The organism is Mesorhizobium sp. M0011, from assembly GCF_040324155.1.
GTDB lineage: Bacteria > Pseudomonadota > Alphaproteobacteria > Rhizobiales > Rhizobiaceae > Mesorhizobium.
Map to the genome: position 1 here is coordinate 114,252 of NZ_JAMYVQ010000010.1, position 54,025 is coordinate 168,276.

General features: G+C 62.3%; 59 protein-coding genes and 1 pseudogene (1 of these 60 running past the window's edge). 29 read left to right on the forward strand and 31 right to left on the reverse strand.

Annotated elements, in window-relative coordinates; all coding sequences use genetic code 11:
* The 3 genes in view from NKK51_RS14090 to NKK51_RS14100 are tightly spaced (each overlapping or abutting the next) and all read right to left on the reverse strand, a layout consistent with a single transcriptional unit that may run on beyond the window.
* Positions 1 to 94: the 5' end (the start) of a DUF4159 domain-containing protein gene (locus NKK51_RS14090; protein ID WP_352553426.1), read on the reverse strand. Its footprint begins 2,729 nt before the window's first position; only the first 94 of its 2,823 coding nucleotides appear in the window; the start codon lies at positions 92 to 94; its stop codon lies off the left edge, out of view.
* Positions 91 to 1,056, reverse strand: coding sequence for a DUF58 domain-containing protein (locus NKK51_RS14095; RefSeq protein ID WP_023809854.1), 966 nt, complete (start codon positions 1,054 to 1,056; stop codon positions 91 to 93). The genes NKK51_RS14090 and NKK51_RS14095 overlap by 4 nt, the downstream gene beginning before the upstream one ends.
* Entirely contained in the window at positions 1,056 to 2,060 is a 1,005-nt protein-coding gene (locus tag NKK51_RS14100; protein WP_352553428.1) for an AAA family ATPase, read from the reverse strand. Before NKK51_RS14100 ends, NKK51_RS14095 begins: the two co-directional genes overlap by 1 nt.
* A 154-nt stretch (positions 2,061 to 2,214) precedes the next feature.
* Between NKK51_RS14100 and NKK51_RS14105 the strand changes: the two genes are divergently transcribed.
* The 3 genes from NKK51_RS14105 to NKK51_RS14115 are packed head-to-tail and all read left to right on the forward strand — an operon-like array spanning position 2,215 to position 4,738.
* Positions 2,215 to 2,844: a DUF1285 domain-containing protein gene (locus NKK51_RS14105; protein ID WP_352553430.1), complete on the forward strand. Its 630-nt coding sequence runs from the start codon at positions 2,215 to 2,217 to the stop codon at positions 2,842 to 2,844.
* The gene (locus NKK51_RS14110) at positions 2,844 to 3,476 is read left to right on the forward strand and encodes a CoA pyrophosphatase (RefSeq protein ID WP_023809851.1); all 633 of its coding nucleotides are present in this window, start codon (positions 2,844 to 2,846) and stop codon (positions 3,474 to 3,476) included. Before NKK51_RS14105 ends, NKK51_RS14110 begins: the two co-directional genes overlap by 1 nt.
* Positions 3,473 to 4,738 (forward strand): CCA tRNA nucleotidyltransferase, encoded by a 1,266-nt coding sequence (locus NKK51_RS14115; RefSeq protein WP_352553431.1) that lies wholly within the window; start codon positions 3,473 to 3,475, stop codon positions 4,736 to 4,738. The genes NKK51_RS14110 and NKK51_RS14115 overlap by 4 nt, the downstream gene beginning before the upstream one ends.
* 1 nt (position 4,739) lies before the next feature.
* Here the strand turns inward: NKK51_RS14115 and NKK51_RS14120 are convergent, their stop codons facing one another.
* The 3 genes from NKK51_RS14120 to hemF all read right to left on the reverse strand — a co-directional run bounded on the left by NKK51_RS14120 (position 4,740) and on the right by hemF (position 6,643).
* A complete protein-coding gene (locus NKK51_RS14120) occupies positions 4,740 to 4,925 on the reverse strand; it encodes a DUF1059 domain-containing protein (RefSeq protein ID WP_013529972.1) in 186 nt (61 codons plus the stop codon).
* A 231-nt stretch (positions 4,926 to 5,156) separates the two neighbouring features.
* Positions 5,157 to 5,417: a DUF1344 domain-containing protein gene (locus tag NKK51_RS14125; RefSeq protein WP_352553433.1), complete on the reverse strand. Its 261-nt coding sequence runs from the start codon at positions 5,415 to 5,417 to the stop codon at positions 5,157 to 5,159.
* 311 nt (positions 5,418 to 5,728) lie between these two features.
* The gene (gene hemF / locus NKK51_RS14130) at positions 5,729 to 6,643 is read right to left on the reverse strand and encodes an oxygen-dependent coproporphyrinogen oxidase (RefSeq protein WP_352553435.1); all 915 of its coding nucleotides are present in this window, start codon (positions 6,641 to 6,643) and stop codon (positions 5,729 to 5,731) included.
* A 114-nt stretch (positions 6,644 to 6,757) separates the two neighbouring features.
* Here hemF and NKK51_RS14135 point away from each other — a divergent pair, with 114 nt between their 5' ends.
* The gene (locus NKK51_RS14135) at positions 6,758 to 7,015 is read left to right on the forward strand and encodes a hypothetical protein (protein WP_027039410.1); all 258 of its coding nucleotides are present in this window, start codon (positions 6,758 to 6,760) and stop codon (positions 7,013 to 7,015) included.
* A 27-nt stretch (positions 7,016 to 7,042) separates the two neighbouring features.
* Here the strand turns inward: NKK51_RS14135 and soxR are convergent, their stop codons facing one another.
* Entirely contained in the window at positions 7,043 to 7,486 is a 444-nt protein-coding gene (gene soxR / locus NKK51_RS14140) for a redox-sensitive transcriptional activator SoxR (protein WP_352553437.1), read from the reverse strand.
* Positions 7,487 to 7,616: 130 nt separating this feature from the next.
* Positions 7,617 to 8,075 carry a tRNA (cytidine(34)-2'-O)-methyltransferase gene (locus tag NKK51_RS14145; protein WP_352553439.1) on the reverse strand — a complete coding sequence of 153 codons (459 nt, stop codon included), beginning with the start codon at positions 8,073 to 8,075 and terminating at the stop codon, positions 7,617 to 7,619.
* A 443-nt stretch (positions 8,076 to 8,518) separates the two neighbouring features.
* Between NKK51_RS14145 and NKK51_RS14150 the strand changes: the two genes are divergently transcribed.
* Genes NKK51_RS14150 through NKK51_RS14170 form a run of 5 tightly spaced genes read left to right on the forward strand, consistent with a single transcriptional unit; the run spans position 8,519 to position 13,532 of the window.
* Complete coding sequence (locus tag NKK51_RS14150; protein ID WP_352553441.1) at positions 8,519 to 8,914, forward strand: hypothetical protein; 396 nt, start codon at positions 8,519 to 8,521, stop codon at positions 8,912 to 8,914.
* A gap of 29 nt (positions 8,915 to 8,943) precedes the next feature.
* A complete protein-coding gene (locus NKK51_RS14155; RefSeq protein WP_352553443.1) occupies positions 8,944 to 10,830 on the forward strand; it encodes an ABC transporter ATP-binding protein in 1,887 nt (628 codons plus the stop codon).
* A 10-nt stretch (positions 10,831 to 10,840) separates the two neighbouring features.
* Positions 10,841 to 12,724 carry an ABC transporter ATP-binding protein gene (locus NKK51_RS14160; RefSeq protein ID WP_023809843.1) on the forward strand — a complete coding sequence of 628 codons (1,884 nt, stop codon included), beginning with the start codon at positions 10,841 to 10,843 and terminating at the stop codon, positions 12,722 to 12,724.
* Between the two features lie 3 nt (positions 12,725 to 12,727).
* On the forward strand, positions 12,728 to 13,219 hold the full coding sequence (locus NKK51_RS14165) for a GNAT family N-acetyltransferase (RefSeq protein WP_023809842.1): 492 nt from the start codon (positions 12,728 to 12,730) through the stop codon (positions 13,217 to 13,219).
* A 1-nt stretch (position 13,220) separates the two neighbouring features.
* Complete coding sequence (locus NKK51_RS14170) at positions 13,221 to 13,532, forward strand: DUF6665 family protein (RefSeq protein WP_023809841.1); 312 nt, start codon at positions 13,221 to 13,223, stop codon at positions 13,530 to 13,532.
* A 62-nt stretch (positions 13,533 to 13,594) separates the two neighbouring features.
* On the opposite strand, the pseudogene NKK51_RS14175 reads toward NKK51_RS14170, so the two are convergent.
* The 3 genes and pseudogenes from NKK51_RS14175 to NKK51_RS14185 all read right to left on the reverse strand — a co-directional run bounded on the left by NKK51_RS14175 (position 13,595) and on the right by NKK51_RS14185 (position 14,638).
* A pseudogene (locus NKK51_RS14175) lies at positions 13,595 to 13,940 on the reverse strand (cupin domain-containing protein).
* Positions 13,941 to 14,363 (reverse strand): type II toxin-antitoxin system VapC family toxin, encoded by a 423-nt coding sequence (locus tag NKK51_RS14180; RefSeq protein WP_023809840.1) that lies wholly within the window; start codon positions 14,361 to 14,363, stop codon positions 13,941 to 13,943.
* Positions 14,363 to 14,638: a type II toxin-antitoxin system Phd/YefM family antitoxin gene (locus NKK51_RS14185; protein ID WP_031212730.1), complete on the reverse strand. Its 276-nt coding sequence runs from the start codon at positions 14,636 to 14,638 to the stop codon at positions 14,363 to 14,365. The genes NKK51_RS14180 and NKK51_RS14185 overlap by 1 nt, the downstream gene beginning before the upstream one ends.
* A gap of 259 nt (positions 14,639 to 14,897) precedes the next feature.
* Between NKK51_RS14185 and petA the strand changes: the two genes are divergently transcribed.
* The 6 genes from petA (at position 14,898) to NKK51_RS14215 (ending at position 20,377) form a co-directional block, all read left to right on the forward strand.
* Complete coding sequence (gene petA, locus NKK51_RS14190) at positions 14,898 to 15,458, forward strand: ubiquinol-cytochrome c reductase iron-sulfur subunit (protein WP_023809838.1); 561 nt, start codon at positions 14,898 to 14,900, stop codon at positions 15,456 to 15,458.
* Between the two features lie 16 nt (positions 15,459 to 15,474).
* A complete protein-coding gene (locus NKK51_RS14195) occupies positions 15,475 to 16,776 on the forward strand; it encodes a cytochrome b (RefSeq protein WP_013529985.1) in 1,302 nt (433 codons plus the stop codon).
* Between the two features lie 28 nt (positions 16,777 to 16,804).
* Positions 16,805 to 17,677, forward strand: coding sequence for a cytochrome c1 (locus tag NKK51_RS14200; protein ID WP_352553445.1), 873 nt, complete (start codon positions 16,805 to 16,807; stop codon positions 17,675 to 17,677).
* Between the two features lie 127 nt (positions 17,678 to 17,804).
* Positions 17,805 to 18,500 (forward strand): acid phosphatase, encoded by a 696-nt coding sequence (locus tag NKK51_RS14205; protein WP_023809836.1) that lies wholly within the window; start codon positions 17,805 to 17,807, stop codon positions 18,498 to 18,500.
* A 176-nt stretch (positions 18,501 to 18,676) separates the two neighbouring features.
* Positions 18,677 to 19,822 (forward strand): alpha-hydroxy acid oxidase, encoded by a 1,146-nt coding sequence (locus NKK51_RS14210; protein WP_128303835.1) that lies wholly within the window; start codon positions 18,677 to 18,679, stop codon positions 19,820 to 19,822.
* Between the two features lie 9 nt (positions 19,823 to 19,831).
* The gene (locus NKK51_RS14215; protein ID WP_013529989.1) at positions 19,832 to 20,377 is read left to right on the forward strand and encodes an adenine phosphoribosyltransferase; all 546 of its coding nucleotides are present in this window, start codon (positions 19,832 to 19,834) and stop codon (positions 20,375 to 20,377) included.
* Positions 20,378 to 20,422: 45 nt separating this feature from the next.
* Here NKK51_RS14215 and NKK51_RS14220 read toward each other — a convergent pair whose 3' ends face one another.
* The 7 genes from NKK51_RS14220 to NKK51_RS14250 all read right to left on the reverse strand — a co-directional run bounded on the left by NKK51_RS14220 (position 20,423) and on the right by NKK51_RS14250 (position 26,562).
* Entirely contained in the window at positions 20,423 to 20,893 is a 471-nt protein-coding gene (locus NKK51_RS14220; RefSeq protein WP_023809834.1) for a MaoC family dehydratase, read from the reverse strand.
* A complete protein-coding gene (locus NKK51_RS14225) occupies positions 20,890 to 21,366 on the reverse strand; it encodes a MaoC family dehydratase (protein WP_352553447.1) in 477 nt (158 codons plus the stop codon). The genes NKK51_RS14220 and NKK51_RS14225 overlap by 4 nt, the downstream gene beginning before the upstream one ends.
* Before the next feature lie 123 nt (positions 21,367 to 21,489).
* A complete protein-coding gene (gene corA / locus NKK51_RS14230) occupies positions 21,490 to 22,464 on the reverse strand; it encodes a magnesium/cobalt transporter CorA (protein ID WP_352553448.1) in 975 nt (324 codons plus the stop codon).
* A gap of 230 nt (positions 22,465 to 22,694) precedes the next feature.
* Positions 22,695 to 23,798, reverse strand: a complete 1,104-nt coding sequence (ychF, locus tag NKK51_RS14235; RefSeq protein ID WP_023809829.1) for a redox-regulated ATPase YchF — start codon at positions 23,796 to 23,798, stop codon at positions 22,695 to 22,697.
* 91 nt (positions 23,799 to 23,889) lie between these two features.
* Entirely contained in the window at positions 23,890 to 24,615 is a 726-nt protein-coding gene (gene pth, locus NKK51_RS14240) for an aminoacyl-tRNA hydrolase (RefSeq protein ID WP_352553450.1), read from the reverse strand.
* A gap of 23 nt (positions 24,616 to 24,638) precedes the next feature.
* Positions 24,639 to 25,280 (reverse strand): 50S ribosomal protein L25/general stress protein Ctc, encoded by a 642-nt coding sequence (locus NKK51_RS14245; protein WP_127412967.1) that lies wholly within the window; start codon positions 25,278 to 25,280, stop codon positions 24,639 to 24,641.
* A 247-nt stretch (positions 25,281 to 25,527) separates the two neighbouring features.
* Positions 25,528 to 26,562, reverse strand: a complete 1,035-nt coding sequence (locus NKK51_RS14250) for a class I SAM-dependent methyltransferase (RefSeq protein ID WP_352553452.1) — start codon at positions 26,560 to 26,562, stop codon at positions 25,528 to 25,530.
* A gap of 293 nt (positions 26,563 to 26,855) precedes the next feature.
* Here NKK51_RS14250 and NKK51_RS14255 point away from each other — a divergent pair, with 293 nt between their 5' ends.
* The 8 genes from NKK51_RS14255 to NKK51_RS14290 all read left to right on the forward strand — a co-directional run bounded on the left by NKK51_RS14255 (position 26,856) and on the right by NKK51_RS14290 (position 37,211).
* Entirely contained in the window at positions 26,856 to 28,862 is a 2,007-nt protein-coding gene (locus tag NKK51_RS14255) for a putative bifunctional diguanylate cyclase/phosphodiesterase (RefSeq protein WP_352553495.1), read from the forward strand.
* A gap of 481 nt (positions 28,863 to 29,343) precedes the next feature.
* On the forward strand, positions 29,344 to 30,777 hold the full coding sequence (locus NKK51_RS14260) for an LLM class flavin-dependent oxidoreductase (RefSeq protein ID WP_352553454.1): 1,434 nt from the start codon (positions 29,344 to 29,346) through the stop codon (positions 30,775 to 30,777).
* A 91-nt stretch (positions 30,778 to 30,868) separates the two neighbouring features.
* Positions 30,869 to 31,663 (forward strand): ABC transporter ATP-binding protein, encoded by a 795-nt coding sequence (locus NKK51_RS14265; RefSeq protein ID WP_031212725.1) that lies wholly within the window; start codon positions 30,869 to 30,871, stop codon positions 31,661 to 31,663.
* Positions 31,660 to 32,541, forward strand: coding sequence for a branched-chain amino acid ABC transporter permease (locus NKK51_RS14270; RefSeq protein ID WP_023809823.1), 882 nt, complete (start codon positions 31,660 to 31,662; stop codon positions 32,539 to 32,541). Before NKK51_RS14265 ends, NKK51_RS14270 begins: the two co-directional genes overlap by 4 nt.
* Before the next feature lie 3 nt (positions 32,542 to 32,544).
* Entirely contained in the window at positions 32,545 to 33,615 is a 1,071-nt protein-coding gene (locus NKK51_RS14275) for a branched-chain amino acid ABC transporter permease (RefSeq protein WP_128303761.1), read from the forward strand.
* Complete coding sequence (locus NKK51_RS14280) at positions 33,612 to 34,943, forward strand: ABC transporter substrate-binding protein (RefSeq protein ID WP_502902465.1); 1,332 nt, start codon at positions 33,612 to 33,614, stop codon at positions 34,941 to 34,943. Before NKK51_RS14275 ends, NKK51_RS14280 begins: the two co-directional genes overlap by 4 nt.
* An 86-nt stretch (positions 34,944 to 35,029) precedes the next feature.
* Complete coding sequence (locus NKK51_RS14285; protein ID WP_352553499.1) at positions 35,030 to 36,379, forward strand: ABC transporter substrate-binding protein; 1,350 nt, start codon at positions 35,030 to 35,032, stop codon at positions 36,377 to 36,379.
* Positions 36,380 to 36,428: 49 nt separating this feature from the next.
* Positions 36,429 to 37,211, forward strand: a complete 783-nt coding sequence (locus tag NKK51_RS14290) for an ABC transporter ATP-binding protein (protein ID WP_128303763.1) — start codon at positions 36,429 to 36,431, stop codon at positions 37,209 to 37,211.
* A 96-nt stretch (positions 37,212 to 37,307) separates the two neighbouring features.
* Here NKK51_RS14290 and NKK51_RS14295 read toward each other — a convergent pair whose 3' ends face one another.
* Entirely contained in the window at positions 37,308 to 37,736 is a 429-nt protein-coding gene (locus NKK51_RS14295; RefSeq protein WP_352553456.1) for a MarR family winged helix-turn-helix transcriptional regulator, read from the reverse strand.
* Positions 37,737 to 37,886: 150 nt separating this feature from the next.
* Here NKK51_RS14295 and NKK51_RS14300 point away from each other — a divergent pair, with 150 nt between their 5' ends.
* Entirely contained in the window at positions 37,887 to 38,744 is an 858-nt protein-coding gene (locus tag NKK51_RS14300) for an alpha/beta fold hydrolase (protein WP_023809818.1), read from the forward strand.
* 76 nt (positions 38,745 to 38,820) lie between these two features.
* On the opposite strand, the gene NKK51_RS14305 is transcribed toward NKK51_RS14300, so the two are convergent.
* Positions 38,821 to 40,062, reverse strand: coding sequence for an MFS transporter (locus NKK51_RS14305; protein ID WP_023809817.1), 1,242 nt, complete (start codon positions 40,060 to 40,062; stop codon positions 38,821 to 38,823).
* 173 nt (positions 40,063 to 40,235) lie between these two features.
* On the opposite strand from NKK51_RS14305, the gene NKK51_RS14310 reads away from it, so the two are divergent.
* On the forward strand, positions 40,236 to 41,120 hold the full coding sequence (locus tag NKK51_RS14310; protein ID WP_023809816.1) for an AraC family transcriptional regulator: 885 nt from the start codon (positions 40,236 to 40,238) through the stop codon (positions 41,118 to 41,120).
* 117 nt (positions 41,121 to 41,237) lie between these two features.
* Here the strand turns inward: NKK51_RS14310 and NKK51_RS14315 are convergent, their stop codons facing one another.
* From NKK51_RS14315 to lgt, 7 genes are all read right to left on the reverse strand, one after another.
* Positions 41,238 to 42,173, reverse strand: a complete 936-nt coding sequence (locus NKK51_RS14315) for a ribose-phosphate pyrophosphokinase (protein WP_013530002.1) — start codon at positions 42,171 to 42,173, stop codon at positions 41,238 to 41,240.
* A gap of 63 nt (positions 42,174 to 42,236) precedes the next feature.
* Positions 42,237 to 42,368, reverse strand: a complete 132-nt coding sequence (locus NKK51_RS14320) for a hypothetical protein (protein WP_281040476.1) — start codon at positions 42,366 to 42,368, stop codon at positions 42,237 to 42,239.
* A 42-nt stretch (positions 42,369 to 42,410) separates the two neighbouring features.
* The gene (locus NKK51_RS14325) at positions 42,411 to 43,031 is read right to left on the reverse strand and encodes a hypothetical protein (RefSeq protein WP_352553459.1); all 621 of its coding nucleotides are present in this window, start codon (positions 43,029 to 43,031) and stop codon (positions 42,411 to 42,413) included.
* 43 nt (positions 43,032 to 43,074) lie between these two features.
* Positions 43,075 to 44,226 carry a M24 family metallopeptidase gene (locus tag NKK51_RS14330; RefSeq protein WP_127270541.1) on the reverse strand — a complete coding sequence of 384 codons (1,152 nt, stop codon included), beginning with the start codon at positions 44,224 to 44,226 and terminating at the stop codon, positions 43,075 to 43,077.
* Entirely contained in the window at positions 44,226 to 45,020 is a 795-nt protein-coding gene (pgeF, locus tag NKK51_RS14335; RefSeq protein ID WP_352553461.1) for a peptidoglycan editing factor PgeF, read from the reverse strand. Before pgeF ends, NKK51_RS14330 begins: the two co-directional genes overlap by 1 nt.
* Positions 45,021 to 45,127: 107 nt before the next feature.
* On the reverse strand, positions 45,128 to 46,216 hold the full coding sequence (locus tag NKK51_RS14340; protein WP_127297715.1) for a class I SAM-dependent methyltransferase: 1,089 nt from the start codon (positions 46,214 to 46,216) through the stop codon (positions 45,128 to 45,130).
* Complete coding sequence (gene lgt / locus NKK51_RS14345) at positions 46,213 to 47,067, reverse strand: prolipoprotein diacylglyceryl transferase (RefSeq protein WP_352553463.1); 855 nt, start codon at positions 47,065 to 47,067, stop codon at positions 46,213 to 46,215. Before lgt ends, NKK51_RS14340 begins: the two co-directional genes overlap by 4 nt.
* A 166-nt stretch (positions 47,068 to 47,233) precedes the next feature.
* Here lgt and NKK51_RS14350 point away from each other — a divergent pair, with 166 nt between their 5' ends.
* From NKK51_RS14350 to NKK51_RS14360, 3 genes are all read left to right on the forward strand, one after another.
* Positions 47,234 to 47,536: an accessory factor UbiK family protein gene (locus tag NKK51_RS14350; protein ID WP_023809810.1), complete on the forward strand. Its 303-nt coding sequence runs from the start codon at positions 47,234 to 47,236 to the stop codon at positions 47,534 to 47,536.
* 344 nt (positions 47,537 to 47,880) lie between these two features.
* Complete coding sequence (locus NKK51_RS14355) at positions 47,881 to 48,381, forward strand: type III secretion system chaperone family protein (protein ID WP_013893499.1); 501 nt, start codon at positions 47,881 to 47,883, stop codon at positions 48,379 to 48,381.
* Between the two features lie 27 nt (positions 48,382 to 48,408).
* Positions 48,409 to 48,768 carry a tRNA-binding protein gene (locus tag NKK51_RS14360; RefSeq protein WP_352553464.1) on the forward strand — a complete coding sequence of 120 codons (360 nt, stop codon included), beginning with the start codon at positions 48,409 to 48,411 and terminating at the stop codon, positions 48,766 to 48,768.
* Between the two features lie 80 nt (positions 48,769 to 48,848).
* On the opposite strand, the gene NKK51_RS14365 is transcribed toward NKK51_RS14360, so the two are convergent.
* From NKK51_RS14365 to NKK51_RS14380, 4 genes are all read right to left on the reverse strand, one after another.
* On the reverse strand, positions 48,849 to 49,871 hold the full coding sequence (locus NKK51_RS14365; protein ID WP_352553500.1) for a glycosyltransferase family 4 protein: 1,023 nt from the start codon (positions 49,869 to 49,871) through the stop codon (positions 48,849 to 48,851).
* Between the two features lie 221 nt (positions 49,872 to 50,092).
* The gene (locus NKK51_RS14370) at positions 50,093 to 51,508 is read right to left on the reverse strand and encodes an ATP-binding protein (RefSeq protein WP_023809807.1); all 1,416 of its coding nucleotides are present in this window, start codon (positions 51,506 to 51,508) and stop codon (positions 50,093 to 50,095) included.
* 49 nt (positions 51,509 to 51,557) lie between these two features.
* Positions 51,558 to 52,277 (reverse strand): response regulator, encoded by a 720-nt coding sequence (locus NKK51_RS14375; protein WP_013530014.1) that lies wholly within the window; start codon positions 52,275 to 52,277, stop codon positions 51,558 to 51,560.
* Complete coding sequence (locus tag NKK51_RS14380; protein WP_352553466.1) at positions 52,264 to 52,797, reverse strand: MarR family winged helix-turn-helix transcriptional regulator; 534 nt, start codon at positions 52,795 to 52,797, stop codon at positions 52,264 to 52,266. Before NKK51_RS14380 ends, NKK51_RS14375 begins: the two co-directional genes overlap by 14 nt.
* A gap of 246 nt (positions 52,798 to 53,043) precedes the next feature.
* On the opposite strand from NKK51_RS14380, the gene NKK51_RS14385 reads away from it, so the two are divergent.
* Positions 53,044 to 53,937 (forward strand): branched-chain amino acid aminotransferase, encoded by an 894-nt coding sequence (locus NKK51_RS14385; RefSeq protein WP_023809805.1) that lies wholly within the window; start codon positions 53,044 to 53,046, stop codon positions 53,935 to 53,937.
* Positions 53,938 to 54,025 lie beyond the last annotated feature (88 nt).

Consider the following 54,025-nt stretch of genomic DNA (forward strand, 5'->3'; position numbering starts at 1 on the left):
GCGGCGTCAGCCTGAGCAGCCACCAGATCACCGGCAGTGCCAGGAGGCCCCACAGCACCATGGGGGCGCCAAAGGAAAGCGGCAGCCAACTCATGCGACAGCCTTTCCTGGCCGATCGCCACCGGCGATCGTGCCGGCACGACCGTCAGCGGTCGGCCTGACCGAGGGGCCATCAGTGGTCATCGCCATGTGCAGCCGCACCAGCGCGTCGGAAGCCAGCCGATCGGTGTGGTTGACGGTAAAGCTCCAGCCAAGCCGTTTGCACCAGGCTGCCAGTTCGTGTCGTCGGGCGGCGTAGAGCAGGCGATACTCATCCCCCAGCATTTCGGCGCGGCCGGCGGTCAGCTTGTCGCCGGTCTCGGGATCGGTGAACTCGGTTCGGCCAGCATAGGGGAAGGTCTCCTCGGCCGGGTCGGCGACCTCGATCAGGTGGGCACGTACGCCGTGGCGGGCCAGCACGTCGAGCCAGGCCATCGTCTCTTCGACGGGATCGAGGAAATCGCTGACGATGACGATGTCGCAGAAGCGCCTGATATCGGACAAATCGGGTTTTGCCGGCAAATCGCCGGCATGCATCAACTGGGCGGCGATGCGTTCGGCGCCGTTGCGGGCGGTGAACGGATCGGTGAGGCCCGGCCAGGCGATGCGCTCGCCGCTGCGCGACAACAGCTCGGCCATGGCCAGCGCCAGCACCAGCGCGCGCGATTGCTTGGAAACGCTGGCGCCGGTCGATTTGTAGAGCATCGACGGCGAGGGGTCGGCCCACAGCCAAACGGTATGGGCGGCTTCCCATTCGCGGTCGCGCACATAGGTGTGGTCGTCGCGGGCCGAGCGGCGCCAGTCGATGCGCGAGGAATCGCCCTCGACATAGGGCCGGAACTGCCAGAAATTCTCACCGATGCCGCGTTTGCGGCGGCCATGCCAGCCGGCGATCACGGTGTTGACGATGCGCCGCGCCTCAACCAGCAGGTCTGGCACAAGCGAGGCCCGCAACCGGCCACGGGCGAGCGCGTCACGCGTCGCTGCCGGAGCCTGGACCTCGCCGATGCGCGGCATCAAATCCCTTTCACGAGTTTCGCCACCACGTCACGCACGCTGGTGCCTTCGGCGCGGGCGGCGAAGGTCAGCGCCATGCGATGCTGCAGCACCGGCTCGGCCAGCGCACGCACGTCGTCGACCGAGGGCGCCAGCCGTCCGTCGTAAAGCGCGCGCGCCCTTGTGCACAGCATCAGCGCCTGGCTGGCGCGAGGGCCGGGGCCCCACGCGACGTTCTTGTCGGTTTCGGCGTTGCCTTGGCCGGGACGCGCCGAGCGCACCAGCGTCAGGATCGCTTCGACGACGCTTTCCGGCACCGGCATGCGGCGGATCAGCGTCTGGATCTCCTTCAGCCGCACCGGCTGCAGCACGTTTTGCGCTTTCGCGTCCTCGATGCCGGTGGTTTCCAGAAGGATGCGGCGCTCTGCCTCGATTTCGGGATAGAGGATATCCACCTGCATCAGGAAGCGGTCAAGCTGGGCCTCGGGCAACGGATAGGTGCCTTCCTGCTCCAGCGGGTTCTGGGTTGCCAGCACATGGAAGGGGGCCGGCAGGTCATGGCGGGCGCCAGCAATGGTGACGTGGTATTCCTGCATGGCCTGCAGCAGCGCCGACTGGGTGCGCGGCGAGGCGCGGTTGATCTCGTCGGCCATCAGCAACTGGGCGAAGATCGGCCCGGGAATGAAGCGGAAGGAGCGTTTGCCGGTCTCGTCCTGCTCCATCACTTCGGAGCCGAGGATATCGGACGGCATCAGGTCCGGCGTGAACTGGATGCGACGCGAATCGAGGCCGAGCACGATGCCAAGTGTTTCGACCAGCTTGGTCTTGGCGAGGCCCGGCACGCCGACCAAAAGCGCATGTCCACCGGCCAGCAGCGCCACCAGCGTACGCTCGACGACGCTTTCCTGTCCGAAGACGACCCGGCCGACCCCGTCGCGGATCCGGGAGATGTCGGCAAGCGCCTTTTCGGCCTCGGCGATCATGTCCTTTTCGCTGATCGGGCTTTCCTTGACCATCACGCTCATGCCGCATCGATCCTTGTGGTTGGAATACCATGGCTGGAACAACGGCTGCACCATACCATAAGTTGCCGCGATTCGGCCTCGCGTGGCGCCTATGTCGAAACTTAAATCACAGACTTAGGCTGACAAGCGGAACAACAGTGACTATTTCGTGACCATGACGGGACCCTTGGGACATCGTGAAGAAAGCCTGACTGATGCCACCGAGGCGCGTGGTCTCGAGGCGCTGATCTCGCGCGCCGCCCGTGCCGGCAAGGGCGCGGCACCCGTCGAACGCTGGAATCCCGACTTCTGCGGCGATCTCGACTTGGAGATCAAGGCCGACGGCACTTGGTTCTATCTGGGCACGCCGATCGGGCGCATGCCGCTGGTGCAGCTGTTTTCCTCGGTGCTGCGCAAGGACGCCGATGGCAGGACCTATCTGGTGACACCCGTGGAAAAGGTCGGCATCCGCGTCGCCGATGCGCCGTTCATCGCCGTCGAGATGGACGTTGCGGGTAGCGGCGAAGCGCAGACTATCACCTTCCGCACCAATGTCGGCGATGTCGTCGAGGCCGGGCCGGAGCGCTCGCTGCGCTTTGTCGACGAGAACGAGACCGGCGGGCTGAAGCCCTATGTGCTGGTGCGCGGCCGGCTGGAGGCGCTGGTGGCGCGGCCGGTGATGTATGAACTGGTCGGGCATGGCGAGGAGATCGAGATCGGCGGCAAGACGATGTTCGCGGTGCGCTCCAAGGGCGCCGTGTTCCCGATCATGCCGGCGGACCAGTTGAAGCGGCTGAGTGTGTGATGGACCAGGTGACGCCGGCGCCGTTTTCATCCGCGGATTTTCGCGCGCGCTTTGCCGTGCAGCCCGATGCGCATGCAGGCGACGATTATGGCGATCATCGCTTCAACCCCGGCCATCCGCGCCTCAATCAGGGCATGGCGCTGCGCAATGCCGCGGTGCTGATCCCGGTGGTCGATCATGAGGGCGATGCGACGGTTCTCCTGACCAAACGGGCCGAAAAGCTGCGCAGCCATTCGGGGCAGGTGGCATTTCCGGGCGGCACAATCGATCCGACCGATCCGAGCCCTGAGGCTGCGGCGCTGCGCGAGACCTTCGAGGAGATCGGGCTTGGCCGAGACCGCATCGAGATCATCGGCCGCATGCCCGACTATGTGGCCGGCAGCGGCTACCGCATCGCGCCGGTGCTGGGCATCGTGCTGCCCGGTTTCCAACTGACGCTCAACGCCGACGAGGTCGACGCCGCTTTCGAAGTGCCCCTGCGCTTCTTGATGGACCCGGCCAACCACAAGCGCGACAGCCGTATGTGGAACGATCTCGAATGGTTCTTCTACGACATGCCTTACGGCGAACGGCGCATCTGGGGCGTCACCGCCGGCATCATCCGTACCCTCTATGAAAGGCTTTATGCGTGAGTGTCTCGATCGCGGAAAGGGCCGACTGGCTCGGCGACAAGCATCTGCAGCGCCTGCTGTTCGCACTGGCCGAAGGCGGTGAAGAGGCGCGAGTCGCAGGCGGCGCGGTGCGCAACACGCTGATGGGCCAGCCGGTCGCCGACATCGACATCGCCACCACCTGCCTGCCAGAGGAAACCCTCCGCCGCGCCGAAGCGGAAGGGTTCAAGGCGGTGCCAACCGGCATCGAGCATGGGACAATCACCGTGGTTGCCGGCGGAAAACCTTATGAAATCACGACCTTGCGCGCTGACATCGAGACCGACGGGCGGCGCGCGAAAGTGTCGTTCGGGCGCGACTGGAAGCTCGATGCCGAGCGGCGCGACTTCACCATCAACGCGCTCTATGCCGGGGCCGATGGCAAGGTGGTCGACCTGGTCGGCGGCATTGCCGACATCGAGGCACGCCGCCTGCGCTTCATCGGCGACCCGGAAGCGCGCATTCGCGAAGACTACCTGCGCATCCTGCGCTTCTTCCGCTTCTTCGCCTGGTACGGCGACGGGCGGCCGGACGCCGAAGGGCTGAAAGCCTGTGCCCGGCTTAAGGAAGGGCTGGCCCAGCTTTCGTCCGAGCGAATCTGGTCGGAACTGAAGAAACTTTTGTCGGCGCCCGATCCGTCACGGGCGCTGCTCTGGATGCGGCAGGCAGGTGTCTTGACCGCAGCGCTGCCGGAAAGCGAGAAATGGGGCATCGATGCCATCCATGGGTTGGCCAAGGCCGGGAAGGATCTGGGCTGGGCACCCGACCCGCTGCTCAGACTGGAAGCGATCGTGCCGCCCGATGCCGCGCGCATGAAGACGCTTGCCGAGCGGCTCAAATTTTCGACCGCTGAAGCGGATCGCCTGCGCCACTGGGCGCTTGCCACCGCCGTCGAGCCGAAGACGACCGAGGGCGAACTGGCGAAAAAGCTCTATCGCGGTGACCGGAACGGGTTTGTCGACAGTCTGCGGCTGTCGCTTGCGGCAGCCAGGGTGCGCGCCGTCGAGGACAATGAGGCGCTGCTCGAAGCCGGTGGCTTTTCGCGCCTGCTTGCCTTCGCCACCAAATGGGAAAAGCCGTTGTTTCCGATGAAAGGTGCCGATCTCACGGCGCTCGGCGCAACTCCAGGCCCGAAACTCGGCGAAATCCTCAGGAATCTCGAAGCGGAATGGGTCGAAGCCGGCTTTGCCCCTGATCGCGACGCGCTCCTCAAGCGCGCCGCCGAAGCCTTGAAGGCCGGGTAGATCAGGCCGCGTCGCGGGTCTTTTCGATGCGCGAGCGGATCGCCTCGATCATCGTCTCGCGGATGACCGTTTCGCCATGCGTCTCGCGCATGTGCTCGACGGCACGGCGCATGACCTCGGCCTCCTCGTCGGCACGCGTGTGCCAGTCACAGCCGGGCACGAGCGACCCGCAGTGAAATTCCTTCATGGGATTTTCTCCTTTTCCTCCGTGGAGCCTGGTCGAGGCTCCGGTACTTTTTTTGGCTCATGACCGGTCCCAGGGTGGAAACCGCGGACCGCGAGCGGGTGAGAAGCATAACACAGATGGGGTGGTATTGGTTGCCGTCAACGGCAAAAGGGCGGAGCGGCGTCGCTCCGCCCTTGCGCTACGCCGAAAAAGGAAAGGATATCGTCTCATCCTGCCCTGGCACGCAAGCCATCATTTTGCGGCCTTGACGGCCTCGGCGACCTTGTTCTTGCCCTTCATATCCCATGAGACGCGGACCTTTTCACCGACCGTCAGGCCAGGGTCCTTGAAGGTCTTGGGAAGCGTAAAAGACGATCCATCATCGAGGACCAGGCTCATGGCCGTCGTGTCCAAGGTCTTGATCGTCCCGGTGGTGTGCTTGACGGCGGCGAACGCCATCGAACCGGAAGCGAGAAGGGCAGCGGCGGCAGCCGAAACAATGATCTTGCGCATTGCGAAGTACTCCTGGAAAGGCGGGTATCTTTTTGACGAAGATGTCCCGCATCGTCTTGGGGCGTCCGGTCGCGTCGGGTCGCGGCTCGCTTTGTCTTGACGCAATTCCGGTCGGAAAGCCGTTTCGCACTTTCCTGGAATTGCGCGCAGGCGAACCGCCGGCGCTTCCCGACCCGGTGCCACAAATAGACCAGTCTTTTCAACAGCCTATTAGACGAAAAAGAAATTTTTCGCCGCACCGCGTGCCACATTCCATGCCCATTTCGAGCGAATGGGACATCAATGTGGCTCACGCCGGGCTCACCATTTTGTTACGGCCAGCGGACCTCGGGCGGCAGGCTGGAGAGAATGGACGCGACATTGCCGCCGGTCTTCAGTCCGAAGATGGTGCCGCGATCGTGAAGCAGATTGAATTCGACATAGCGGCCGCGGCGGATGAGCTGTTCGTCACGGTCGCCATCGGTCCAGTTCTCGTTGAAGTTGGCGCGCACGAGGTGACCGTAGACGACGAGAAAGGAGCGGCCGACATCCTGGACGAAGTTGAAATCGGCATTCCAGCCGCCTTTGTCCTCGCCCGAATGCAGCCAGTCGAAGAAGATGCCGCCGGTGCCGCGCGGCTCGTTGCGGTGCGATAGATAGAAGTACTCGTCGCACCAGGCCTTGAATTTCGGGTAATCGGCGACCGCGGCATTCTTCTCGCAAGCGAATTGCATGGCGCGGTGGAAGGCGACCGTGTCGGGGTCGTCCTGGGTGCGGCGGCGATCGAGCACCGGTGTCAGATCGGCGCCGCCGCCGAACCATTGGCGCGATGTTACCACCATTCGCGTGTTCATGTGCACGGCCGGAACGTTGGGATTCCACGGGTGCGCGATCAGCGAAATGCCGGATGCCCAGAAGCGCGGGTCTTCCTCGGCACCGGGCATCTGCTTCCTGAATTCGGGCGAGAACTCGCCATGGACGGTCGAAGTGTGAACGCCGATCTTTTCGAAGACGCGGCCGTGCATCATCGACATGGTGCCGCCGCCGCCGCGCCCCTCGTCACGTTCCCATGGCGTCTTCTCGAAGCGGCCGGGCGACCACGAGGCCAGCGGCCCGCCAAGGTCCTGCTCGATCTGCTCGAAGGTGGCGCAGATGCGTTCGCGCAGCGCCTCGAACCAGAGGCGCGCCTTCATCTTCTTTTGTTCGATGTCGGCGGGCAGCCCTGCCGGTATTTCAGGTCGTTCCAAGTGCCGTCTCCGGTTGCGGGGCGTGAGTCGACAAAAGACTCGTCTTTTCCGGGCGCGATCCCTAATCTCTTAGGGGACAGGGTCAAGTGTCATAACGGTGCAAGGAGTTGTTTCGTGCGCACCCCGGCAAGACCGCCGCTGGATGGCCTGAAGAAGAGGCTCGACCAAAGCCGGGCCGAACACGCGCGCATGCCGCGCGATGGTTTCCTGCGCGAGACCTTCGTGCTGCCGCGCTCGGATGCGCGGCTCAAGGCCAAGGAATGGTTCGAGCGCTTTCCCAAGCAGGCCTACTGGACCGAGATCGAAAGCTGGTTCGAGCGGCCGGGCGACCTGATCGAGTTCACCATCAGGCGGTTGCCGGCGGCGGACTGAAAGGCGACTTGCCTCCCGACAAGGGGTTCAGCCGGCCACCAGCCGCCTAGCCCCTGTGCCTTCCCTCGCCAGCCGGTCGCCCTTGTTGCGCAGCGGGCATTTGTCGATCGACATGCAGCCGCAGCCGATGCAGTCGGTCAGCCCGTCGCGCAGTTTCTTCAACTGGGCGATCTTGTGATCGAGCTCGTCGCGCCAGGCGGTCGACAAAAGGTTCCAGTCATCGCGTGTCGGCGTGCGGCCTTCGGGCAGCGATGCCAGGGCTTCACCGATCTCGGCCAGCGAGATGCCGACCTCCTGCGCCACCTTGATGATCGCCACACGTCGCAGCACGTCGCGGCCGTAGCGGCGCTGGTTGCCCGACGTGCGGTGGCTGCGGATCAGGCCGCGGGCCTCGTAGAAATGCAATGCCGATACCGCCACCCCGCTGCGCATGGCCACCTGGCCGACCGTCAATTCCGTTACAGGCGCCATGTCTGATTTTCCGCCCCAATTTCCGCTTGACCTCAAGTTAAGTTTAGCTTGTAGCGAAGAAACCCTGGATGTGCAAACGAAGGAGAAGGCGATGTGCGCCTGGGTCAAGATGACGGGAGACGGAGTGCCGTTATCCGAGTTGCCGGATGGCTTCGCCCGCCACCATGGCGACGGAAAGCGCGACGTTGATGCTGCGCGCCGTACCCTGCATGGGAATGGTCAGCCGCGCATCCGCCGCCTTATGGACAGGATCCGGCACGCCTGCGGATTCCCGGCCGAACAGGAGTATGTCGCCTTCGGCGAAGATGAAGCTGGTGTAGGCCGTCGTGGCTTTGGTCGACAGCAGCACCAGCCGGTGCGAACCAGCCTTGCGCCATTCCTCGAAGGCGTGCCAGTCGACATGCCGGGTCAGGGCAGTCATTTCGAGGTAGTCCATGCCGGCGCGCTTGAGCGCTTTGTCGGAGAGCGGAAATCCGGCCGGTTCGATGATGTCGACGCCGAGTCCGAGGCACGCGGCGAAGCGCAGGATTGTTCCGGTGTTGCCGGCAATGTCAGGCTGGTAGAGCGCGATGCGGAGACGACAGTTCATTTCCGCGTCCTTCTAATAAGTGGCGGATCGGCCACAGCGGCTTGGCGGTTTTGGAAATTGCTGGACCTGCGGGTGGCCATTTTCTGCGAAGTCGGGTATACGGCCAGCATTGTCAACCCGAACCGATGGAGGGGTAATTCATGATGACCATGCACATCCAGCGCCCCTCTCGTGGGCTTACCTGCCTGCCGGCGGTTTCGGTACGACGATTCTCCTGACTCTCTAAGACTTGATCGCACCGATTCCCGCCGAAACGATTTTTCGGCTCTCGAAGGAATCCTGCGATGTTTTTCAAAAAGTCAAAAGGGCTGAACGCCCCAACTGAAGCTGTCGGGACCGATGCTTGTCGTGTCCGGACCGATGCAAAGCATGCCTCCGGCCGAATGCCGGCGGACGATATTGCTTCGCCTTTTTATCTCGATTTTTGCACGGAGGACGGACCGATGTTCGATCCCTATAGAATACCTGGCTCGAGGAACCTGCATATCCACCGACTGCCGACCTGGGCGCTGCTGATCGGCGACACCTATTCGTCGGCGGTTCACGCCGAGGTTCGCCGCCGGCCGCATCGCGGCATGCTGCCGGATGTCGATTTTTCGCGCGCGGTTCCCGATCTGAGCCGGCCTTCGCTGGTGCGCCGGATCATCCGGCTGATCCGGCCGGGCGCGAAAAACCGGGCTGGCGGCACCGTGTCGTCAGGATCGTCTGGCGCAGCAGTCGGTGAAAAGCCCGCGAGCCCCTATATTGCGCGAAGCAGGGCCGACGGTCCGGATGATTCCAGACCGTCGGCCCTTGACGCCATGGGTTCCGGAGACTTCGTACGCTCACGTGCCGCGTAAGCGGCAAACACATTTCACAGGCATAACCTATGTTGTTGTTTAGCTGGTTTGAAAAAAGGCTCGATCCGTTCCCCGCGGCGGAACCGGTCGAGCCGCCCAAGACGCTGGTTGCCTTCTGCCTGCATTATACGCGCGGCGCATGGCCCTACATCCTTTTCGACGCGGTGCTGGTGACGGCCATCGCGATCGCCGAAGTATGGATGTTCGGCTTCCTCGGCCGCATCGTCGACTGGCTGTCGGGGCAGAATCGCGAAACCTTCCTGCAGACGGAAGCCTGGAAGCTCGCCGGCATGGCCTTCATCGTGCTGTTCGCGCTGCCGGGCACGGTATGGCTGCATTCGCTGCTCAACCAGCAGACGCTGATGGGCAATTATCCCATGCGCATCCGCTGGCAGGTGCACCGCTATCTGCTCAAGCAGTCGATGAGTTTCTACCAGGACGAGTTCGCCGGCCGCATCGCGACAAAGCTGATGCAGACGGCTCTCGCCGTGCGCGAATGCGTCATCAAGGTGATCGACGTCCTGAACTACGTTATCGTCTATTTCCTCGGCATGCTGCTCATCGTCGGCTCGGCCGACTGGCGGCTGGCCGCGCCGCTCGGCGTCTGGCTGGTCGGCTATATCCTTTTGCTGCGGTTTTTCATTCCCCGGCTGGGCAAGGTTGGCGAGGAACAGGCCAATGCGCGCTCGATCATGACGGGCCGTGTCGTCGACAGCTACTCCAACATCCAGACGGTCAAGCTGTTCAGCCATGCACGCCGCGAAGCGTCATTCGCCAAAGACGGCATGTCCGGCTTTCTCGAAACGGTCTACCGGTCGATGCGGCTGGTGACAGTGCTTTTTGGCTCGCTTTACATCCTGAATGCATTGCTCCTGTTCTCTGTCACCGCGATGGCGTTGTGGCTGTGGCTGGGGCAAGCAGTGACGATCGGCGCGGTCGCCGTGGTCATCGGCCTTGTGCTCAGGATGTGGGGGATGTCGCAATGGATCATGTGGGAAATGTCGGGCCTGTTCGAGAACATCGGCACGGTGCAGGACGGCATCGCCTCGATCTCGCTGCCGCGCCTTGTCGAGGACAGGCCGGACGCGAAGGAGATCAGCGTTTCCAGGGGTGAGATCCGCTTCGAGGACATCCGCTTCCACTACGGCAAGCAGAAGGGGGTGATCGAAGGCCTGTCGCTGGCGGTGAAGCCGGGCGAAAAGGTCGGCATCGTCGGCCGTTCCGGCGCCGGCAAGTCGACGCTGGTCAACCTGTTGCTGCGCTTCTACGACCTCGAAGCCGGCCGGATTCTGATCGATGGCCAGGAGATCGCCGGTGTGAAGCAGGATTCGCTGCGTGCGCAGATCGGCATGGTCACGCAGGACACCTCGCTGCTGCATCGTTCGGTGCGCGAGAACATCCTCTATGGCCGGCCCGATGCCACCGACGAGATGCTTGTCGAGGCGGCGCGCCGCGCCGAGGCGCTGGACTTCATATCAGGGCTTTCGGATGCCAGCGGCCGCAAGGGCTTCGATGCCCATGTCGGTGACCGCGGCGTCAAATTGTCCGGCGGCCAGCGGCAACGCGTCGCCATTGCTCGCGTTATGTTGAAGGACGCACCTATACTTATCCTTGACGAAGCGACCTCGGCGCTTGATTCCGAAGCCGAGGCGGCGATCCAGGAGAACCTCTACAAGCTCATGCAAGGCAAAACCGTCATCGCCATAGCGCACCGGCTGTCGACCATCGCGGCGATGGACAGGCTGGTGGTGATGGACAAGGGTCGTGTCATCGAGGAAGGTTCGCACGAGGAACTCGTCGCCATGGGCGGGCTCTACGCGCAGCTCTGGCAGCGCCAGTCGGGCGGGTTCCTGCTTGAGGACGGTCCCGCCGACGCCGCCAACGACGCACTTGCAAAGGGGCAAGCCGCAGAATGATGGCCGCCGCATGATGACAGCCGTCTATCGCTGGTTCGAGAACTGGGTCTATCCGTTCAGGGAGCCAGCGAATCTTCGGCCACCGACCAGCGTCGGCGGCTTTCTCTGGCACTATGTCGGCCAGGCGAAGTTCGCCTTCTTCGCCATGCTGGTCATCGGCGGCATCGCGCCGCTGGTCGAGGCCGGCCTGTTCTACTTCGTCGGGCGGCTGGTCGATATTCTCGACCAGCTTCCCGCCGAGCGCAGCTGGCACGCACTGTGGGCTGCCGCCGGCCCTGAACTGGTTTTTATGGCCGTGGTGGTGCTGGTCATCCGCACCGTCGTCGTCGGCCTTTCGGCGCTGGTCGACGAACAGACGATCACGCCCGGTTTCTACAATCTGGTGCGCTGGCAGGCGCACCGGCATGTCTCGCGCCAGTCCTACGCCTTCTTCCAGAACGATTTCGCCGGCCGCATCGCGACAAAGGTCTGGCAGGCGGGGCAAGCCACCGGCGACCTGATGGAAAGCTTCATCGAGGTCGTCTGGTTCATGATCGTCTACACGGTGACGACGCTGGCGCTGGTCGCAGGCCTCGATCTCAGGCTGGCGGTGCTGGTGGTGATCTGGATTTCCGCTTTCGCTTGGCTGGCCAAGCTCTATCTGCCGGCAATCCGCAAGCATGCCGAGGAAACAGCCGAGGCCGGCTCGATGATCACCGGCCGCATCGTCGATTCCTATTCCAACGTGCAGACGCTGAAACTGTTCTCGGCCGACGGCGACGACCGCTACATCAGGAACGGTTTCGACATCTACCTCGACGCATTGCGCCCGTTCACCCGCCGGCTGACCGGCGTGCGCATGGCGCTGACGACGCTGTCGGGCATCATGATCACGGCGATCGGCTGTTTTGCCGTCTATCTCTGGGTCGAGGGCTCGATCACAGTCGGCGCTGTCGCCTTCACCCTGTCGCTGGTGCTGCGGCTCAACATGCTGCTCGGCCGGCTGATGATGCAGCTCAACAGCATCTTGCGAAACCTCGGCGTACTGGAGAACTCCAAGGCGCTGATTTCGCAGCCGCTCGGCCTCACCGATGCGCCCGACGCCAAGGAACTCGTGGTGGCAGGCGGGCGTATCGAGGTGAAGAACGTCGAGTTCCATTACGGCAAAGGTTTCGGCGTACTGAACGGCATCGACCTTGTCGTCAAGCCGGGCGAGAAGGTCGGGCTGGTCGGACCGTCTGGCGCGGGCAAGACGACCCTCGCCAATCTGATCCTGCGGCTCTACGATCTGGAGAGCGGGTCGATCACCATCGATGGCCAGGATGTCGCCAAAGTCACGCAAAATTCGCTGCGCGCCAATATCGGCGTCGTCAGCCAGGACACGGCGCTGTTCCACCGTTCGCTGCGCGACAACATCAAGCTCGGCATGCCTGACGCGACCGATGCGGAGGTGATCGCGGCGGCGAAAAAGGCCGAGGCGCACGAGTTCATCCTGACCTTGCGCGACAACAGGGACCGCGCCGGCTACGAGGCCTTTGTCGGCGAGCGCGGCGTCAAACTGTCGGGCGGCCAGCGCCAGCGCGTGGCGATCGCCCGTGTCTTCCTGAAGGACGCGCCGATCCTGATCCTCGACGAGGCGACCTCGGCGCTCGATTCGGATATCGAGGCGGCAATCCAGGAGAATCTGACGCGGCTGATGGAGAACAAGACGGTCATCGCCATCGCCCACCGGCTGTCGACGATCGCAGCACTCGACCGGCTGGTGGTGCTCGACGGCGGCCGCATCGTCGAGCAAGGCACGCATGACCAGCTGGTGGCGCTCGACGGGCTCTATGCGCGGCTGTGGAAGCGGCAGTCCGGCGGTTTTCTCTATCACGAGGACAGCGTGCTCGAAGAGACGCGGCCTGCGGAGTAGGGCATGGTTGGATCGGCAGAGGTCATTCCAGAGATCGGCCCCGGAGTGAGCTATGTGCTCAAGCGGCTCCGGCCAACCACGCCGGCCTTCGACGCGCTGAAGCAGGAAAGCCGGTTTGGGGGCTACTGGATGCTGGTGCGCCTGGCGGATGGCTGGGCTAGCGGCCGCAACAAGTTCTTGAAGCGCGGCGAGGCACTCTACGGAGCCTGGAATGGCCGGGAACTCGCCGGCGTGTGCGGGCTGAACATCGATCCCTATTTCGAGGCCAGGGGCCACGGCCGGGTCCGGCACCTGTTCGTCAGTGCGCGCCACCGTCGCAACGGTCTTGGCCGGATGCTGGTCGAGACCGTTATCGACAGGGCACGTCACCATTTCGCCGTGCTGAACACCCGCGCGCCGCAAGAAGCCTTCGGTTTCTACGAACGGCTTGGCTTTCAGCGCGTGGAAGGCGAAGAATTCGTCACACACCGCATGGTCTTCGGGAAAGGAAGCTGAAATGTCCTTGCGTCCGCCATCTCATCTAGCCGGCGCCTCGTCCGCGGAAGCCGCCTTCGACGCGCTCGGCCATGAAATATTGGCGGAAAAGGCGGCAGCACTTGGCCGCGCCGGCCAGCGGGTAGAGGAAACGTTGGCCAGGCTGCGCGACAATGCCGACGAGCAACTGCGCCCCCGGCTGCTCAAGGATGCCGCCGAGGCGGTGCATGGCTATTTCATCCAGCGCGAGCTGTGCGGCTTGCGCAAGCACGATACCGTCATTCGTGAATACAACATCCCGAAAGCGGTGCTGGCCAGGCTCGGCGCGAAATAACTCTCTTTTGTTGGACCATGATCTTATTCCGAAAACCGGTTCCCACTTTTCGGGATCATGGTCTACTCAAGCCATTCGGTGATGAAGCTGCCATTCTCGTGGATGTCGGTCGTCTCCAGCGGGCCTGGGCCGAGATTGGTGAATTTGTGCGGCGTATTGGGCGGCACGATCAGGATCTGGCCGGCGGATGCCTCGATCTCCTGGTCGCCGACGGTGAACAGGCCGGTGCCCTGGCGAATGATGAAGATCTCAGCGTAGGGATGTGTATGCAGGCGGGGCCGCCTCCGACGCCAGGCAGATAGTTGAAGATCAGGCAGGAGAGCCGTAGGCGCCACATTGCAATTCGCCCTTCCAATGGTCGGAGCGAACAGACCAGGTGTCGCGGTCTATGATTTGTGCCCTGGCTATCTAGCCCTTCGCGGGTATCCAGGGATTGAAAAGCTTCACCCCGGTGCCCTCAAAATCCTTGGTATTGCGTGTCACGACTGTCAAATTATTGACAAGCGCGCTGGCGGCAATGAGAGCATCGCGTTCCGGCTTAGGGTCAGGAACGTGGAGGTTTGCGCAACGCACGACAACGGCCGTGTCTATGCTCAGTATCCGGTCGTCGAACTGTGGAATTAGTATTTGATCCAACCACTCACGGTACATGGCGGCCTGGCGGGTGTCCTTCCTCGACAACAACAGTGTTCCGATTTCGAGTTCCAGGATCGAAATCACCGACATGAAAAAGCTGGCGACGTCGTGGGTCTCAGACCAGGCTAAAACGTTGCGATCGGCCTTGTCCCGACGACGCAGATTCGAAACGACATTGGTGTCGAGAATAAACATCAGTCGAGATCGGGAATCTTGAAAAACGGTCCTTCCAGGCGAGGTGGTTCCCAGTCGAAGTCTGCTTCGGGGCGATCGTCGGCAATCGCGTCCGCGAGGCTTCTCGGCTTCTTCTCCAACCGCTCGTATTCCTCCATCGAAATCAGCACATGGGAAGGCTTGCCGCGATCGGTGATGATAACCGGTCCGTTCCTGGCAGCCCGCTTCGCAAGCGCCGTGTCCTGGTTGAATTCACGGCTCGACATGATGGTGATCGTCTTCGTTGAGATGTTCATTCAGCACCTCCGTCGAGTAGATGTAGACATATTGCTACATTTAGCCAAGCACGTCAAATTCATCGCTGTGCGGAACGCCCGCGACAATCTGCCCTTGTGCCTTCACCCGTCTGGACAAAAACGGGCTTCACGCATAAACCGAAGTCCAAATGCCGGAGGAATTCGCAAGCCTGTTCGCCATGCGCTGTCGGGTTGGCGTAATTGAGCGGGAAACAAGGCTCAGCCACCGGCACGGAAGAGGCGAAAGGATCAGGCACCCGTGAGCGCAACCGACACCCAGGATCCCAACCGTCGTGATTTTCTCTACGTCGCCACCGGCATGGCCGCAGTGGTCGGCGCGGGTGCTTTCGCGTGGCCGTTCATCGACCAGATGCGCCCCGATGCCTCGACGCTGGCGCTCGCTTCCGTCGAAGTCGACGTCGCCTCGCTGACGCCGGGCATGTCGCTGATCGTCAAGTGGCGCGGCAAGCCGGTCGTGGTCCGCAACCGCACCGAACAGGAAATGAAGGACGGCGAGGCTGTCAATCTCGCCGATCTCAAGGATCCGATCGCCCGCAACGCCAATCTGCCGTCCGATGCGCCGGCGACCGACGCCAATCGCACCACGCCCGGCAAGGAGGCCTGGATGGTGATGGTTCAGGTCTGCACGCATCTCGGCTGCATTCCGCTTGGCCAGGAAGGCGATTTCGGCGGCTGGTTCTGCCCGTGCCACGGTTCGCAATACGATACGGCCGGCCGCATCCGCAAAGGCCCGGCGCCTGAGAACATGGCGGTTCCGGTATTCAAGTTCATTTCCGATACCAAGATCCTTATCGGTTGAGGCAGGGGATATTTCGATGAGCGAGGGACACTCGACCTATACGCCCAAAACCGGTCTCGGACGCTGGTTCGACGCCCGCATGCCGCTGCCGCGGCTGGTCTATGACAGCTTCGTTGCCTATCCGGTGCCGCGCAACCTCAACTATGCGTGGACCTTTGGCGGCATCCTTTCGATCATGCTGGTGGCGCAGATCCTGACCGGCATCGTGCTGGCCATGCATTACACGGCTGACACCAATCTGGCCTTCGGCTCGGTCGAGAAGATCATGCGCGACGTGAATTCCGGCTGGCTGCTGCGCTACATGCATTCGAACGGCGCCTCGTTCTTCTTCGTCGCCGTCTACATCCACATCTTCCGTGGCCTCTATTACGGCTCCTACAAGGCGCCGCGCGAACTGCTCTGGATCCTCGGCTGCATCATCTATCTCCTGATGATGGCGACCGGTTTCATGGGCTACGTGCTGCCATGGGGCCAGATGAGCTTCTGGGGCGCCACCGTCATCACCGGCTTCTTCAGCGCCATTCCGCTGGTCGGCGACTGGATTCAGCAGCTGCTGCTCGGCGGCTTTGCCGTCGACAACCCGACGCTGAACCGTTTCTTTGCGCTGCACTATCTGTTGCCGTTCATGATTGCCGGCGTCGTCGTTTTGCACATCTGGGCGCTGCATGTCGTGGGCCAGTCGAACCCGACGGGTATCGAGGTCAAGTCGAAGACCGACACTGTCGCCTTCACCCCCTACGCGACCATCAAGGACGCGTTCGGCATGATCGTGTTCCTGTTCTTCTTCGCTTATTTCGTCTTCTACCTGCCGAACTATCTCGGCCATCCCGACAACTACATCGTCGCCAACCCGCTGAAGACGCCGGCCCACATCGTGCCCGAATGGTACTTCCTGCCGTTCTACGCGATCCTGCGCGCCATCACCTTCAATGTCGGGCCGATCAACTCCAAGCTCGGCGGCGTGCTGTGCATGTTCGGCGCCATCGTCATGTTGTTCCTGGTGCCGTGGCTCGACACTTCGAAGGTACGCTCGGCCGTTTACCGGCCCTGGTACAAGCTGTTCTTCTGGCTGTTCGTGGCCGATGCCATCCTGCTTGGCTGGCTGGGCTCGCAGCCGGCCGAAGGCAGCTATGTGTTCATGGCGCAGATGGCGACATTGTTCTACTTCGCCTTCTTCCTGATCGCGCTGCCGGTGCTCGGACTGATCGAGACGCCGCGACGGCTGCCGAACTCGATCACCGAGGCGGTCCTCGAGAAGAACAAGGGCGGCAGCGGACATCCGGCGGGCGCTACTGCGGCGCCGGAAACCAAAGGCTGAGCGGGTAGAGAATCTAAGGGGATTTGGCATGAAAAAGATTCTCACCTCGCTGGCGCTGATCGGCCTCGTGGCCGTCGCCGCTGGGGCCGCGGGCACTCGGGCGATCGCCGCCGAAGAGGCACACAATGTGGCCAATCCGACACATTTCCCGATCGACGAGCCGAAGGAAATGGACTGGAGTTTCACCGGCCCATTCGGCACTTACGACAAGGCGCAGCTGCAGCGCGGCCTCAAGGTCTACAAGGAAGTCTGCTCGGCCTGCCATTCGATGAACCTGGTGGCTTTCCGCACGCTGTCGGACCTCGGCTATTCCGATGCGCAGATCAAGACGCTGTCGGCCGAGTACACGATCCATGACGGTCCCAACGATGCCGGCGACATGTTTGACCGTCCAGGCAAGCCGTCCGACCACTTTCCGCCGCCGTTCGCAAACGACGAAGCGGCCGCCGCTTCCAATGGCGGCGCTGCCCCGCCCGACATGTCGCTGCTGGCCAAGGCGCGCGGCGTCGAGCGCGGCTTTCCGCAATTCGTCTTCGACATCTTCACCCAGTATGACGCGGGCGGCCCCGACTATATCCACTCGCTGCTGACCGGCTACGACCAGACGCCGCCGGCCGGCATGGTGATCCCGGAAGGCACCCACTACAATCCGTACTTCATGTCCGGCGTGTCGCTGAAAATGCCCAAGCCGCTCTCCGACGGCCAGGTGACCTATGATGACGGTGCGCCGCAGACCGTCGATCAGTATTCCCGCGACGTCTCCGCCTTCCTGGCGTGGGCGGCTGAGCCGCATATGGAAGACCGCAAGAAGACCGGTTTTCGCGTTCTGGTGTTCCTGCTTTTGTTCGGCGCGCTGGTCTATCTCACCAAGCGCAAGGTGTGGGAAGGCGTGGCCCACTAGGCCACACAATCAAGTGATCGCGAAGGGCGCCGAGAGGCGCCCTTTTGCATTTCCGGAGGCTGGTCATGTCACATGGCCGTCATCGCATCCGGCGATCCTGTGCTGCTCTCATCAAAGGATCGCATTCATGAAAAGATACGCATCGCTCGCGGCAGGCCTGTTGCTGCTCATCCTCGGCTCGGCCGCGCAAGCGGAAGACGCTCAGCCCTTCGTCACCAACAAGGACGTCGACCTGACGATGATCCTGCCGCCGCCGCCGGCAAACGATTCGGCGCAGACCAAGGCCGAACTCGGCGAGGTGCTGACGCTGCAGGTGACGCGCACCCCGGAGATGGTCGCCAGCGCGGTGGCCGATGCCGAGGAGAATGTCTGGCGCTTTGCCGACGTCATGGGGCCGAAATTCAACAAGGAAACGCTGCCGAAATTCAGCGCTTTCTTCGATCGCGTGGTGGCTACCGAAGGGGCTGTCGTCGACCCGGCCAAGGATGTCTGGAAGCGCCCGCGCCCGCATCAGCTCAGCGATCTCGTCAAGCCGGCGGTCAAGCTGTCGAGCTCCGGTTCCTGGCCGTCTGGCCATGCCACCGTAGGCACGATGATGGGCATCATCCTGTCCGACATGGTCCCGGAAAAGCGCGCCGAGATCATGGCGCGTGCGGCCGAATACGCCCACAACCGCGAGGTCGGCGGCATCCACTATGCGTCCGACGTCGAGATGGGCAAGATTTCCGGCAGCGTTATTGCCGCGGTCCTGCTCAACCGGGACGACTTCAAGGCTGAATATGAAGTGGCCAGGGCCGAGCTTCGTTCCGATCTCGGCATGTAATCCTCGTCAGCCGGATTTAGACGGGAAGGGGCGCTTAAGGCGCTCCTTTTTTGTTAACGCTCGTGCTCAAGCGAAAGTTCGGCAATTAGTCCGTTGGCATGGCGGCATCAGGTTGATATTCGACGCATCGAACGGTGGCGAGAAGCTCGTCCCGCCATGGCCTTTGGAATTCGATGATGCGGCTCAGCGACTGTCACAACTTTTCCGATTTCCGGCGGATGGCACAGCAGCGGCTGCCCGGGCCGATCTTCAACTACATCGACGGCGCGGCCGACGATGAGGTCACTTATCGCCGCAACACCGAAAGCTTCGAGACCTGCGACCTTGTTCCCAACGTGCTGCGCGGAGTGAGCGAGGTCGACATGTCGGTGACGGTCATGGGCCAGAAGCTGGCGATGCCGTTCTATTGCTCGCCGACCGCCTTGCAGCGCCTGTTCCACCATCAGGGTGAGCGCGCGGTCGCCAGGGCCGCCGCCAAATACGGCACCATGTTCGGCGTCTCCTCGCTTGGCACCGTCAGCCTCGAGGAGGCGCGCGGCATCAGCAGCAGCCCACAGGTCTACCAGTTCTATTTCCACCGGGATCGCGGCCTCAACCGGGCGATGATGCAGCGCGCAAAGGCGGTTGGCGTCGAGGTGATGATGCTGACCGTCGACAGCATCACCGGGGGAAACCGCGAGCGCGACAAACGCACCGGCTTTGCCATTCCCTTCAAGCTCAATCTCGCCGGAATGGCACAGTTCGCGCTCAAGCCGGCCTGGGCGATCAACTATTTCACCCATGAGGGGTTCAAGCTGCCGCAGCTCGACGAGCATGTCGACATGGGCGGCGGCACGATGTCGATCAGCCGCTACTTCACCGAGATGCTAGACCCGTCGATGACGTGGGACGACGTGGCCGAGATGGTCAAGCTTTGGTCGGGTCCGTTCTGCCTCAAGGGCGTCATGTCGGTGGAGGATGCAAGACGCGCCGTCGACATCGGCTGCAGCGGCATCGTGCTGTCGAACCATGGCGGGCGGCAGCTGGATGGCTCGCGGGCGGCGTTCGATCAGCTTGCCGAGATCGTCGACGCCGTTGGCGACAGGATCGACGTCATCATGGATGGCGGCGTGCAGCGCGGCACGCATGTGCTGAAAGCGCTGTCGCTGGGTGCCAAGGCCGTCGGCGTCGGACGCTACTATCTGTTCCCGCTCGCGGCGGCCGGCCAGCCCGGCGTCGAACGGGCGCTTGAACAGATGCGGGTCGAGATCGAACGCGGCATGAAGCTGATGGGCTGCAGTTCGATCGAACAATTGTCGCGCAAGAACCTCCGTTTCAGGTAATCTCGACCCATGAAATCCTCCCTCGAAGACACATTGCTCGCCGCGATCCGCACCATTCCGGATTATCCCAAGCCCGGCATCCTGTTTCGCGACATCACCACGCTGCTCGGCAATGCGCGCGCCTTCCGCCGCGCCATCGACGAACTGGTGCATCCCTATGCCGGCCAGAAGATCGACAAGATCGCCGGCATCGAGGCACGCGGGTTCATCCTTGGCGGCGCCGTCGCCCATCAGCTCTCGGCCGGCTTCGTGCCGATCCGCAAGAAAGGCAAGCTGCCCTACGAGACGGTGCGCGTCGCCTATAGCCTGGAATATGGGCTGGACGAGATGGAGATGCACAAGGACGGCGTTGCTCCGGGCGAGAAGGTGATCCTTGTCGACGATCTGATCGCCACCGGCGGCACCGCGGAGGCGGCGGTCAAACTTCTGCGCCAGATCGGCGCCGACATCCTCGCTGCCTGTTTTGTCATCGACCTGCCGGACCTCGGCGGCCGCGCCAAGCTCGAAGCCCTCGGTGTGCCGGTCAGAACGCTGATAGGGTTCGAAGGACATTGAGGAGTGCTCTCCCTTCTCCTACAAGAAGGGAGAGGGAAAGTGGCGTTACTCGGCCTTCACCAGAACGGCGCTTTCGAACTCGAGCACCTTGTCGCCGGTGGAATCGAAAGCTTCCGAACGCAGCGCCAGCAGCCGCCAGCCGGGGCGTGAGGCGATTGGGCGGTGCGACAGCGCGGTGCGCGTGAAGGTGATGGTTTGCCCGGCATAGACCGGCTTCAGCCATTTCAGGTTCTTGAAGCCGGGCGAGGGACCGAATTCCGGCACTGGACCGGGACCGCTCCACGCAGCGATCTCGGCGTCCATACGGTTTTCCAGATTGAGTTTCATCCAGGTCGCGGCCGTGTGCCAGCCGGACGCGCAGAGGCCGCCGAGCACACTTTTCTTCGCGGCCTCCTCGTCGATATGGAAGATTTGCGGGTCGTACTTACGGGCGAAGGCCTTGATCGCCTCGGGCTCGAATGAGTGCGAGCCGAGCGTGACGGTGGTGCCGATACGGAAGAACTCGTCCAGTGTCATGCTTGGCTCCCCGCGGCATCGCGCGTGAGGAACATGACGGAGTTCTCGAGCTCGAAGACGCTTTCGCCACGCTGGTTGAACAGTTCGCTGCGCATGGTGACCAAGCCGAGTTGCGGCTTCGATTTCGACAGGCGCTTGGCAATAACCATCAGGGTGCCGGTCAGTTGGTCGCCGGCCAGGACCGGCTTCTTCCATTTGACCTGATCGACTCCGGGCGCGCCCTGGCAGGTCGAGTCCAGCAGGAACGCATCGCACAGCATGCGCATGAACATTGCGCAGGTGTGCCAGCCCGACGCTGCCAGCCCGCCGAGGATGCTGGCCTTACCGGCTTCCTCGTCGAGATGCATCGGCTGCGGGTCGAATTCTCCGGCGAATTCGACGATCTCGGCGGCACTCACGAGCTTCGAGCCGAGGTCGATCGATGCGCCCTCGATGAAGTCCTCATAGGCCCATGTTTTTATCTCTGCAGTCATGGTCTGGAATCCGGCTTGTCGACCCACGATCCCCAGGATCGGGGTTTCCGGATGCAGGCCGGCGTTCGTTTGGTCAAGCGATTTCTACTGCGCCAGCCTGTGGCAGCCGATCGACAGGGCCACTCAGAGCCAGCCGCGGCGGCGGAAGTACCAGAAGGGCAGGATCGCCGACAGCACCATCATGGCGATGGCGAAGGGATAGCCAAGCTCCCATTTCAACTCGGGGATGACGTCGAAATTCATGCCGTAGATCGAGGCGACCAAAGTCGGCGGCAGGAAGATGACGGCGGCGACCGAGAAGATCTTGATGATGGCGTTCTGCTCGATCGAGATCATGCCGAGGGTGGCGTCGAGCAGGAAGGAGATCTTCTGCGACAGGAAGGTGGCGTGGTCGGCCAGCGACAGCACATCGCGCGACAGCGTCTTGATGCGCGCCTTGGTGTCCTTGCTCATCTTGGTGCGGGTCGAGGCATGGGCGAAAAAGCCTGCCAGGCGCTGCAGCGAGATCAGGCTGTCGCGGATCGAAGACGCGATGTCCTCCTTGCGGCCGATGGCTTTCAGGAGTTCCTGAAAGTCGCGATTGCGCTTGGAAACCTTGGTCGATCGCGCTTCGAAGATATCGCGCGAGATCGCCTCGATGTCGCGGCCAGCGCGTTCCAGAATGTCGGCGAGACGGTCGACGATCGCCTCCAGCAAGCCGATCAGGATGGTGTCGCCGCTGGTGCAGCCGGTCGCCACCTTCTCGGCGCGCTGCGGAAAGGTCTTGAAGGCGTTCGGCTCGTGGTAGCGCACCGTGATCAGCCTTGTGCCGGCCAGCACGAAGGTAACTGGCGACATCAAGGGATCGTCGATTTCGGTCTGGGCGGGCAGGGTGGCGGTCATGAAATAGGCGCCGTCCTCGACATAGAGGCGGCTCGAAATCTCGATCTCCTCCATCTCCTCGCGCGTCGGAATGGCAACGCCGAGCCAGCTCTCGATCGTCGCTTCCTCTTCCTTTGTCGGGTTGAACAGGTCCGCCCAGACGATGGTCTCGCTGTTTGCCAGGAGATCGTCGACGACGCGCAGGCGATCATTGTCCACGACGAAGGCCTTGATCATCGCCTGGTATCCCTTGCTGGGGCCAAAGGGTGCGTTCGGATTGACGCGTCGTGTTGGATTGCACGGTTCTCGACGTCAGCGCCGACCGTGCTTCTGCCGCTTAGACCTGTGACGTGACAAAATCAAGACAAGTGGCGACCCAACCGATCGCCACGGGCCGGATCGGAAGATCACGCCGAGAAAGCTTCCCCGATTACTCGTCGGATGTTTGGGTGCCTGACAGGCCGGCGTCAGGTGTTGAACTTGAACAGCAGCACGTCGCCGTCCTGGACGACATACTCCTTGCCTTCGTCGCGCGCCTTGCCGGCTTCCTTGGCCGCCACTTCGCCGCCCAGTGTGACGAAGTCGTTGTAGGAGATGGTCTGGGCGCGGATGAAGCCGCGCTCGAAATCGGTGTGGATGACACCGGCGGCCTGTGGCGCCTTGTCGCCCTTATGGATGGTCCAGGCGCGCGTCTCCTTCGGCCCGGCGGTGAAATAGGTGATGAGATGCAACAGGTCGTAGCCGGCGCGGATGACCTTGTTCAGGCCGGGTTCGTCGAGGCCCAGCGACGACAGGAATTCCATTTCTTCCTCGTCGGAGAGCTGGGCGACTTCCGCCTCGATCGCCGCCGAGATCACCACGGTGCCGGCGCCTTGGGCGGTGGCCATGTTTTCCACGGCACTGGTGTGCTCGTTGCCGGTGGCGGCGTCGGCCTCGGCGACATTGCAGACATAGAGCACGGGATGCGAGGTCAGAAGGTTCAAGCCCTGCAGGATGCGCAAATCTTCGGGCGAAATACCCTTGAGCAGAATGCGGGTCGGCTTGCCGGCCTGCAGCAGTTCGAGCGCTGCCTCCATCAGCGGCAGCACGGTCGTCGCTTCCTTGTCCTTGCTGCCGGCGCGCTTGCGGAATTGCACGATGCGGCGTTCGAGGCTGTCGAGGTCGGCGAGCATCAGCTCGGTCTCGACCGTCTCGGCATCGGCGACGGGGTCGATGCGGCCCTCGACATGGGTGATGTCGTCATCCTCGAAGCAGCGCAGCACATGCACGATGGCGTCGACCTCACGGATGTTGGCGAGAAACTGGTTGCCCAGCCCTTCGCCCTTCGAGGCACCGCGCACCAGACCGGCAATGTCGACGAAGGATATGCGGGTCGGGATGATCTCCTTCGACTTGGCGATCGCGGCGATCTTCTGCAGGCGCGGATCTGGCACCGCCACCTCGCCGGTGTTCGGTTCGATGGTGCAGAATGGATAGTTGGCGGCTTGCGCCGCAGCCGTTCTGGTCAACGCGTTGAAAAGCGTCGACTTGCCGACGTTGGGCAAGCCAACGATGCCGCATTTGAAACCCATTTTTGTTCGGTCCTATCGGGAAAATAGAAATTTGATCAGGGCTATGGGCGATAGGGGTGATCAACGTCAAGCCCTTCGGTCCCCTTGATGCTCAGTCCTTGCCGCCGAACAGCTTCTTCAGCATGGCGGCCATTGGACCGCTTTCCGGCAGCTTGGCTGGCACCTGCTGCGGCCGTGCCTGGCGGACGTGACTTTGCTGCTTCTGCGCCGGCTGCTTCGGTGCCGGCTTTTCCGGTTGCGAGCCGGCCTTGCCCTGGACGGCGAGGCTGGTCTTGTTCATGAAGCCGGACTCGTCGCCCTTGGCGATCATGGCGGCGTTGTCGGCGATCGCGTCGAGCAGCGGTTCGAGCCATTCGCGGTCGGCCTTGTCGAAATCGCCGAGCACATGGTGCTGGACCATTTCCTTGACGCCGGGATGGCCGACGCCGATGCGTACGCGGCGATAGGCGTTGCCGACATGGCCGTCGATCGAGCGAATGCCGTTATGGCCGCCGGCACCGCCGCCAGTCTTTATGCGCAGCTTGCCTTCGGCAAGGTCGATCTCGTCATAGAAGACGGTGAGCGCGGAAAGCTCGAGCTTGTAGAAGCGCAGTGCTTCGCCGACCGACTGGCCGGACAGGTTCATGAAGGTCTGCGGCTTGATCAGGACGATTTTTTCGCCGCCGAGCGTGCCCTCGGAAATCAGGCCCTGGAATTTCTTCGTCCAGGGCGAAAAGGAATGGCGGCGGGCGATTGCGTCCGCCGCCATGAAACCGACATTGTGGCGGTTGCTGGCGTATTTCGCGCCCGGATTGCCGAGGCCTGCAAAGACAAGCATCGTCTGCTCCGGGCGGGAAAGAGTTACTTCTCTTCGGCGGCAGGAGCCGCTTCGGGTGCAGCCACTTCAGCCGTCTCTTCCGTCTCCGGCTTCATCGCCGACGAACCGGCAATGGTCGCGATGGTGAAGTCGCGGTCGGAGATCACAGGCTTGACGCCAGCCGGCAGCTTGACCGCCGAGATGTGGATCGAGTCGCCGATGTTGGCGCCGGTGAGATCGACGGTGATGAATTCCGGGATCGCATTGGCCGGGCAGTGGAACTCGACTTCGTGACGCACGATGTTGAGCACGCCGCCGCGCTTGATGCCGGGCGACTTGTCCTCGTTGATGAAGTGGACAGGCACGTCGACATTGACCTGGGTGTCCTTGCCGATGCGCAGGAAGTCGACATGGACAGGGAAATCCTTGACCGGGTCGAGCTGGAAGTCCTTCGGCAGGACCTGGATCTTCTTGCCGTCGACATCGATCGTGGCGATCGTGGTCAGGAACCCGCCGCCATGGATCTTGTAATAGATGTCCTTGTAGGTGAGCGCGATAGCCAGGGGAGGCTGCTTGTCACCATAGATTACTGCAGGCACTTTACCGTTGCGGCGAACTGCACGGGCGGACCCCTTACCGACCTGTTCGCGTGCTTCGGCCTTGAGCTCGTAAGTGTCGTGGCTCATGGCATTTCCTTTCGGTTTACTGGAGCGCTCACGGTTGGCAGAGTGCCTGGACCGTAAACGTCGAAAGCCGACATACCCACGCATGATCTGGTCCGAAAACCGGAATCCACTTTTCGGGATCATGCGGGAAGGCGGCCTTCCGCCGCGTTGCCTCCAAGGGTGTCTACGCGGGTGGCGGCTCTATAGCGGAAGGCGGCCGGAGGTGCAAGCCAAAGGCACGCCCGGCCCGGTGCAGTCCAGGCGGGTGCTATCCGCGCTTTTCAATGACGGCATAGAGCACGTTGCGGTTCTCGCCGAAGAACACCTGCGCCTCGACGGCGTTGCGGTCGACACTGGCATTGACGATGTTCCACATATCGACCTCCGACCGCAGCAGCAACACCCAGTCCATGAATGTCTCCCGGTAGCCGGCGTCAGGCGTGCCCTCGGCGTAGTTGGCAAACAGGAACGTCCCGTTCGGCTTCAACATCTGCAGGCAGGTCTTCGTGAGTTTCACCGCGACGTTGTGGGCGAGGTAGTCATAAAGGCCGGAGGCATAGACGAAATCGAACTTGCCGAGCTTGTGGCCTCGCGTGAGCACGGTCCGCACCGAGCCGTCGATGGCTTCGACCGCGGTGCCCTGGAAATCGCGCGCGATCAGCCCAACGCTCTGGGGATCCTGATCGAGCGCAACCCAACGCTTGAGACGGCCCTCCGCCAAGGCGACCGAACGATTGGCTTCCCGCAAATGGCCGGCCGCGATCGCCAGGACCTCGGTTTCCGGTCCGTTCTTGGTTGCGATCTGATCGACGTATCGGGTCAAGAGATCGCGCCGCTCCCGCGCGGCGACGCATGACGGTACGTTCTGGGTATGGCTGTACAGGGCCTTGCCGACCTCCGAGGCGCTGGCCACGCTCTCTGCCACATGCGGATCGCAATAAATGTAATCAAGCAACTGCGCGTCGCCGGAATAGCCCCTGGGCTTGGTGAAGGACCAGTGCGTCAGCGGATCCTGGAGAAAATACTTCAGGATCGGATGGTTCTGCGCCACCGGTATCAACGCATGCCAGACGTCGGGATGAACCTTGGAATGCAGGCCATTGAGGAAGGACAGCAAGCGACCGACGATCTCGGCGGGGTTCTTGTCCTGTTCGATCTGCTGCTGTGTCGCGTGGAGAATGAGCACCAGCTCCGCGCGCGCGGTTTCGAACGCCTCGCCATGATGCTCGAGCTTTCCCCGAGGCAGCGTGCCGGCGAGCATCTCGGCAGTAATCAAGCTTTTGCCATCAAGAACGGTCTGCACGCCATCACTCCATAGTTAACAGTCGGTTAACTTATTGCGTAGAATGCTCCCTTTGCCAATGTCGGGCCAACGGCATTTTATCTTTATGATTAATTTCCCGCAAACCATGTTCCTCTTTAGACGGCTTCCGGCCCGAATTCCGGGTTCGAGTTAACGGAAACTTGTCTTGCCCGATTGCATTTGTTTGCCCGGCGTCGCAATCGCCGTCGCGTCCTAAGGAGCCGGCCCGCGTGGGGGCAGAAGCTGGAAATGAGTTCGGAAAACAAAATCCCTTTCAAACGGGGTCTATTGTGATGAACGAACACCTGTCATCCGTGTTGGTCGATGCGGTTGATGCGGAGCCGTACGAGCCGCGCTATGAACTGAGCGCCGACGAGCTCCGCACCCTTTACCGCACCGAAGCGCAGGCGACGCGAAGAGGAGAAGCCAGGCCAGGGCTTTGGATCGCGGTTGCCATCTATCTCTTGTTTTCGGCAACCGATCTGCTGCTGATCCCGGATGTTGCGGCCTACACGATCACGGCGCGCTTCGCGGTCGGCTTGAGCGCGCTTTTGATCCTCGAAGCACAGCTTCGCCGGGGGATTGGAACGGAATGGCTCGACGTGACCTGTGCCGGAGCCATCATCTTCGGCTATGTTGGTTGGTTGTGCCCAGCGGTTCTTGGCGCGGACAAGGAAAGCGTCTCCTACTATATGGTCTTCGGGACCATCTTCATGATGAGCGCAAACCTTTTCTTTACGTTCAATTTCAAGCTTTCCATCGTAACTTCCGCAATAATATTGTGCATACTTTACATCGTGAATTATTTCGTTCCTTCAACCCTTACATACAAAATGGTATTCGGGGCTTTCTATATATCCTGTTTCACGTTCACCTCGTATGTGAACTGGAAGCTGAATGAGGAACGCTACAACGTCTTCCTGAATGCCCTGGAAGCCAAGATCCAGCACAATGAGGCGACCGAACGCGGCAAGGCCCTGCTGAGATTGTCGCGGACCGATCCGCTGACAGGTCTGGAGAACCGGCGCGCGATCGACGAGAAGCTGCGGGACTATTGGAGCGATTGGCAAAAGGTCGGCACCAGTTTCGGGGCAATCCTCATCGACGTGGACTTCTTCAAGAAATTCAACGACTGCTACGGCCATCAGGAAGGCGACCGCTGCCTGATCCATGTCGCCAATGCCCTTAGCGAGATGATCAAACAGTATAATGGTTCCATAGGCCGCTACGGCGGCGAAGAGTTCATCGTCCTGGCGCGCATGGAGACAAAAGAGCAGATCCTGAACATCGCGGAAGCCATTTGCAGCACGGTGGAGAACCTGGCGCTTACCCACGAGCTCCGGCGCGACGGCGTCTCGATCGTAACGGTGAGCGTTGGCGCCGCATTCACCAGGACGCAGACCGGGGCCAAGCTGGAGAAGATCATCCACGAGGCCGATCGCGCTCTCTATCTGGCAAAAGCCGGCGGCCGAAATTGTGCCCGGCTGTTCGATCCAACCGATCCGCAAAGCAGCGACGAGAGTGAGAACATTGCGGCCTTGCTGAAGATCGCGATCGGCCAGAATCTCGTTTCACTCGTTTATCAGCCCATCCAGGATGTCAAATCGGACCGGGTCGAAGCGGTGGAGGCTCTGATGCGCCTCAAGATGCTGGACGGCACATCGGTTCCGCCCAGCCTGTTCATTCCCGTCGCCGAACGAACCGGCGCGATCCTGGAACTCGGGCGCTGGGCGATAAGGACAGTGTGCGCCGAGCTCCTGGCAGACGATCACGTCCATGTCGTCAGTGTCAACGTCTCCCCGATCCAGCTTAAGACACCGGGCTTCGCAACGTCTGTTGCGACCATTCTGGGCGAGACCCGCGTCGCCGGCAGCAGACTGGCCTTCGAGATCACCGAAGGGCTGGAGATGGAGATGCATTCGGACATCCTGCGCTGCATCAGCGACCTGAAGCTGCTCGGGATCAAGATATGGCTCGATGATTTCGGGACGGGCTTCGCGGGCCTTTCGTGGCTTCGCCTGATCGATTTCGATACGGTGAAGATCGACCGCTCGTTTCTTCACGACTGCAGTTCCCCGAGCGGCAAGGCAATGCTGCAGGACATTATCACCCTGGTCCGAAATCGCGGCCACAAGATCCTGGTCGAAGGGGTGGAAACCGACGAGCAGATGGTCTTGATGCGCGAATTCGGCATAGACAAGATCCAGGGCTTCCATGTCGGCCGCCCCGCTCCCGCCGTCAGTTTCCAGGCAAAGCGGGCCATGCGCAAACGGTCATTTGCCGTGCTTAAGTCCGCATGATGACGTGTGGGCGGTGGCATTTGGCTTAGAGCTTAGGCCGCTATTTGGCCGCGACGGGCCAAAAGCCGAAGTCTAGCTGACTTCATCTGAGCGCCGCGCCGGCTTCCAGTTTCTGGCCTGCTTCATATCGGCAGGAACACCGTCAGCGGGCTGAGCCGCGGCGGATGTCGAGACGCGGCCCGGCACCAAAGACGACCACGTGGAGAAGGCCGGCGACAGATCAGCCCGACATCGCCGTCAGGATCATCGCACCATCCGCTTGGCGGACCGGGTCAAGATCGCCACCGGCGGCAAGGTGATTGCGTCTACTTTTTCCTGATGGGGATCTCGCGCAAAACACCTTGCTTCCGCGAAACGGCTCGATCGAGGAATGCTATTCCCTAGATTAGTCTATTAAAACCATATATTTACTTTAATATGTGACTCCCGGCCCTACCCTGCCAGCTCAACCACGATTGCTTGCAGGATTCCGGAACCGACAATGAGCAAGACCATCCGCTTCAATGCCTTCGAAATGAACTGCGTCGGTCACCAGTCGCCCGGCCTCTGGCGCCACCCGCGTGACCGGTCCTGGGACTACAAGGATCTGGAGTATTGGACAGATCTCGCCAGGCTTTTGGAGGCCGGGTTCTTCGACTCCGTCTTCATCGCCGATGTGATCGGCTATTATGATGTCTACAAGGGCAACCTCGACAATGCGTTGCTGCAAGGCGTGCAAATCCCGGTGAACGATCCGTTGCAGCTCGCCAACCCGATCGCCTTGGCCACCAAACATCTCGGCATCGGCATCACGGCTTCGACGAGCTTTGAGCATCCCTACACCTTCGCACGCCGCCTCTCGACGGCGGACCACCATACCAAGGGCCGTATCGGCTGGAACATCGTCACGTCCTATCTGGAGAGCGGGGCCAAGAACATCGGCCAGGGCGGGCTGCGCAGCCACGACAATCGTTATGACGTTGCAACCGAATATGTCGAAGTCCTCTACAAGCTGTTCGAGGGCAGTTGGGAAGAGGGAGCCGTGCTGCGCGACAAGGAGCGCGGGATATTTGCCGATCCGACAAAAATCCACGAGATCGGCCACAAGGGAAAATATTTCGATGTGCCGGGCTTTCACCTATGCGAACCTTCGCCACAGCGCACGCCCGTTCTCTTCCAGGCCGGCGCCTCGGGTGCCGGCAAGCAGTTCGCCGCCGGCCACGCCGAATGCGTGTTCATCTCGACGCCTCTGAAGGATGCCACCCGCGCCTATGTCGCGGAAATCCGCAAGCGCGCCGCCGAGCAGGGTCGCGATCCGAAAAAGGTGCTGATCTACGCGATGGCAACCATCATCGTCGATGAAACCGACGAAAAGGCACGGGCTAAATATCAGGATTACGCGAACCACGCCTCCTATGACGGCGCCCTGGTCCTGATGTCTGGCTGGACCGGCATCGATTTCGGACACTACAAACCGACGGATACGGTCAAGAAGGTCAAGACAAACGCGATCATCTCCGCCGTCGAGCATCTGGCCGGAGGCGACAAGGTCTGGTCCATCGAAGAGCTTGCAAAATGGGGCGGCATTGGCGGTCTCGGGCCGCTTTTCGTGGGATCGCCATCGACGATCGCCGATCTTCTGCAGGAGTGGGTCGAGGAAACCGACATCGACGGCTTCAACCTGGCTTATGCGCTGGCGCATGACAGCTTTGCCGACGTCATCGGATACGTCGTGCCGGAACTGCAGAAGCGCGGGGTCTACGCGACGCAGTATCGCGAGGGCACACTGCGCGAAAAGCTGTTCGGCGAAGGCCCCTATCTGCCGGCAAACCATCCGGCCCATCGCTTCCGCGACATCGAACGCGTCAAGCGCGACGAGGCCGCGGCGCAATCAACCTTGACCGAAGGGCATGCCCGCCAATCCGAACCGGCCTGACATCATCCCTGCACGGCGCCGGAGGGAAAGCGGCCCGCGCCGCCGGACCGTCGGACTTTGCCTCTGTTAGCCACCATGGAGCGCTGAATTCATGACAACGCCATCCGCACCCGCATTGGAAGTCAAGAACATCTCCCTCGCATTCAAAGGCGTGAAGGCGATCTCCGATCTAAGTTTCGAGGTGGCGCCTCAGGAAATCTGCGCCCTGATCGGCCCGAATGGGGCGGGAAAAAGCTCGCTGCTGAACATCCTGAACGGCGTCTATGTTCCCGATTCAGGCGAGATCATCTTCGAGGGCGAACATTTCCATCGGATGCAGCCGCTGGAGGCCGCGCGCCGCGGCATCGGCCGCGGGTTCCAGAACAACGCGCTGTTTTCGGGAATGAGTGTCGCCGACAATGTCATTGCCGGCCTGTCCAGGCATGCTCGCGCAACGCTCCTGGAAGAAGCACTGCTTTTGCCGCGCGCACGCGCCGAGGCGCGCCGTTTCCGCGAGCGCGCCCATGAAGTCCTGCGCCTCTTCGATCTGGAGCGGCATGCCGAGACCACCGTGGCCTTGCTGCCCTACGGCGTGCAGAAGAAGGTCGAACTAGCGCGCGCCATTGTCGCGGCTCCCCGCCTGCTGCTTCTCGATGAACCGCTGGCAGGCATGAACAGCGCCGAGAAACAGGAAATCGCGCAGATCATTGCCAGGCTGAACCGCGACCTGAAGCTGACGATCGTGCTGATCGAGCACGATATCGGCATCGTGCTGAAGCTCGCTCACCATGTCGTCGTGCTCGATTACGGGCGCAAGCTGGCCGATGGCGCGCCGGATACCATTCGCGACAATCCCGAGGTCATCGCCGCGTATCTGGGCCACGACAAGGTTGAGATCGCCGCATGAACATGTTTCTCGAAACCCTCATCGGCGGCCTGCTGGCGGGCACGATGTACTCGCTCGTCGCCATCGGCTTCGTGCTTATCTACAAGGCCTCCGGCGTCTTCAACTACGCGCAGGGGTCCATCCTGCTGTTTGCAGCCCTGACCTTCGTGTCGCTGACCGATCAGGGTGTGCCGGTGCTGGTGGCGCTGGCGATCACGGTGGTCGTGCTTGCGCTGATGGCAGTCGGGATCGAGAGGCTGATCCTGCGCCCGCTCGTCAACCGCAGCCCGATGACGCTGTTCATGGCGACGCTCGGGCTGGCCTACATCGTCGAAGGGACAGCCCAAGGGCTCATGGGGTCGCAGGTCAGGGCGCTCGATCTCGGCATCGAGGATCTGCCGATCTTCCTCGGCGACATCATGATCAGCCAGTTTGATCTCACCGCCGCCGCAGTCGCGCTCGTCCTGGTGGTGGCCCTGTCGCTGCTGTTCAACAAGACCCGCCTCGGAGTTGAGCTCAGGGGCGTGGCCGACGATACTCGCGCCGCTCTCTCCATCGGCATCGATGTCAACCGCATCTGGCAGATCGTCTGGACCATTGCGGGGCTCGTCGGGCTTGTGGCCGGTCTGCTCTGGGGCGCCCGCCAGGGCGTGCAGTTCTCATTGTCGCTGGTGGTGCTGAAGGCCCTGCCGGTGCTCATCATCGGCGGCTTCACCTCTATCGCCGGCGCCATCGTCGGCGGGCTCGTTGTCGGTGCAACGGAAAGCCTAGCCGAAACCTATATCGGCCCCTTCCTCGGCGGCGGCATCACGCCCTGGTTTGCCTATGCGCTGGCGCTCGCCTTCCTCTTCATCCGCCCCGCCGGTCTGTTTGGCGAACAGAAAATCGAAAGAGTCTGAATCATGTCCGATATTGAACTCCGGCTTACCGGCGGCATAGGCGAGGGCGCAAGCACCCGGACACTGGCCGGCATAGCCGCAGCTGCCCTCATTGTTGCCCTACCTTTCCTCGCCACGGAATACTGGATCAATGCTATCGCCGTGCCGTTCCTTATTCTGTCGCTGGCAGGTCTCGGCCTTAACCTTTTGACGGGTTATGCCGGCCAGATATCGCTCGGCGCCGGTGCGTTCATGATGGTGGGCGCCTATGCGGCATTTGCCTTCCAGCTGCGGCTGCCCGAACTGCCGCTGCCATTCGCGCTGATAGCTTCCGGCATCGTCGCCGGCGCGGTCGGGTTCGCCTTCGGCTTTCCCTCGACCCGCATCAAGGGTTTCTATCTGATCGTCAGCACGCTTGCCGCGCAGTTCTTCTTCGAATGGCTGTTTCTCAAATTTCCGTGGTTCTACAACGGTGATCCGTCCGCCACGATCTCGCTTCCAGCGGGTCTGTCCGTCTTCGGCATCGATCTCAACAGCCCGCACGGACGCTATTACCTGACGCTCGCCAGCGTCGCCGTGCTGACCTGGCTTTCCTACAATCTCGTGCGCAGCCAGACCGGTCGCAACTGGATGGCCATCCGCGACATGGATACGGCAGCGGCCGTGATCGGCGTGCCGATCCTGCGCGCGAAACTCCAGGCCTTCGCCGTATCGAGCTTCATCTTGGGCATTGCGGGCGCACTCTGGGCATTTGCGTATCTCGGATCGGCCAGCGTGCAGAGCTTCGGCCTGACGCGATCCTACCAGATACTCTTCATCATCATCATTGGCGGCATGGGCACCATTCGCGGCGCTTATTTCGGAGCCGCCTTCGTCAGCCTGTTGCCGCTGGCGCTCGACTGGCTGTTCCAGCGGCTGCTCGGCGGCCATGTCGACGCCGGACTGCTTCAAAACATCCAGAAGGTGATCTTCGGGGTCCTCATCCTCTGGTTTCTCATCAAGGAACCGGAGGGACTAGCCCGCTTGCTGCAAAGACAGCGTGGAGATTTAGGCAATCGCCGCCTTGCGCGGCTCAAAATCAGGAGACAGACGTGAAGCAACTGATCATTGCCGCGCTTTTGGCGGGTGGCGCCTTCGTGGCGAGCCCCGCCACGCTCAACGCCGCGGATGTGTCGCAATATATCCCGCTGCCGACCTATCGTGTCGGTGCCTACGCCTCTTCGGGCGAACTCTGGTGGGCAGGCGAAAGGGACTATTTCCGCTATATCAATGAGGTCGAGGGCGGCATCGACGGGATAAAACTCAACTACGAAGAGTTCGAGACCGAGTGGAGCCCGGACCGGACTGTCGAGGTCTACGAGCGGGTCAAGGGCGGCAAGGATGGTTCGCCGATCGCTTTCTTCTTCACGCACGGCACGCCCGCGACCTATGCGCTGCTCGAGAAGGCTGCCGCCGACAAGATCCCGCTGATCGATCCGGCCGGTGGGCGCACCGAATCCATCGACGGCAGGGTGTTCCCGTATGCCTTCCCGCTGCTGTTCAGCTATTACAGCCAGGCCTCGACCGGCATCAACTATATCGCGTCCAAGGTCGGTGGGTTCGATAAGCTCAAGGGCTTGAAGATAGCAACCGTCTATCACGACAGCGCCTATGGGCGTGCCACCCAGCCCGCTGTCGACCTGCTCGCCAAGAAATACGGCTTCGAGAACATCCAGATCCCCGTCGCCGATCCAGGCAATGAACAGTCGCCGCAATGGCGCCAGGTCCATGAGCTGAAGCCGGACTGGGTGTTCTTGCGCACCTGGGGTGTCTCCACCGTGGTGGGCATCAAGACGGCAGCCCGCTTCGGCTTTCCGGCCGATCATATCATCGGCGACGTCTGGGCCGGCTCCGAATCCGACGTCATCCCGGCCGGGAAGGCGGCGATCGGCTATTCCGCCCTTGCGCCTTATCCGGCGGGGGCCGATTTCGAGATCCATCAGCGGCTCAAGAAATTCATTCTCGACGCCGGCAAGTCCGACCTGCGCGATCAGAAGTATTTCGGCGCCGTCAATTACAATGTCGGTCTGGTCAATGCCGCGCTCGCCGTGGAGGCGCTCCGCACCGGCTACAAGAAGTTTGGCGCTCGTCCCCTGAATGGCGATGAAGGCCGGTGGGCCTTCGAGCATCTGACCATCGACGAAAACCGTCTCAAGGAGATCGGCTTTGTCGGCCTGCTGCAGCCGATCCAGATCACGCCGCTTGACCATGAAGGCGGCGGCGCTGCCCGCATCCAGAGCTGGGATGGCAAGAAGTGGGTTCTCCAGACCGACTGGATCAAGGCCGACCACGAAGCGCTACGGCCACTGATCGAGCAGCAAGCCGCCGCCTATGCCAAGGAACACGGCATCGCACCGCGTACGCCAGATACCGAAACCAATTGATATTCCACTTGATAGTCCCACCGGGGGAGGGGCGTCGTGCCCCTCCTTGCCTGAAACAGGAGTTCACCATGCACCAAAAGCTCGCCATGCACCAAAAGCTCTTGCGCGCTGCCCTGGCGGCTGCCACTTCGTTGCTGCTGCTTGCCAGTGCAGCCAAGGCCGTTGAAACCCAGCCGGGTCCCGACAGCGACAAACAGTTTTTCCCGATCGCCAGCTATCGCGTCGGCCCCTATGCGGCGTCGGGCGCTTCCATCTGGGCCGGGCAGATCGATTATTACCGCTATATCAACGAAGTCGAAGGCGGCATAAACGGCGTCAAGATTGTCTGGCAGGAATGCGAGACCGAATGGACGGCCGAAAAGGGCATCGAATGCTATGAGCGCTTCAAGCACGGGTTGAACGGCGCTCCGGTCGCCGCCTATTTCCCGAACGGCGCGCCGGCCGCCTATGCGCTTTCCGACCGCGCGGCCACGGACAAGATACCGCTGGTAACACTTGCCTACGGTCGCACCGAGGCCACCGACGGGCGTGTGTTCCCCTATATCTTTCCGGTCATGGTGACCTTCTACAGCGAGGCGTCGGCGGTCGTGAACTATGTTGCCGAGCGCGAAGGCGGCTTCGACAAGCTCAAGGGAAAGAAGATCGCCACCGTCTACCATGACAGCGCCTATGGCCGCGAGACGCTTGATCCGCTCGCCCTTCTGGCAAAGAAATACGGTTTCGAGAATATCCAGATTCCCGTTGCCGATCCGGGCAGCGAACAATCCTCGCAGTGGCGGCAGGTCCGCGAAGCAAAGCCGGACTGGGTGTTCCTGAGAACCTGGGGTGTTTCGACGCCGGTAGCCATCAAGACCGCGGTGCGTTTCGGCTTTCCCGCCGACCACATCATCGGCGATGTCTGGGCTTCGTCCGAGGAAGACGTGATCCCGGCCGGCGAAGCGGCGAAGGGATATCTGGCGCTGACGCCTTATCCGGCCGGCGCCGACTTCAAGATCCACGAGCGTTTGAAGAAGGACATCATCGACGCCGGCAAGTCCGACCTGCGCGATACCAAGGCCTTCGGCAGCGTCTATTACAATTCAGGTCTCGTCGGCGCCCTGCTCTCTGTGGAGATCGTTCGGCAGGCCCAGGCCAAGTTCGGCAACCGCCCGATCACCGGAGAAGAAGGCCAGTGGGCGCTGGAGCACCTGAAGCTTGATGACGCAGCCCTTGAAAGGGCAGGTTTCCGAGGCCTGGTGCAGAACCTCCAACTGACGCCCGCGGACCATGAGGGCGGCGGCGCGGTGCGCGTGCAGCAATGGAACGGGTCCAAATGGTCTCTCGTCAGCGACTGGGTGCAGGCCGATCGCACAACGCTGCGTCCGTTGATCGACGCGAAATCCGAGGCCTATGCCAAGGAGCATGGAATTACGCCCCGCGATATCGGCAGCAACTGACAGGACGCGGCGGCCGCTTTGACGGTTTCCCACGATAAGGAGAAACGCCATGACCACGACATCGAAGCCCGTCGCCCCGGCGGCTGATCAGGACACCCTTCTCGAAGTGTCGGGCATCGAAGTCGTCTATGGGGGCGCCATTCTGGCCGTCGCCGATGTGTCGCTGACGATCGGCAACGGCGAAATCGTTGCTTTGCTTGGAGCGAACGGTGCCGGCAAGAGTACTGTGCTCAAGGCGATTTCGGGCCTGGCCAGCGCCGATCGGGCCAAGGTGCGCCGGGGGCATATTCGCCTCGACGGTGAGGATATTCTCGGGCTTGCGGCCAACAGACTGGCAACGCGGGGCATCGTCCACGTCATGGAAGGGCGCCATGTCTTTTCGCATCTGACGGTCGAGGAGAACCTCTTGACCGGCGCATTTCTGCACCGGCCAAGCCGCAAGGAGCTGCAGCGTCAGCTCGACGACGTCTACGGCTGGTTTCCACGCCTGCGCGACAAGCGGCGCACGCATGCCGGGCTTGCGTCCGGCGGCGAACAGCAGATGCTGGCCATCGGCCGGGCGTTGTTGACGCAACCAAGGCTCGTCCTGCTCGACGAGCCCTCCATGGGGCTCGCACCGCGCATCGTTCAGGAAATCTTCGCGATCATCGCGCGCCTTAACCGGGAGAAAGGGACGGCCTTTCTGCTGGCGGAGCAGAATGCGGCTCTCTCGCTTGCCTACGCACAGCGCGGCTATGTTCTTGACACCGGCCGCGTGGCGCTCGAAGGGCCGGCGGCCGACCTTGCAGCGCGTGACGATCTCCACCGCATCTATCTGGGCGACGCGCCCTGACGCAGTCGTCGCGTTCGATCCGCGAATGTCTTCGAGGATGCATCTCGCGGGCAGAGGCCGGCGGGTGAGGTCCGACCGTCGAGAAGGCCGGGCCGGCTACCGGTCGCCGATCAACGCGGTGCGTAGCGCCTGGATCTGCCGGTTCAAGGCATCGAGCTGCGCCAGCGTCATGCCCGAGCGCTCGATCAAGGCTTCATTCAGGCAGTTGCATTGCACCAGCAGCCCGCGCCCGGCTGATGTCAGGTCGACCTGCACCTGGCGTTCGTCGGTCTGGCTGCGCTGGCGGGTCACCAGCCCGGCCTGCTCCATTCGCTTTACCAGCGGCGTGACGGTGCTCGATTCCAGAGCGAGCCTGTGGGCGATCGTGCCGACCGACATGCCGTCAGCCTCTCCAAGTGCGTTCAGTACCAGGTACTGCGGATAGGTGATGCCCATCTCGTCCAGCATAGGCTTGTAGCTGCGGTTGATGGCCATGCTGGTGGCATAGAGCGTGAAACAGAGCTGATTGTCCAACGGGAGAGGCACGGCGCATTCCTTTTGCCAATATGGGCGTCAATTCGATACCACGAAAAATAATATCGCGATACATATTTTTGTGGACAAGGGTTTTGAGTCGCGCTAGCTAAATCGTTATCGCGATATCGTTTATCGCGAAAATAACAGAAGGAGATTGAGATGACCTCGCAAACCAAGCCCAGTTCCGGCAGCGGTACGATCACCACCAAGGACGGAACGCAGATTTACTACAAGGACTGGGGGACCGGGCAGCCTGTCGTCTTTCATCACGGCTGGCCGTTGAGCAGCGACGATTGGGACGCTCAGATGCTGTTCTTCCTGTCACAGGGCTACCGTGTCATTGCACATGATCGTCGTGGCCACGGCCGCTCGACCCAGACCGATATCGGCAACGAGATGGATACCTATGCCGCCGACGTCGCGGAACTCACCGCTCATCTGGACCTCAAGAACGCCATCCATGTCGGCCATTCGACCGGCGGCGGCGAAGTGGCGCGCTATGTCGCCAAATACGGCGCCGAAGGCCGTGTCGCCAAGGCGGTGCTGATCGGCGCGGTGCCGCCGATCATGCTCAAGACCGCTGCCAATCCCGGCGGCCTGCCGATCGAGGTCTTCGACGGCTTCCGCTCTGCCCAGGCAGCCAATCGCGCCCAGTTCTTCCGCGATGTTCCCGCCGGTCCATTCTATGGGTTCAACCGCCCGGGCGCGGACATCTCGCAGGGCGTCATCGACAATTGGTGGCGCCAGGGCATGATGGGCGGCACCAAGGCGCATTATGATTGTATCAAGGCTTTCTCGGAAACCGACTTCACGGAGGATCTGAAGGCAATCGACGTGCCGGTCCTGGTCATGCACGGAGACGACGACCAGATCGTTCCGATCGCCGACTCGGCGCTGCTGACGATCAAGCTGCTCAAGAAGGGCGAGCTTAAGGTCTACGAGGGTTTTCCGCACGGCATGGCCACAACCCATGCCGATGTCATCAACGCCGACCTGCTGGCCTTCTTCAAGGCATAGGGCTTTCCGAATAGCCTACAAAAATGCACCCGCCTGATGGCGGGTGCATTTTTTGTGAGGTTCAGATTAGCGTGATCTAGGCAACTAACTGCGCTTTGCGTGCTTCCTTCATGTTCGGCAGGAACACGGTGAGCAATCCAAGAAACGGCAAATACGAGCAGATCTGGAAGACGAAATCGATGCCCTTCATGTCGGCGACGATGCCGAGCACGGCCGCCGCGATGCCGCCCATGCCGAAGGCGAAGCCGAAGAAGATGCCGGCGATCATGCCGACGCGGCCCGGCACGAGCTCCTGCGCAAAGACGACGATGTTCGAGAAGGCCGAGGACAGGATCAGGCCGATCAGCACCGTCAGCACCATCGTCCATTCCAGATTGGCGTAGGGCAGGGCGAGCGTGAAAGGCAGCACGCCGACGATGGAGAACCAGATCATCGCCTTCTGTCCGTAGCGGTCGCCGAACGGGCCGCCGAGCAGGATGCCCAGCGCCGAGGCACCGAGGAACAGGAACAGCATGACCTGCGACATCTGCACCGAAACGCCGAACTTATGCATGGAATAGAAGGTGTAGTAGCTGGCGAGGCTGGCGATGTAGGCATTCTTGCTCAGCACCAGCAATGTCAGCACGATCAATGCATTCGTCACCTTGCGGCGCGGGAAAGGCGAAACGAAGCTCGCCGCCTTGCGGGTGCCCTGCGCGGCACGCAGCCGGCTGTACCAGCCGCCGACCTGCCACAAAACGATGATGCCGATCAGCGAGCCGACGGCGAACCAGGAAATGCTGGTCTGGCCGAACGGCACGACGATGAAGGCCGCCAGTAGCGGCCCCATGGACTGGCCGAAATTGCCGCCAACCTGGAACAGTGACTGCGCCAGGCCGAAGCGGCCGCCGGAGGCGAAGCGGGCGATGCGCGAGGATTCCGGATGGAAGATCGCCGAGCCGATGCCGATCAGCGAGGCGCCGATCAGCAGCAGCGAATAATGCCCGGCATAGGCGAGCACAATCAGGCCGATCAGCGATGACGCCATGCCGTAGGGCAGCGAGTAGGGCATCGGCCGCTTGTCGGTGATCATGCCGATCACAGGCTGCAGCAGCGACGCGGTCACCTGGAAGGTGAAGGTCAACAAGCCGATCTGCCAGAAATCGAGGCCATAATTCTCTTTCAGGAGCGGGTAAATGGCCGACAGCAGCGACTGCATGATATCGTTGATGCAATGGCAGAAGCTCACCGCCAGGATGACGGTGAAGGCCGTCGCCTGGGCTGAAGCGTGACTGGTGGTCGCCGGTGGGGCGACGCTGGCGGCTATCGTATCGGTCAAGGTAGGCTCCGTGGTCTTTTTGGCGGGCAGGCCCGCAGGCAGTTGACGGACGCACCTGCGGCCGCCTTGTCGGACGCTCCTGTGGAGCGCTTGGGGACGGTGCCTTATAAGCTGCTTGCGGGATGACTTCTTTCGTGGTTTGGTCCAATAGTTTCGCAAGTGGGCCATATCGGATGCCGCACGGCAAAGAAGTCTTTCACGCTGGCAACGCCAATCTCGGCCAGTTGCACGAGAGCCGCTGGCAGTGGCTTGAGCAAGTGGCCGGGCCGGCGGTGGCATTGCCGACCGAATATCCCGATGGCTACCGTGTGCCGCAGCACCGCCACAGCCGCAGCCAGCTCTTGCATGCGCTTGTCGGCGTGGTGTTGGTGACGACGCGCTACGGGCGCTGGATGGTGCCGCCGGACCACGCGATGTGGATTCCAGCCGGCACCGAGCATTCCGTCGAGATGCTGGGCGATGTCTCGATGCGTTCGGTCTATGTCATGCCACAGGCGATCCCCGGGCTGCCCGAAGGCTTGCGCGTCGTCGGCGTCACCGACCTGATGCACAGCCTGATCGTGGAATCGGAAAAGCTGCCGCAAGGCGGCGTTCTGGAAGGACGCGGTGGGCTGATCATGAACCTTTTGCTGCACGAAATCCCGACCTTGCCGGAACGGCCTCTCGGGCTGCCATTCCCGTCCGATCCGAGGCTGTCGGCGCTGTGCCGGCGCTTCGTCGCCGCACCGTCGCCGCACGCGACGATCGATGAATGGGCGGATGCCGCCGGCATGAGCCGGCGTTCGTTCACGCGCGCCTTCCAGCGCCAGACCGGCCTGTCGCTGTCGACATGGCGCCAGCAGGCCTGCCTGTTCGCGGCGCTGCCCAGGCTGGCGGACGGCGAGCCGATCACCAGGGTGGCGCTCGATCTCGGCTATGACAGCGTGCCGGCCTTCATCACCATGTTCAAGCGCATGCTGGGGACCTCGCCGCGCGGCTATATGCGCGGCGCACGAGAGAGCGTCGAGGTCGCTCGTCGCCTGATCGGGCCGGTTCGGTTGGAAAGCTCTGCGCCGTAACGGCAGGTGCTGTTCTAGAAGCATCTCACCGTTTCACGGAAACGGCGATCTGCTCTAACTCTTTGTTTTGACGCAGTTCTAGACGGAAAACCGCTTCACACTTTTCCTGGAATTGCTCTAGTCGAACAGGCTCGACACCGATTCTTCGGTCGCGGTGCGCGAAATGGCTTCGCCCATCAGGTCGGCGATCGAGATGACGCGGATGTTGGGAGCATCGAGCACGCCCTGCGTCGGCTGGATGGAATCGGTGATCACCAGTTCCTGGAGCTTCGAACCGCTGATGCGGGCAACCGCGCCGCCCGACAGCACGCCGTGCGTGATATAGGCGGTGACGCTGGTGGCGCCGTTGGCCAGCAGCGCATCGGCGGCGTTGCACAGCGTGCCGCCGGAATCGACGATGTCGTCGATAAGCAGGCAATCCTTGCCGGCGACCGCGCCGATGATGTTCATGACTTCCGATTCGCCGGGACGCTCGCGGCGCTTGTCGACGATGGCCAGTTGCGCATCGAAGCGCTTGGCCAGCGCACGGGCGCGGACCACGCCGCCAATGTCGGGCGAGACCACCACGACGTTGCCGAGCTGCTTGTATTTGGCCTTCACGTCGCGGGCCATCACCGGCACGGAAAACAGATTGTCGGTCGGAATGTCGAAGAAGCCCTGGATCTGGCCGGCATGCAGGTCAAGCGTCAGAACGCGGTCGACACCGGCGCGGGTGATCATGTTGGCGACCAGCTTGGCCGAGATCGGCGTGCGGCCGGAGGCGCGGCGGTCCTGCCTGGCGTAGCCGAAATAGGGGATGACCGCCGTGATGCGCTTGGCCGAGGAACGCATGAAGGCATCGATCATGATGAGCAATTCCATCAAATGATCGTTGGTTGGGAACGAGGTCGATTGCAGGATGAAGACATCCTCGCCGCGCACGTTTTCCTGGATTTCGACGAAGATTTCCTGGTCGGCGAAGCGCCTGACCGTGGCTTTGCCCAGCGGGACATTGAGGTACCGGGCGACCGCTTCGGCCAGCACCCTGTTGGAATTGCCCGCGAAGAGTTTCATGCACGGTTCCTGGTGGAGGATGATGAGACCTGACGGACTCGCTTGCGCCCTTTAACCGGGCTTTTAGCGGCCCGCGCCGGTATTGCAAGCGCCGAGATCGGGAATCCGCCGGCTAAACTCAAGAAAGCTCCGCGCCATCGCCGGGCTGCCACAGGGAGCAGCGGACTTGCGCTGCTCCTTCTTCTCGTTGGGCATCGGATTTTCCCAAAACTGTCTCCACTTTTGGGTCCGATGCCTCTAGCCGGCCTTGCCGCCGAGCCAGGCCGCAAATTGGTCGATGGTCTGGTCGGCGATCGTCTGCATGGTGGCCGGCGAGACCCCCTTCCAGCTGTCGCCGCCCGCGCTGGCGCCGGAATTGACCGACGGGGCCTTCTGCTGACCATTGATGCGGTGCAGCCGGTTGCCGGCGGGGTCATAGACATCCCAGACATAGATGACGGTGGTGTCGGCGCCTTCCGACATCGTCGAGAAATAGCCCTTCAGCACATGTGTCACGGTCTGGTCGGCGCTGCCGGCGAGCGTGATACCGCGCTGCCTGGCGCGGGTCTGCAACTCCGCCGTCAGAGGTGTCGCGGCTTCTACCGAAGCGCCGACGATCGGCGCGATCTGCAGGCGGGTCTTCGACAGGATGGCAGCGCTTTGGGCTGATGTGACCGGTGCGGCGGTGGTTGCGGAAGCGCCCGCCGTGCTGGTGGCGGGCCCGGCCGGAACCGTGCTGCCTGACGTTGCGGGCAGCGTCTGGGTCGACGTCGCCGGCGGCGTGATCGCCGACGGTTCGAGCACGTCCTTTGCGTTGGTGCAGGCGGCAAGAGCCAATGCCACAAGCAATGACACGGTCGTCACATGCGATCGTCTCATTTGCCTTCTAACTCCTTGGCGAAGAACGCCTCCCATTGTGGATTCACTGTACGATCAAGTCGAGATCATGGCGGGACAGCGGCTTGGGCTGGGATTCGGTGGTCAGGTAGGTGCGGCCAAGCGTCATCGCCGTCTCGGTATCGGAGTCCATGATGATCATATGGGCGAACAGCGTCATGTTGGGCGCGATCGGTTCGGGATTGCCCTGGTAGAACATCGGCATGTCCATCCAGGACGGGGTGAAGCGGGCGCCGACTGAATAGCCGCAGGCGTTCAGCCGGTGCTTGGTCAGGCCGTGCGCCTCCATGGTGCGGGCATGCGCATCGAAGACGTCGCCGAAGCTGTTGCCCGGCGTCATCGCCTTTTCGACAGCCAGGAGTGCCGCGCGGGCGGCGTCGAACAGTTCCTGATGGCGCTTCGACACCTTGCCGGTCAGCACCGTGCGCATCATCGGTGCGTGGTAGTGGTTGAAGACGCCGGCCCATTCGAGCGTCAGCTGGTCGTTCTTGGTGAGCTTGCGGCGGCCGGCCTTGTAGCGGCACAGCAGCGCGTCGACGCCGGAGCCGATGATGAACTCGTTGGCCGGATAGTCGCCGCCGCCGGCGAAGATCGCGCCTTGCATGGCGGCCAGGATCAGGGCTTCGTCGCCGCCTTGCTTGATCAGCGGCAACGCCGCATCGAGCGCATCATCGGAAAGATTGGCGGCCTTCTCGGCCTTGGCGATTTCGGCCGGGCTCTTGAACAGGCGCAGACGGCCGACAATGCCGGACGCATCGGCGATCTGGCCGAAGGTCTGCAACTGTTCGTCGAGCCGTCGGCCATTGAACGCGGTCAGGCCATGGGTGTCGTATTCGACACCGATGCGGGCGCCGAGCAGGTCGAGTTCGTTGAGCAGATTGCGCAGGTCGACCGCCGGATTGGCGCCGTTGCGGTCCGTCCACAAGACGATGTTGTCGATAATCGAGGTCTGACGCGCCTGGCGCAGGTCGGCCGAGCGGGTCAGAAGCACCATCGAACCGTCGGCCTTCACCACCAGGCACTGGAAGAAGCAGAAGCCGAACGTGTCGTAGCCGGTCAGCCAATACATGCTTTCCTGCGCGAACAGCAGGATGGCGTCGAGCTTCTTTTCGGCCATCTCGATGATCAGCCGGTCGCGCCGCGCGTCAAATTCAGATCGTTCAAAATGCAGCGCCATTATTCCCTCTCCAAGACAATTGCCGAAACCTGCCGGCCGTAATCGGGCTCCTTGCGATGCGTGGTGCGCCGGTAGGAGTAGAACAGGCCCTCCTCGGCGTAAGTGCAGCGGTCGAGGCCCTCAGCCGTCACGCCGGCCTTGGCCAACCGGTCAACCGTGTAGCGGTTGAGATCGAACATCGCATGGCCTGATTTGGCGGACGGCGCGAAATAGAGGATGTTTTCGGCGTCGGCATCGACAAAGCGGGCGACGAATTCCGGGCCGACCTCGTAGTTTTTCGGGCCGATGGAGGGGCCTAGCACGGCGACGATGTTTTGGCGCCGGGCGCCGAGGCTTTCCATCGCCAGGATGGTGTTTTCGAGCACGCCGGTGAACGCGCCTTTCCAGCCGGCGTGCGCGGCGCCGATGATGCGCGCCTGCGCATCGGCGAACAGCACGGGACCGCAATCGGCGGTCGAAGCGCCGATGGCGATGCCCGGCCGGTCGGTGACGATGGCGTCTGCCTTGGGCCGCTCGCCGGCAAAGGGCTCCCTGGCGATGATGACGTCGGGCGAATGGACCTGCCAGGCGGTCAACAGATGGCTCGCCGGCACGCCCATCCATGCCGCGACGCGGCCGCGGTTCTCGGCGACCAGCGCCTGGTCGTCATTCGATCCGGTGCCGATGTTGAGGCCCTGGTAGATGCCGCTGGAGACACCGCCGATGCGGGTGAAATAGCCGTGGCGGATGCCTTGTGCCTGCGCCTTGTCCAGCAGCGGCGACCGAACGGGATCCGGTTTGGTCTGATTCAGCATGCGGGCGTTGTTGTCCGTGTGGGCGGTTTCGTCAAGAAGAAGGTGCTTGGTCGAGAACAGGCGCTGCAAAGCGCGGACGGGAGATTGGGAGGGGCGGCGGTAAAAAGTCAATCCGCCCCGGCGAAGGGCCGAACCGCCACGCCGCGGGGCAGTACCGCAAGCACCTTGAACAGCTCGCCCATGGCTTGCGGCCCTGCGAGGCGCTCGACGTCCCCGGCGATCCTTTCGCGCGCCGCCTGGCCGGCATCGGCGCCAAGCCGGCCGGCGCGCTCGAGGATACCCATGCCGAGGAGGAAGTCGCCCTGTGTCGTCAGATGGGCTTCGAGGCCATGTGCACGCACGATCGCGGCAAGGGCGGCGAAATCGACATGGGAGGTGAGGTCGGCCTCACCGGGATTGGCCAGCACATCTTCGTGATCGTGGCTGCGCAAGGCCTGAAGCGTGTCCCCGACACCCGGCTGGAGATGGCCGTAGTCGAGAAACAGGCCAACGCCGCCATGCCTGGATATGCGCTCGGCGATCGTTGCCATGAGCGCGGTGCGGGCAGGCGCCACTTCGGCAATCGCGCCTTGCGGCGCTTGAGTGGCATCGGCGGGCAGCAGCGTCGGGTCGACCGAACCGGCGCCGGCGAAGAAGCAAAGGTCGTTGGTCTCGTCGAGGCCGACCATGCGCTCGCGCCAGCCGGTGCCGGCTCGGACGAACTGGCGGATGGGCACGGCGTCGAACAGTTCGTTGCCGACGATGAACAGCGGTTGCTGCGGCAAGGTCTCGATGGTTTCATGCCAGCCAACCGCGAAGGGTGTGGCGCCAAGCGTCTGCTTCTGCACCTCGGTCAGGCGCGGGCTGGTCTCGATCATGGCGAAGGTGGCGCCGCTGGCCAGATCAGGATCGAGCCGCGACAGCGTACGCAACATGTCCTTCATCAGCGTGCCGCGGCCGGGGCCGATCTCGGCGATGGTGGCCGGCAGCGGCCGGCCGCTCGCCTGCCACGCCTGGTACATCCACACGGCGACCAGTTCGCCGAACATCTGGCTGATTTCCGGCGCGGTGATGAAGTCGCCGCCCGCACCAAAAGGCTCGCGCGTCGTGTAGTAGCCGTCCGCCGGGTCGAACAGGCACAGCGCCATGTATTCGTTGACCGGGATCGGCCCCAATGCCTCGATCAGGTCGACGATGCGGGTTTTCAGCCGTGTCATGCCGGCTGCGGCTGCGCCACCGGCCTGGCGGTCAGCATCGCCCAGATACCGGCCAGCACCATCGGCGTCGACAGGATCATGCCCATGGTCAGCCAGTTGGTGCCGAGGAGGTAGCCGAGCTGCTGGTCGGGCTCTCGGAAGAACTCGACGAAAATGCGCGACAGGCCGTAGCCGCAGATGAAGGCGCCGCCGACGAAGCGCGGCGTCTTCAACTTGAGGCGCGAATGGGTGAGGATGCGCAGCACGAGGAACAGCACCACGCCTTCGAGAAGCGCCTCGTAGAGCTGGCTCGGGTGACGGGCAAACGGCCCGCCATTGGGAAACTCGAAAGCCCAGGGCACGTCGGTTGGCCGGCCCCACAGCTCGGAATTGATGAAATTGGCGACGCGCACCAGGCCAAGGCCGACCGGCACGCCGGCGGCCACGACGTCAAACAGCGACCATGTGCGGATGCCGCGCTTGATGGAAAACAGCGTCATGGCGAGGATGACGCCAAGCAGGCCGCCATGGAACGACATACCGCCTTGCCAGACCGCCAAGATGTCGAGCGGGTGGGCGATGTAGCGCGGCAGATCATAGAACAGCACATAGCCGGTGCGGCCGCCCAGCACGACGCCGATGGCCGCCCAGACGATGAAGTCGTCGAGATCCTCCGGCTTCATCGGCAGGACGCTGTTCGGCCATAGCTTGGCATTAGAGGCGAGCCGCTTGGCATACCACCAGGCGAACAGGATGCCGACGATATAGCCGACGCCATACCAATGCACCGCCAGCGGCCCGATCTGGATGAGGATCGGGTTGATGTTGGGGAAGGGTAGGGAGGCCAGCGGCAGCAGGAAATATTCGTTCAACGGGGAACTCTCATTGCGAAACGCGTTTGCGCGCGGACCATGCGGCAGGGTTTTGGCAGGGTCAAGGCAAGGTGGGCGCCCTCGACTTGATGCCGCAGCGCGGCGCAACATGCTTGCATTCGACGCGCGGCGCCATTACCTCATTTCGAGCAAGCGAGGATTTGCCATGTCGACCGGACCGAACCGCATTCTCGATGAATTCGCCAAGCTGATGACCGATGCCGCCGGCGCTGCCCAGGGCGTGCGCCGGGAGGTGGAGACCGCCTTCAAAGGCCAGGCCGAACGCATCCTCAACACCATGGACGTGGTGCAGCGCGAAGAGTTCGAGGCCGCGCGCGAGATGGCCGCCAAGGCCCGGGAAGAAAACACCCGCCTTGCCGCCCGTATCGAGGTGCTCGAGGCGAAGCTTGCGGAACTGGCCGGTGACGCCGCACCGGCGGCGGCGGCCAAGCCCCGCACAAAAAAATAATCGTTAAACTTTTCCACATAGCCCGATCCTGAAAAGCGCTTTGCCGTGAATCGCTTAACGGCATTGCATGAATCTTTGTGACAGCGGCTTTCCACATGCGAATGACGCAGTGCGAAAAATTGGGCTGTTCACGCGACTCCCGATCAATAGACTGAATTTGTTGCATGATTCGGAGCAGGGTCATGCGACCGGGCGGTGGGGTCCGGTCTGGGGTCTTTGCGTCGAGAAGTAGTCTTTTGCGCAGGAAAGTCCTGGCCGTCCGAGTTCTAGACAAGATTGTTCGTTGTGTGTGCCCTCCCGCGGAGCGTGTGGCGGCGCTCGTACAGAACGACAGGAAGCATTCCATGGAACTTCTCGAACTCGAATTCTCCCGCGAAATCCATCCGGTGGATGTTATCGAGCAGGTGGCCCACAACAACGACTGGTCCTTTGAGCGGGCAGGCGACGACGAGATTTCGATCTCGGTTGCCGGAAGCTGGACCGACTATCACGTCTCCTTTTCGTGGATGGAGGATTTCGAAGCGCTGCACCTGGCCTGTGCCTTCGACATCAAGGTGCCGGAGACCCGCGCGCTGGAAGTGATGCGGCTCTTGTCGTTGATCAATGAGCAGATGCTGTTTGGCCATTTCGACCTTTGGGAGCAGGAGGGCGCGATTATGTTCCGCCAGTCGCTGCTGCTGGCCGGCGGGGTCGAGCCGTCGAGCCAGCAGGTCGAAGTGCTGCTGTCGTCGGCGCTGGAAGCCTGCGAATGCTATTTCCAGGCGTTCCAGTTCGTCGTCTGGTCGGGAACCTCGGCCAAGGACGCCCTGGCCGGCGTGCTGTTCGAGACCTACGGCAACGCCTGAGTCCCCGTAAGGCAGACAAGAACCAAGATGAGTTCGAACAGCGAGCGCAAGCCCGAGATCAGTTTTGCCGATTTCGATCGTGTCGACATCCGCGCCGGCACGATCGTCGAGGCCGAACCGTTTCCCGAGGCGCGCAAGCCCGCATTCAAGCTGAAGATCGATTTCGGCGCCGGCATCGGCATCAAGAAATCGTCGGCGCAGATCACCAAATATTATACACCGGAGACGCTGATCGGCCGGCAGGTGTTCGCGGTGGTCAATTTCCCGCCGCGCCAGATCGGTCCGTTCATGTCGGAAGTGCTGACGCTCGGCTTTCCCGACGAAGAGGGCGCTGTGGTGCTCGGCGCGATTGAGCTCAAGGTGCCGGATGGCGGGCGGTTGTTTTAGGCTAGAGGAACGACCGTCGCGTTCCTTCGCGCTTCCTCCGTCCTGCTGATGTCGAACAGTACGGTGCCGCCAGCCTTTGGTCAGGCCGCCAGCTTGCGCGTTGTGCCCAGTGCTTCCTCGACCGTATCGAGAAACATCTCCGCACAGGCTTTCCAGCTATAGCGCATGGCACGTTCGCGGGCTTCGGCACGGTCTACATTGAGCGCGGCGAGTGAGGCCTCGCGCAGATCGTTGGAGACCGCGCCGCCAAAGCCGTCGCCGACGATGTCGATCGGCCCGGTCACCGGATAGGCGGCAACCGGCGTGCCGCTGGCCAATGCCTCGATGATGACGTTGCCGAACGTGTCGGTGCGGCTCGGGAAGACGAAGACATCGGCCGAGGCATAGATCTCGGCCAGTTCGTCGTTGGGGCGATGGCCAAGGAAATGCGCTTGCGGATATTTTGCCTTGAGCCTGGCAAGCTCGGGGCCTTCGCCGACGATCACCTTGCTGCCCGGCAGGTCGAGGTCGAGAAAGGCGGAGAGGTTCTTTTCGATGGCGACGCGGCCGACGCAGAGGAAGACAGGGCCGGGGAAGCCGAGATCCTTCTTCTTGTCGGGCCGGAAATGGTCGGTGTCGACGCCGCGCGTCCACGGCCGCAGCTTGGTGAAGCCGCGCGCTGAGAGGTCGTCTGCGAGCGACTGGGTGGCGACCAGCGTGCCTTGGCCGGAATTGTGGAAATCGCGCAGCCAGCGATAGGCCCAGCTCTCCGGCACCGGCAGCCGTGCGCTGAGATATTCGGGGAAGCGCGTGTGATAGCTGGTGGTGAACGGCCGGCCGGCATTGCGGCAATAGCGCCGCGCCATGATGCCGAGCGGTCCTTCGGTGACGATGTGGAGGTGGTCGGCTCTGCCGGCGTCGATCAGGCGCGCGACATGGCCGGGCGTGGTCAGCGCCAGCCTGATGTCGGGATAGGTCGGCAAGGGCAGGGTGCGAAAGATGTTCGGCGTCAGGAAATCCACGGCGACATCGAAGGATTTCAGCGTCTCGGTGAGCCGCTCCAGCGTGTGGACAACGCCGTTAACCTGCGGCCGCCAGGCATCGGTGACCATCAATATGCGCATGGCGGCCCTTTGCAGGAAAGGTCGACGGTTGCCTTGAGACGATGCCGGAACGGCGACCAGCCCGCTGCTCTCGCTTCGCTCCAGCGCACCCGGACGGGCACGGGGTCGAAGTGAGGCGGCAAGGCCGAATCGATTGAGGTCGCGCGCTTCATGCAGGCTCTTGATCATGGTTTCATGACGGGCGGATGAAGCCGGTTTCCACTTTTCGGAATCGTGCCCCGTTATGCGGGAACCTTGATGACAGCGCGCAGTCCGCCGAGCGGGCTGTCTTCAAGGGTGATGTCGCCGCCATGGGAACGGGCGATGTCGCGGGCGATCGACAGGCCGAGCCCTGTGCCGCTGGCATCGAGGTTGCGGGCCTCGTCGAGCCGCACGAAGGGTTTGAACACGTCTTCGCGCCGGTCAGCGGGGATGCCCGGACCATCGTCGTCGATGGTGACCAGCAGCGAGCCGCGGCCATGGGTGGCGTTGACTTCCACCGTCTTGGCATAGCGGAAGGCGTTGCCGATCACGTTGGACATCAGCCGGGCAAAGGCGTTCGGCCGCACATGCACATCGGGGTCTCCGGCAAGCGTCGTCGACAGCTTGCGCTTGCGCAGCCTGGCCTCCTCGTCGAGCTTCTCGAAATAGGCCTCGAGATCGAACCGTCCGGCGTCTTCCGAAGCCTCGCCACGGGCAAAGGCGAGATAGCCTTCGAGCATCGACTGCATGTCGTCGATGTCCTGGTCGAGCGCGGCCTTGGTCTCGGCCTTGCCGCCGGAAAGCGCCAACTGCAGCTTGAAGCGGGTGAGGATGGTTCGCAGGTCATGGCTGACGCCGGTCAGCATGGCGGTGCGTTGCTCGATCTGGCGCTCGATGCGCTCGCGCATCTGCATGAAGGCAAAGCCGGCGCGGCGAACCTCCTCGGCGCCGCGCGGCCGGAAGTCGCGCGGCATCGGCCGGCCCTTGCCGAAGCTTTCGGCGGCTTCGGCGAGCATCAGGATCGGCCGGATCTGGTTGCGCAGGAAGGGGATGGCGATCATCAGGAGCACCAGCGAGGTGCCGACCATCCAGATCAGGAAGATGTGGGTGTTGGAGGCATAGGCCTGGCTGCGGCGCACGAAGACGCGCAGCACCTTGCCCTCGAGCTGCACGCGCACCTCGACGATGTTGGAGTTGCCGACCGTGTCGATCCAGAACGGGCGGTTGATCTGGCGGGTGATCTCGGACGAGAGAACATCATCCAAAATCGAGAAAAACGGCTTTGGACCGGGCGCGGGCAGTGGGTCGGGCGGCAAGAGGTCGACCTTCAGCTGCATGCGGTCCTGGGCGATGCGGATGATGTTGGTGTAGTCGGCATCGCGCGGATAGGTCTCGATCAGGTCGATGATGGCGGCAATGTCGCGCACGGTGGCCTGCGACAGGCGCTGCGTCACGGTTGCCCAATGACGTTCCATGAAGACGAAGGCGACGACCGATTGCAGCAGGATCATCGGCGCGATGACGATGATCAGCGAGCGGGCATAGAGCCGCTTGGGCATATAGAGCGAGACGAGGCGCCAGAAGCGGTTCCAGGCGCGCGGCACCGCCTTCAGCGTCCGCGCGGCGCGTGCGCTCAAGCCGCCATTGCCCGGCTGTTCCAGTTCCGTGGTTGCCATTCGCTCATTTCGCTTGCCCGCAGCCGCTCAGCAGGCCGCAGGCGGCATTCTATTCCACGCTGAGCCGATACCCAATACCGCGCACGGTCTGCAGCCAGACCGGGTTGGACGGATCGCGCTCGATCTTGCGGCGCAGCCGGTTGATCTGGACGTCGATGGTGCGCTCGCCGACCTCCGAATCGTCACCGACAAGCTCGTGGCGGGGTATCGTCTCGCCGGCCCTTGCCGCGAAGATCGCCAGGATCTCCTGTTCGCGGTCGGTCAGCTTCAGCGCCTCGCCGCCACGCTTCAATTCGCGCCGGGCGATCTGGAAGGTGTAGGGGCCGAAGACCAACTGCTCGACCTTGGGCGTGGTCGCCGGGCCACCACGGCGAAGGATGTTGTTGATGCGCAGGATCAGCTCGCGCGGATCGAACGGCTTCGGCAGGTAGTCGTCGGCGCCGGCCTCAAGCCCTGAGATGCGGCTGTCGGTCTCCGACAGGGCCGTCAGCATCAGGATCGGTACGTTCTTTTCGGCCCGCAGCGACTTGGTCAGGTCGACGCCCGTCTCACCCGGCATCATGACGTCCAGCACCAGAAGGTCGAAGTCGAGGCCGGCAAGCTTGCGCCTGGCTTCGCCGGCATTGCCGGCGACGGTGACGCGAAAGCCGTTTTCGGTCAGATACTGCTTGAGAAGATTGCGGATTCGGGTGTCGTCGTCGACCACAAGCAGGTGTGGCGCGTCGTCGTCCGGTGCGGCCGCGTGATCGACCCGTTCAGTGCTCTCCATGGCTTTTCCCTGACATTTTTGCGGACCCAACGTCGATCTGCGCCCTCAGTTCCGGATTGACCATCGCTTCGAGGAACCGTTCCACCAAGGTCCGTTCGGTTACTCCGGAACCCCCCAATGCAGCATGGATGCGGCGCGACTGTGGCCGCGCCAGCGCCAGCGCCAGCGCACGGCCCTTGGCCGTCGGATAAAGTTCGCGCTGGCGGCGGTCGCGCGGACCTTGCAACTGCACGACATGGTCGGTGTCAATCAACTGCTTGAGCACACGGGCCAGGCTCTGTTTGGTGATCTTCAGCACGTCGAGCAGTTCGGCGACCGTCAGGCCCGGCCTGCGGTTGACGAAATGCAGCACCCGGTGGTGGGCCCGGCCGAAGCCGTAGTCGGCCAGGATCTGGTCCGGATCGGAGGTGAAGTCACGATAGGCGAAGAAGAGCAGCTCGATGATGGCGAAGTCGATGCCGTCCTCGACCGACATCGCGGTCCTGATCGGTTTTCCGGCGGCTGGGCTTCGATCCGTCATTATTTCTCCGTGGGAAAGAGAGATTATGTCAGTACTATTGACGTAATTTCCCTGCAATGGTAATTTTTGACAAGCTTTTGGGCGGATTGCGAACGAAAAGGCAAGGGAAGCCGGTTTTTCCGGAATTTCCTAAGTTTGCCAGAGCGCAATTATCCGCCTACGCTCCACCATAAAAGCCGCTTTGGGCGGCCGACACGAAACACACAACGATACAACTATCCGGGCTGCCGCCCGTGGGAGGTTACCATGGCATCCGTTCCCTTCGATCAACTCGATGGCTTCATCTGGATGAACGGCGAATTCGTCCAATGGGGTGACGCCAAGATCCATGTGCTGACGCACGGGCTGCATTACGCCAGCGCCGTTTTCGAGGGAGAGCGCGCCTATGGCGGCGAGATCTTCAAGCTCAACGAACACACCGAGCGCCTGCATGAATCGGCACGCCTGCTCGGTTTCAATATCCCCTATTCGGTGGCCGAGCTCAACGACGCCTCTTCCACGCTTCTCAAGAAGCAGGGTTTCCAGGACGCCTATGTCCGGCCGATTGCCTGGCGCGGCAGTGAGCAGATGGGCGTCTCGGCGCAGAACAACCGCATCAACTGCGCCATCGCCATCTGGCAATGGCCGAGCTATTTCGATCCTGCGCAGAAGCTGAAAGGCATCCGTCTCGATGTGGCGGAATGGCGCCGGCCCGACCCGCGCACCGCGCCTTCCAAGTCGAAGGCAGCCGGCCTCTACATGATCTGCACCATGTCCAAGCACGCCGCCGAGGCCAAGGGCTATGCCGACGCCATGATGCTCGACTGGCGTGGCCAGGTCGCCGAAGCGACCGGAGCCAACATCTTCTTCGTCAAGGAGGGCAAGATTCACACACCCAAGCCCGACTGCTTCCTCGACGGCATCACCCGCCGCACGGTCATTGGGCTGGCCAAGGATCGCGCCTTGGAGGTGATTGAACGCGCCATCCTGCCGGAAGAGCTGGAAAGCTTCGAGCAGTGCTTCCTGACCGGGACGGCAGCGGAAGTGACGCCGGTTTCCGAGATCGGGCCTTACCGATTCGAGGTCGGCGAAATAGCCAAGAATCTTATGAATGACTATTCTGCGGCCGTTCAGCCCAAGCACGCGATCGCCGCAGAATAACGAAAGTCACAGCTTTTTTAGGAAGTAGGGGCGGTTTTCGGGCCGCCCCTTTTATTTCAGCGTTTCTGCATTTGACTTTCGTCTAATT

Excerpts from the sequence above, each read along its gene's own strand:
- NKK51_RS14195 (WP_013529985.1), top strand. The coding sequence starts at position 15,475 with ATGAGCGAGGGACACTCGACCTATACGCCCAAAACCGGTCTCGGACGC.
- NKK51_RS14385 (WP_023809805.1), top strand. The coding sequence starts at position 53,044 with ATGGCATCCGTTCCCTTCGATCAACTCGATGGCTTCATCTGGATGAAC.
- NKK51_RS14350 (WP_023809810.1), top strand. The coding sequence starts at position 47,234 with ATGTCGACCGGACCGAACCGCATTCTCGATGAATTCGCCAAGCTGATG.
- NKK51_RS14210 (WP_128303835.1), top strand. The coding sequence starts at position 18,677 with ATGCGGCTCAGCGACTGTCACAACTTTTCCGATTTCCGGCGGATGGCA.
- NKK51_RS14365 (WP_352553500.1), bottom strand. The coding sequence starts at position 49,871 with ATGCGCATATTGATGGTCACCGATGCCTGGCGGCCGCAGGTTAACGGC.
- NKK51_RS14380 (WP_352553466.1), bottom strand. The coding sequence starts at position 52,797 with ATGACGGATCGAAGCCCAGCCGCCGGAAAACCGATCAGGACCGCGATG.
- pgeF (WP_352553461.1), bottom strand. The coding sequence starts at position 45,020 with ATGCTGAATCAGACCAAACCGGATCCCGTTCGGTCGCCGCTGCTGGAC.
- NKK51_RS14225 (WP_352553447.1), bottom strand. The coding sequence starts at position 21,366 with ATGACTGCAGAGATAAAAACATGGGCCTATGAGGACTTCATCGAGGGC.
- NKK51_RS14100 (WP_352553428.1), bottom strand. The coding sequence starts at position 2,060 with ATGAGCGTGATGGTCAAGGAAAGCCCGATCAGCGAAAAGGACATGATC.
- NKK51_RS14310 (WP_023809816.1), top strand. The coding sequence starts at position 40,236 with ATGCCGCACGGCAAAGAAGTCTTTCACGCTGGCAACGCCAATCTCGGC.
- ychF (WP_023809829.1), bottom strand. The coding sequence starts at position 23,798 with ATGGGTTTCAAATGCGGCATCGTTGGCTTGCCCAACGTCGGCAAGTCG.
- NKK51_RS14375 (WP_013530014.1), bottom strand. The coding sequence starts at position 52,277 with ATGGAGAGCACTGAACGGGTCGATCACGCGGCCGCACCGGACGACGAC.
- NKK51_RS14340 (WP_127297715.1), bottom strand. The coding sequence starts at position 46,216 with ATGACACGGCTGAAAACCCGCATCGTCGACCTGATCGAGGCATTGGGG.
- NKK51_RS14300 (WP_023809818.1), top strand. The coding sequence starts at position 37,887 with ATGACCTCGCAAACCAAGCCCAGTTCCGGCAGCGGTACGATCACCACC.
- NKK51_RS14320 (WP_281040476.1), bottom strand. The coding sequence starts at position 42,368 with ATGCCCAACGAGAAGAAGGAGCAGCGCAAGTCCGCTGCTCCCTGTGGC.
- NKK51_RS14290 (WP_128303763.1), top strand. The coding sequence starts at position 36,429 with ATGACCACGACATCGAAGCCCGTCGCCCCGGCGGCTGATCAGGACACC.
- NKK51_RS14260 (WP_352553454.1), top strand. The coding sequence starts at position 29,344 with ATGAGCAAGACCATCCGCTTCAATGCCTTCGAAATGAACTGCGTCGGT.
- corA (WP_352553448.1), bottom strand. The coding sequence starts at position 22,464 with ATGATCAAGGCCTTCGTCGTGGACAATGATCGCCTGCGCGTCGTCGAC.
- NKK51_RS14160 (WP_023809843.1), top strand. The coding sequence starts at position 10,841 with ATGATGACAGCCGTCTATCGCTGGTTCGAGAACTGGGTCTATCCGTTC.
- NKK51_RS14355 (WP_013893499.1), top strand. The coding sequence starts at position 47,881 with ATGGAACTTCTCGAACTCGAATTCTCCCGCGAAATCCATCCGGTGGAT.
- NKK51_RS14215 (WP_013529989.1), top strand. The coding sequence starts at position 19,832 with ATGAAATCCTCCCTCGAAGACACATTGCTCGCCGCGATCCGCACCATT.
- NKK51_RS14125 (WP_352553433.1), bottom strand. The coding sequence starts at position 5,417 with ATGCGCAAGATCATTGTTTCGGCTGCCGCCGCTGCCCTTCTCGCTTCC.
- NKK51_RS14265 (WP_031212725.1), top strand. The coding sequence starts at position 30,869 with ATGACAACGCCATCCGCACCCGCATTGGAAGTCAAGAACATCTCCCTC.
- NKK51_RS14145 (WP_352553439.1), bottom strand. The coding sequence starts at position 8,075 with ATGAACTGTCGTCTCCGCATCGCGCTCTACCAGCCTGACATTGCCGGC.
- NKK51_RS14275 (WP_128303761.1), top strand. The coding sequence starts at position 32,545 with ATGTCCGATATTGAACTCCGGCTTACCGGCGGCATAGGCGAGGGCGCA.
- NKK51_RS14110 (WP_023809851.1), top strand. The coding sequence starts at position 2,844 with ATGGACCAGGTGACGCCGGCGCCGTTTTCATCCGCGGATTTTCGCGCG.
- NKK51_RS14095 (WP_023809854.1), bottom strand. The coding sequence starts at position 1,056 with ATGCCGCGCATCGGCGAGGTCCAGGCTCCGGCAGCGACGCGTGACGCG.
- NKK51_RS14120 (WP_013529972.1), bottom strand. The coding sequence starts at position 4,925 with ATGAAGGAATTTCACTGCGGGTCGCTCGTGCCCGGCTGTGACTGGCAC.
- NKK51_RS14315 (WP_013530002.1), bottom strand. The coding sequence starts at position 42,173 with ATGAAACTCTTCGCGGGCAATTCCAACAGGGTGCTGGCCGAAGCGGTC.
- NKK51_RS14155 (WP_352553443.1), top strand. The coding sequence starts at position 8,944 with ATGTTGTTGTTTAGCTGGTTTGAAAAAAGGCTCGATCCGTTCCCCGCG.
- NKK51_RS14150 (WP_352553441.1), top strand. The coding sequence starts at position 8,519 with ATGTTCGATCCCTATAGAATACCTGGCTCGAGGAACCTGCATATCCAC.
- soxR (WP_352553437.1), bottom strand. The coding sequence starts at position 7,486 with ATGGCGCCTGTAACGGAATTGACGGTCGGCCAGGTGGCCATGCGCAGC.
- NKK51_RS14370 (WP_023809807.1), bottom strand. The coding sequence starts at position 51,508 with ATGGCAACCACGGAACTGGAACAGCCGGGCAATGGCGGCTTGAGCGCA.
- NKK51_RS14165 (WP_023809842.1), top strand. The coding sequence starts at position 12,728 with ATGGTTGGATCGGCAGAGGTCATTCCAGAGATCGGCCCCGGAGTGAGC.
- NKK51_RS14255 (WP_352553495.1), top strand. The coding sequence starts at position 26,856 with ATGAACGAACACCTGTCATCCGTGTTGGTCGATGCGGTTGATGCGGAG.
- NKK51_RS14220 (WP_023809834.1), bottom strand. The coding sequence starts at position 20,893 with ATGACACTGGACGAGTTCTTCCGTATCGGCACCACCGTCACGCTCGGC.
- NKK51_RS14245 (WP_127412967.1), bottom strand. The coding sequence starts at position 25,280 with ATGAGCCACGACACTTACGAGCTCAAGGCCGAAGCACGCGAACAGGTC.
- NKK51_RS14270 (WP_023809823.1), top strand. The coding sequence starts at position 31,660 with ATGAACATGTTTCTCGAAACCCTCATCGGCGGCCTGCTGGCGGGCACG.
- NKK51_RS14170 (WP_023809841.1), top strand. The coding sequence starts at position 13,221 with ATGTCCTTGCGTCCGCCATCTCATCTAGCCGGCGCCTCGTCCGCGGAA.
- NKK51_RS14325 (WP_352553459.1), bottom strand. The coding sequence starts at position 43,031 with ATGAGACGATCGCATGTGACGACCGTGTCATTGCTTGTGGCATTGGCT.
- NKK51_RS14285 (WP_352553499.1), top strand. The coding sequence starts at position 35,030 with ATGCACCAAAAGCTCTTGCGCGCTGCCCTGGCGGCTGCCACTTCGTTG.
- NKK51_RS14185 (WP_031212730.1), bottom strand. The coding sequence starts at position 14,638 with ATGAACATCTCAACGAAGACGATCACCATCATGTCGAGCCGTGAATTC.
- NKK51_RS14360 (WP_352553464.1), top strand. The coding sequence starts at position 48,409 with ATGAGTTCGAACAGCGAGCGCAAGCCCGAGATCAGTTTTGCCGATTTC.
- NKK51_RS14330 (WP_127270541.1), bottom strand. The coding sequence starts at position 44,226 with ATGGCGCTGCATTTTGAACGATCTGAATTTGACGCGCGGCGCGACCGG.
- NKK51_RS14200 (WP_352553445.1), top strand. The coding sequence starts at position 16,805 with ATGAAAAAGATTCTCACCTCGCTGGCGCTGATCGGCCTCGTGGCCGTC.
- NKK51_RS14105 (WP_352553430.1), top strand. The coding sequence starts at position 2,215 with ATGACGGGACCCTTGGGACATCGTGAAGAAAGCCTGACTGATGCCACC.
- NKK51_RS14180 (WP_023809840.1), bottom strand. The coding sequence starts at position 14,363 with ATGTTTATTCTCGACACCAATGTCGTTTCGAATCTGCGTCGTCGGGAC.
- pth (WP_352553450.1), bottom strand. The coding sequence starts at position 24,615 with ATGCTTGTCTTTGCAGGCCTCGGCAATCCGGGCGCGAAATACGCCAGC.
- NKK51_RS14205 (WP_023809836.1), top strand. The coding sequence starts at position 17,805 with ATGAAAAGATACGCATCGCTCGCGGCAGGCCTGTTGCTGCTCATCCTC.